The organism is Paraburkholderia sp. HP33-1 (assembly GCF_021390595.1).
GTDB lineage: Bacteria > Pseudomonadota > Gammaproteobacteria > Burkholderiales > Burkholderiaceae > Paraburkholderia.
The window spans coordinates 1,259,459-1,316,489 of the sequence record NZ_JAJEJR010000002.1 but is presented as its reverse complement, the minus strand read 5'-3'; the positions used below and the strand labels follow the sequence as shown (position 1 = coordinate 1,316,489).

The following is a 57,031-nucleotide window of genomic DNA, read 5'->3' as shown; positions in this document are numbered from 1 at the left end:
AAAGTGGACGCGCGGGCCATCGCTTCGTTGCGCCACTCATCGGTATGCTTTTCGCGGTCGCGGTCGCGGTTGCAGGCGGGAGCGGTACCGATTGTGTCGCACAGGGAGCGGATGACGCGGTGACCGGCAACTTGCCACTGAAGCACATTGAGGATGTGCCGCTGCCAGGACGCACGTCACGATTCGACTATGCAACCTACGACCCCGGCCGCCATCTGCTATTCATCGCGCATCTGGGGGACAGCGAAGTCGTCGTATTTGACACACTCGCATCGCGCGTCGTCGCGCGCATACCTGGCATCTCCGCCGTGCACGGCGTGTTGGTGGCCCCCGAACTGTCCCGCGTGTTTGCGTCGGCAACTGGCACAAACGAGGTTGTCGCGATCGACGAGCACACGCTGAGCATCACTGCCCGTGCGCCCGGCGGCATCTATCCGGACGGCATGGAGTATGCGCCCGATGCGCGCAGACTCTTCGTATCAGACGAGACCGGAGAGACGGAGACAGTGATCGATGTTCCGAGCAACCGCCGTATTGCGACGATTCCGCTCGACGGTGAAGTTGGCAATTCGCAATATGACCCAGTTTCTCGACACATCTTCGTCAACGTGCAGACGCGGCGACAACTGGTGGAGATAAATCCGGCCACCAACACAGTCGTTTCCCGTACTGATCTGCCGGGCGCGAAGGGCAATCATGGACTGCTGATCGTCCCGGAATCACGCCTCGCGTTGATTGCCTGTGAGGACAACGATCGCCTGCTGGTACTCGACATGCGCACGATGAAGGTCGTCAGGGCGTTCGACATCGGCGGCGATCCTGATGTGCTCGCCTTCGATCCCGCATTGCGCATGGCATACGTGGCCGGTGAGTCGGGCGTCGTGTCAATGTTCAGCGTAGGCGCGTCCGGCGTGTCGAAGATCGGCGATGGCAGGGTCGGGCCGAACGCGCATGTCGTGAGTGTCGATGCGCAGACGCATCGGTCCTGGTTCCCGCTGAAGGACGTCGACGGACATCCTGTGCTGCGCATAATGGCGCCCCGGTGAGTTTAGGTGTCTGACGGTGCGCGCATTCGAGTCTCGCCAGGCCATAGCCCGCACGTCACCGATGCTGTCCCACCTTCTGCCACTTTTCGAGCACGCGCGCATACCAGGTGAGCGGAAAGCACATCGCGAAGTAGATCATCGCAACCATGCCGTAGATCGGAAACGGCCGGAACGCCGCATTCGTGATCATCGTTCCGGTCTTCGTCAGTTCGGTGAAGCCGATGATCGACGCGAGCGCGGTGCTCTTGACGACCTGCACGAGAAAACCGACCGTCGGCGCGACCGCGATTTTCAGTGCCTGCGGCCACACGATATAGCGTAGTTGCTGGCCGAACGTCATGCCGAGGCTTGCGCCCGCCGCCCACTGGCCGCGCGGCACCGCTTCGACACAGCCGCGCCAGATGTCGACCAGATACGCGCTCGTGTAGAGCGTCAGCGTGACGGTCGCGGCTGCCCACGGCGACACGTCGATACCAAGCAGCGGCAGGCCGAAGAACGCGAGAAAGAGCTGCATCAGCAGCGGCGTGCCCTGAAACACCTCGACGTACACCACGACGATGCGCCGCAACCACGCGATCGGCGACACCCGCATCGCGAGCAGCACGAGCCCGACCAGCCCGCCGCCGACGAACGCGATCAGCGACAGCAACAGCGTCCAGCGCGCGGCGAGCAGCAGATTGCGGGCGATGTCCCACAGTGTGAATTCGACCATGATCAGCGCTCCGTCGGCAGGGTGCGCGCGCCGCGCCACATCAGGCGGCTGCGCCAGTTGCGCGGCAAGCCGTCGGCGCCGCTACTGCTGTTGTTACCGCGCGCGGCGCGGCCCGCGAACAGGCCGCGGCCGAAACGGTTCAGCAGTTGCCGCAACACGATCGACATCAGCAGATAGGTCGCCGTGATGATCACGTAGCTCTCGAACGAGCGGAAGTTGCGCGATTGGATGAAGTTCGCCGCATACGTCAGGTCAGGCACCGAGATCTGCGACACGACGGCCGAGCCGAGCATCACGATCAGCACCTGGCCGAGCAGCGCGGGAAACACGTTGGCGAGCGCCTGCGGCAGCACGACGTGGCGGAACACCTGGCGTCCGTGCAGGCCAAGCGCCTGCGCGGCCTGCACCTGGCCGCGCGAAATCGAACCGATGCCGGCGCGCACGATCTCGGTCGCGTACGCGCCGAGATTGACGGTCATCGCGAGAATCGCGGCCTGGATCTCGTCGATATGAATGCCGAGGCTCGGCAGGCCGAAGAACACGAAGAACAGTTGCACGAGAAACGGCGTGTTGCGGATCAGCTCGACGTAACACGCCACCAGCCAGCGCGCCCACTTCGGCCCGGCCGCCGCGATGCTCGCGCCGGCGATACCGACGAGCCCGCCCGCCAGTGTCGAGACGGCAGTGAGCCCAAGTGTCACGGCGGCGCCGCGCGCGAGCATCCCCGCATAAAGGCCGAAGCCACTGAAATCGAACGCGTAGGTCATGGCCTCGTGCCCATCACAGGATCAGTTTGCGGCGCGGTCTTCCAGGGACCACGCCACAGGGTTCAAAGATCGGCCGGCAACGGTGCGCGCAGCCACTTCTGCGAGATCGCGTTCATCGTGCCGTCCTTGCGGGCCTTGGCAATCGTTTCGTCGACCTTCGCCTTCAGGCGCGGTTCGTTCTTGTTCATACCGACGTGATCGGGCGAGCTGAACAGCGCGAACTTCTGCTCCGGATCGTTCGCCGGATGCCGCGCGAGAATCGTCGCGCCGACGTCGTTGCCGACCACCATCAACTGTACCTGACCAGAAAGAAACGCCGAAATTGCGCCGTTCGGATCGTCGAAGCGTTTGATGTTCGCGGAGGGCGGCGCGATTTTCGTCACGCTGAGGTCTTCGAGCGTGCCGCGCGCAACCGAGATCGACTTGCCGGCGAGGTCGGCGGCGCTCTTCACCTGCAACGACTTCGGGCCGAACACCGCGAGGTAGTACGGCGCGTAGGGTTGCGAGAAGTCGATCACTTTTTCGCGCTCCGGCGTCTGGCCGACCGACAGCAGCAGGTCGGCCTTGTGGTCGGCGAGGAAGGCCATGCGGTTGTCGCCCGTGACCGGCACGAGCTCGACTTTCGCGTTCAGTGCCTTGCCGATCAGATTGGCGACGTCGATGTCGTAGCCGACCGGCTTCATGTCCGGACCGATCGAGCCGAACGGCGGATAGTCCTCGAACACGCCGATGCGCACGGTGCCGGACTTCGCGATGTCGTCGAGCGCGTCGGCATGCGCGGCCGACGGCAGCGCGGCGAGCGCGCCGAGCGCGGTCATCGCGAGCGTCGCGGCGAGCGTCGCGAACACGCGGCGGGTCGGTTGGAGAGCGGAGCGCTGGTTCATCGTGTTTTCCTCTGTCGAAAAGCGGTCGTGATTGAAGCGAAGCGTGTGTGATGTAGGCGGGTATCGGGCGGCGCGAGTCGATGCACTGTAGGGTTGCCAAAAACTCGCAACAATCGAAATATGCGCATGGATCGCATGACGTACGCTCATGGCTCGCGGCCCGCGGACGCGGTGGCGCGGCGGCTCGTGCGCGCGCGGCCGATCACGTATGCTGTGGGCTTGACGGGTGGAGCGGCGACGGGCGCTGCCACCGCCTCGCAATGATTTTTTCTGATCCTGGACATCCGATGCGACGCCTACCGCCGCTCAACGCGCTGCAGATTTTCGAAACGGTCGCGCGCCATCGCAGCTTCACGCGTGCCGCCAACCATCTATGCCTGACGCAAGGCGCGGTCAGTCGCCAGATCATCGCGCTCGAGGAGTACTACAAGTTCCCGCTGTTCAAGCGTCACGCGAAAGGCCTGACGCTGACCGCCGAGGGCGAAATGCTGTTGCCGGCCGTCAAGGAGAGCTTCGCGCGCATCGAGGAAATGTCGCTGCGCCTCACGCGCCAGCGCACCGATCTGGCGCTGAAGGTGCCGACCTGCGTGATGCGCTGGATGTTGCCGAAGATCATGCGCTTCCAGTCCGAATATCCCGATCTCCATGTGCAGATCACGACCACCTGGCAGCACGACGTCGATTTCCAGAGCGAACCGTTCGACGCGGCGATCATCTATGGTTCGTCGCCGGGTGCGGACGTCCAGGCGGTGTCACTGTTCGAGGAGCGTCTGACGCCGGTCTGCACGCCCGAACTGTTGAAGGACAAACCGCTCGCGCAGGTGGCCGATCTCGCGCGCCACACGCTGCTGCATCCGACGCGCGATCACCGGGACTGGAAGATGTGGCTCTCAAAAGTGGCGGAAACCGACGCGGCGGGCGCCGCCACGATCGACGCGGAACTCGGCCCGAGCTTCGACACGCTCGATATGGCGACCAACGCCGCCGCGCAGGGCTTCGGCATCGCGATCAGCGACCTCGCGCTGATCGACGAGGACGTCGCGGCGCGGCGCCTCGTGCGGCCGTTCGATACGGTGCTGAAGACCGGCTGGCGTTATTACTTCGTGTATCCGGATTCAGTCGCGCAACAGCAGAAGCTGAATCTGTTCCGCGACTGGATGGTCGAGCATTGGGAAGACTAAGGCGGCCGTGGTGGCTGCCCGCCTGCTCGCGATAACGCCTCACGTCACGGTGCGAACGACAGAAACAGATACGCCGCGAACAGCGACAGATGCACGGCGCCTTGCAGGATCGTCGTGCGACCGGTGCTGAGCGTCAGCGTGCAGACCACTAGCGTGAGCGCGAGCAGCACCATCTCCTTGCCGTTGATGCCGAGCACGATAGGCTGGCCGATGTAGAGGAACACGCCGGCGACGGTCGGAATGGTCAGTCCGATACTCGCCAGCGCCGAGCCGAGCGCGAGGTTCAGGCTGGTCTGCAGACGATCGCCACGCGCCGCGCGCAGCGCCGCGAGCCCTTCCGGCAGCAGCACCAGCGACGCAATCACGATCCCGACCACGGCCGGCGGCGCGCCCGCGTTCAGCACGGCGGCTTCGACCGCCGGTGACAGCACTTTCGCCAGCAGCACCACGGCGACGAGGCTCACGAACAGCAGCACGCCGCTGATGGCCGCGAGCCGCACGCCCGGCGGCTCGGCATGGACGTCTTCGTCGGGTACGTCAGCGAGGAAGTAATCGCGATGGCGCACGGTCTGCACGAACACGAACACGCAGTACAGCACCAGCGACGACACGCCGGCAAACGCGAGCTGCGACGGCGACAGGGTTGGCCCGGGGCTGGTGGTCGTGAAGTTCGGCATCACGAGCGTCAGCACCGACAGAGACGCGAGCACCGCCAGCGCGGCCGCCGCGCCACGGCTCTGGAAGTCCTGCTCGCGATGGCGGATGCCGCCCACCAGCAGACATAGCCCGACGAGCCCGTTACAGACGATCATCACGGCCGCGAACACGGTATCGCGCGCGAGGCCGGCCTTCTCGGGACCGGACGTCAGCATCACCGAGACGATCAGCGCCACCTCGATCACCGTGACGGCGACCGCCAGCACCAGCGTGCCGAACGGCTCGCCGACGCGATGCGCGACGACTTCAGCGTGATGCACGGCGGCAAACACGACCGCGCAGAGCGACACGCCGACCACCGCGAGCAGCAGCGCGTGGCCCGGCATCGCGTAGGCGGCACCGAGCACGATCCAGGCAATGAATGGCACGACGAGGGTCCAGCGGGGCAAGACGGTCGTGGGGGAAGTCATGGGGGCTGCGGTTCCGAGGGCGCTGGGGAATCGCCGCTTAAGGGCGGTTCGAATGCCGCGCCGCGAGGCAAGGATATCGAGTGCTGAATCGGATCGTGGGCTGGCGTCGCGGCGCGGGTTGCGCCGTCGACACCAGCTTCCTGCATTTACCGCAACTTCTTCGGCAGGTTGGCCGGCTTACTGGCCGATGGCGCGGATCGTCAGCGCGGCTTTCACCGACGTCACGCCTGCCACGCCTTGTGCGGCATTCGTTGCCAGTTCGATCTGACCCTGTTCCGGCACCGAGCCTTCCAGCGTGACGGCGCCATCGCGTGCGCGCACGATGATGTTACCTACCGTCAGGCCCTTCGTGCGCGCGAGCGTGCCGCGGACCTTCTTCTGCAACGCGCGGTTGGCCGCGCGAGTCTGCTTGGCGCTCGGCGCTGCTGCCGCCGGCGCCGCGGTCGCAGCCGCATCGCTGCTTTGCGCGTAAGCGTTGAGGGAAGCGAGAACGACCAGCGCGCCACCGATCATCTTGATTACCGGGAATGCTTTCATTCAACCATCTCCTGTTGTCGTAGGAACGTCGCCCCCGGATGGGAGCGATATTTTCACCAGCGGGTACAGCGGGACTCAATGCGAATGGAGCATGCAAACGGCCGTGAGACCGCCCGGTTGCACACAATACAACAATTAGTGCCATGTCGCCCTCAATGGCGGTAAAAGTGAGGCTTTGGTACAACGAACAGGCTGAACGCAACCCAGGATTCAGGACGTCCAACCCATGCGAAGCGCGCCTCTTCCCATCCGCCCGTTACGCCGCGACGATCTGCCGGTCGACACCGTCGAGCTCGCGCGCTTCATGGTCGGCAAATACCTCGTGCACGATCTGCCCGAAGGACGCCTGAGCGGACGCATCGTCGAGACCGAGGCGTATCCGCTCGGCGATTCGACGAGCCACGCGTTCATCGGACGCCGTCCGCACAACGGGTCGATGTTCCTCGCGCGCGGTCACGCCTATGTGCGACTGACCTACGGCGTTTCGTACATGCTGAACATGTCGGCGGAAGCGGAGGAGGTCGGCGCCGGCATCCTGCTGCGCGCGATCGAACCGCTCGAAGGACTCGCGCTGATGGAAGCGCGCCGTCCCGGCGTGCCTTTGCGCGATCTCGCGCGCGGACCCGGTCGGCTGACCGGGGCGTTCGGCATCGGCAAGGCGTTCGACGGCCACGATCTGTGCACGGGACGGGGGTTATGGATCGGCGTGATCGAGACTGGCGACGCGCCGATCGGCGTGACGACGCGCATCGGCCTGTCGCGCGAAATGCATCGGCCGTTGCGTTTTTTCGAACCGGGCAGCGCGTTCGTCAGCGGGCCGCGCAAGCTTTTGACGATTCCGCATTCGGGCGCATGACATTGCGGCCGCACGGGGCGGATTTTTCTCAGATCAGATGTATTTCGGAAACATCAGACGCAAAGGTTGAGATCCCGATAATTGTTAACCGGTAGATGACGCTGGTTGAGTCAGTTCCACTGTATTCCCCTGGATTATTGCGAAATGAACAATTTTTAATCTTGAAATTAAGGGTTTTCCCTCGTCAATGCGGTGACTAGACTGAACTTATTCGCTGCACACCACGGTGGCCGCGATGCAGATAAAACCACATTGGAGGGAAGTCATCATGAAATCGCTGATCAAGGCAGTCGCTGTTGCAGCCGTTCTCGCCGCACCGGTCGCGTCGTTCGCGCAGGCGAGCCAGCAGCCGGTCACGCGCGCGGAAGTCCGCAACGAACTGATCCAACTGGAGCACGCGGGCTATAACCCGGCGACATCGAACGACACGAGTTACCCGGCCGACGTCCAGGCCGCTGAGCGGCGGGTGCAAGCGCAAAATCCGGCCGTCGCGCAGACGCAGACCCTGCCGACCGCCGACACGAGCGGTTATGGCGCGCCGATGAGCGGATCGACGCAAGCGGGCGGCATGGCGCAGCCGGTGACTGGCCCGAAAAGCGTGTATTTCGGTAACTGATTGCCACGCACACGGCTCAACGCGGTGTACCGCTTTCGACGGCGCACCGCGTTTCATACCAGGTACTGTTCCAATCGAGCGCGCCGCACCGATGTACCCGCGAGCGTGTCATTCGTGCGCGCGTTACGTTCGTCTTTCTGAAGGAACCTCCGCTGCCGCAAGGTAGCTTGGCCCAAACTCTTCGAGGTTTGGGCTTTTTTTGCGTCCGATCCAGATCTCAGGGCCGTTCACCGGTAATGTAGAACTCGAGCTGCTGGATCGTGAACTGCTGTTCCGCGATGATGTTCTTCACGAGGTCCCCGATCGACACCATGCCGATCAGCCTGTCGTTGTCGATGACCGGCAGGTGGCGCATGCGCCGCTCGGTCATCAGGGCCATGCAGTCTTCGATCGTCTGGTCCGGGCGAACGAAGCGCACCGCCTTGCTCATGATGTCGCGCACCGGGGTCGCCTTCGACGACCGGTCCATCAGCACCACCTTGCGCGCGTAGTCGCGCTCCGTAACGATGCCGGCGATGCTCTCGCCGTCCGTCACCACCAGCGCGCCGATGCCCTTCTCGGCCATCAAACGGATCGCCTCGTAGACGGAATCGTCGGCGCCGATCGTGTAGACGTTGGAGGGGTTCGGTTTCGTTTTAAGAAGCTGTGCAACGCTTGTCATTGAGCGGCTCCGTTTCGCAGTGCAGCACGCCGAAGTGGCGCACTGTCGTGAGGGACAGGCGATTCCAGTATAGGCGCGCCATACGCTCGCGGTACACCAGGAATACCTGGCATGCGGATTAGCGGTAAACTCGCAATCCAAACCTTATCCCCGGCTCGACCGGGTTCATGCCAGCACCATTGTTCAACGCCATGCTCACGTCTCAGGATTCCTCGCCCGCAGCGGACGGCGCCGTCACCGCCGAATGCGTCGTACTCGACGCCACCGCCACGCTGCCCACGCGCTACGGCACGTTCACTTCCTATGTGTTTCGCGTGGTCGACAGCGGCGCCGAACATCTCGCGCTCGTGATGGGCGATGTCGCCAACCAGTCGTCCGTGCTGACGCGCCTGCATTCGGAATGTCTGACGGGCGATGTGCTCGGCTCGTATCGCTGCGACTGCGGCGAACAGCTCGATCTCGCGCTGCGCTATATCGCAGCCGAGGGTTGCGGTGTGCTCCTGTATCTGCGTGGGCACGAAGGGCGCGGCATCGGCCTGTCGAACAAGATCCGCGCGTACGCGCTGCAGGAGCAGGGGCGCGATACCGTCGAAGCCAATCTCGATCTCGGCCTGCCCGACGATTCACGCGAATACGATTCGGCCGCGGGCATCCTGCGCACGCTGAAGGTCACGTCGGTGCGCCTGATGAGCAACAATCCGGAGAAGTTCGACACGCTGTCGAAGCACGGCATTCCGGTGTGCGAGCGCGTGGCGCTCGCAATTCCTATGCGCGAGGAAAACGAGCGGTATATCCGCACGAAGCAGCTGAAGTTCGGGCATTACTTCGACGAGAACGAATAGAGTAAATTCGACGCCGGGCCCAGCCGGGCCCGGCCGGCAAAATCGTCCGCGCGGGGCATGGTGATGGTCGTGAGGAATTGTTGCCCTGTGACGATCACCGCCCGGTCAGCATCCGGAGGATTTTCTGCACGATGAGCTCATGCTGCTCCAGCGCCTCATCGAGCGTACGAGCTCCGTAGCTCTTGTTGTCTCGCGCTTCCATTCCGGCGACGCGGGTCACGAACAGCGAAGCCTCTTCGGTTTTAGGTTCGGACACACCGCGGAAGCGGGTTGTGACCATCACACCGGATTCGTCCAGCAGCGTGCGCCGGAAGATCAGTTCGTTCTCAGTCATCCAGCGCGACCACTCGCCCCGGTCGAACACCTCGACGGGTCTGTTCTTGGCGTCGAGGACATAAAAGCGTTCCCCGCTTGACTGACCGGAGCGTGATCTCATTTTCAATCCGACGGCGTGAGCAGGAAGCCGATCGCCTCCCGCCACCAGGTTTCATCGACGCGGCCAATCCAGTCGTTATGTTCAGCCGCCTTCACGACCATCAGTTGTCTCGGTTCGGCGAGCGAGTTGTAGAGCGCTTCGCCGAAGCGCGGGGGGACGATGCTGTCGCGTTCCGCAACCACTACCAGAACGGGGCGGCCGAACAACTCCAGGTGGGTCACGCTGTCGTATTGGTCGCGCAGCAGCCACTTTACGGGCAGCCACGGATAGTGATGAGCAGCGACGTGCTCGAGCCGATCCCATGGCGTGATGAGCAGCAAGCAAGCGGTCTTGTCGCGTTCACGCGAGCCGGCTGCGGCCGCCACGCCGGCCCCGAGCGATTCGCCGATGATGAGTAGCGGCGCGCCGTAGTGGCGATGCGCCAGCGCGATGGTTTGTTGGGCATCAGCGACCAGAGTCTCTTCGGCCGGCGTGCCGTCGCGCGGCCCGTAGCCTGGATATTCGGCGAGGATCACGCGCAGCCCGAACCGGGTGAGCGCTGCGGTGTAGAACGAGCGGTGGCCGGCATGCCCCGCATTCCCATGAAAGACGATGGCGGTGGCGCGCGCGGAACCGGCGGGCTCGGCCACGAGGCCCCGGAACGTTTCAGGTGTCGGCCAGGCGCGAAGCCCGCCGGAAACGACGTCCTCGGTTGCAGCCTTCTCAGGGAAGTAGAGAAAACGATCCAGCAAGATGGCGACTCCTGCGAACACAATCGGGCGTGCAACGATGAAACGCAGCATCAACCCACGACGCCCCGCGCTTGCACAGCGTACCTTGGACCCGCTTTGTGCTCCATACTTCGGGGAATCACGCCGCCGAAAGGATCGACATGGGCACCGACCTTGCACACTCCTGGTTGACCCGCAGCGCGCCTGTAGCTGCAGCAGAGGCTGCGGGCCGACCGCTCGTGGCGCTGGAATCGACCATCATCGCTCACGGCATGCCCTACCCGGAGAATATCCGCACTGCGCGCGAAGTGGAGGCCTTGATCCGCGACGCGGGAGCCGAGCCCGCGACTATCGCGCTGATCGGCGGGCGAATCCACATCGGCCTTTCGGACGGCGAGTTGGAACTGCTAGCCCGATCGGACCAGGTCCGCAAGGTCAGCCGCCGCGACCTGGCGGCCGTGCTGGCCGGCGGCGGTCTCGGCGCCACCACAGTGGCCGGCACGATGATATGTGCCGCGCTGGCCGGCATCGAGGTCTTTGTCACTGGAGGCATTGGCGGCGTGCACCGGGGCGCGCAGGAAACTTTCGACATCTCGGCCGACCTGCAGGAACTGGCGAAGACCTCGGTCGCGGTGGTCTGTGCCGGTGCGAAGTCCATCCTGGACATCGGGCTCACATTGGAATACCTGGAAACGTTCGGCGTGCCGGTGCTCAGTTGCGAGCAGGACAATTTCGCTGCGTTTTACACGCGCGACAGCGGTTTTCGCGCGGACTTCCGGCTGGATGACGCGGTGGAGCAGGCGCGCTTCATTCGCACCAAGTGGGACCTGGGCCTCGCGGGCGGCGTGGTGTTGAGCACGCCGGTGCCGGCGCCAGCAGCGATGGCGTTTGAAGAAATCGACGCGCTGACTCAGCAGGCACTTGCCGAGGCCAAAGCGCAAGGAATTACCGGGAAGGCTGTGACCCCCTTCCTGCTGGCTCGCATCAAGGCCCTGACCGGTGGACGCAGCCTGGCGACAAACATCGCGCTCGTAAAACACAACGCCGAGGTGGGCGCAAGGCTGGCGCTGGCGTTGGCACACGAGGGGCGCGGGGCGGGCGCGGCGTAGCCGCCGGCGTCTCGCCCTTGCGGGAGGCGTGGTCGAGACTCCGGCCTTTACGGAGGCCCGACTTCAGACTAGGCTGAGATCAAGCAGTTCGGGTCTCACCGATGGGCACGCAAGCGTGGCATGACCCAAATCCCCTGCGATCGAACCAGGCTCGCAGGAGAAGCGTCACTTCGCCGGAAACTGGAGACGCAGCATGAACACTGAAGCGTACCAGCCCTGTATCGACGCATGCGATGCGTGCGCCGCCGCTTGCGACCGCTGTGCATCTGCGTGCCTCGCAGACCCGGGCGTCGCAGCGATGACCAAGTGCATTCGGCTCAACGCCGATTGCAGTTCCCTGTGCCGCTTCACCTCCGCGGCGCTAGCTCGACAGAGCCATCTCGCCTTCGAACTCTGTGCGCTGTGCGCGCGGATCTGCGATGAATGTGCCGAGGAATGCGGCCGTCATGCACCTGAGCACTGTGGCACGTGCAGCGATGCTTGCCGCGTGTGCGCGGAAGCTTGCCGGAAGATCTGACGCCTGCGGTCCCCAAAAACCGGTTTTTCCCGCGCTAGCGAAAGCGAACTATTCTTAAAGGGTCTTGCGAAAGTAATTTCCTGTCCGCTTCCAGTGGAGGTGCGTCATGTCAATGTCAGCCACGCTCCAGGACTGCCTGCGCAGCAAGGGCTCGCAGTACGAAATCGTGCATCATCCATACAGCCATTCCAGCGTTGAAACCGCGGCGGCAGCACATATTCCCGGCGATCGCCTCGCCAAGACAGTGCTTTTTGAAGACGAGCACGGCTATGTGGCGACTGTGCTGCCATCGACCTATGCCGTGCGGCTGTCCGAGCTTTGGGCAAAAACCGGACGTCATCTCCTGTTAGCCAAAGAGACCGATTTGCGGGAGTTGTTCAAGGATTGCGACGTGGGAGCGCTCCCTCCGGTATGTACGGCCTATGGCATGCAGACCTATCTTGACGAGAGCCTCGCCCTGCAGCCGGACGTTTATTTCGAGGCCGGCGATCATGAAGAGTTGATTCATATGGGCACGGATCAATTCCTGCACCTGATGGACCGGGCCGAGCGGGCACGCTTCGCGCGTCGCATGCAGGGTCTGCCAATGTGACCGACGTGGTTTGCGCAGCGCGGCATAACACGCGCTGCGCCACCAACCTTTTGCGCGAGGCAGATCATGCAACGCAGCGACATGGTCCTGAAGCAGGTAGTGGCAGCCTTCGAACACGAATCACACCTGAAGCTTCACAGTCATCCCGTTCACCTGTCTTTCGACGACGGTGCCTTGATCGTCGCAGGCGAGGTGCCAGACGTCACATCCAAAAAACGCCTTCTTCAGTTGACCCGAATACACAGCGAGGGCGAGCGCCTGATCGACCAGTTACGTGTCACCGCCAACCCGCCGGTTGCTGATGGCGAGTTGCGCACACGTATTTGCGAACGGCTGGCTCAGGCGGTGGATTTCCGCAACTGTGTGATCTGCGCACGCGTGAAGGGCCAACTCGAACTGCTGCGCGGCACCATGGACGAAGCGGGCAACGACGGCAGCGGTGTCGTCGAGATAACGGTCAAGGACGGTGTGGTGACCTTGACGGGGCAAGTGATCAGCCTGTCTCACAAGCGCCTCGCAAGTGTGATTGCCTGGTGGGTCGGCGGTTGCCGCGACGTGGTGAACCTGCTGGAGTTGGTACCCGTCGAAGCGGACGGCGACGAAGAAATATCTGACGTCCTGCACCTGGTGCTCGAAACCGATCCGCGCGTGCGCGCCGAGCAAATCACCATTGACGTGGAAAACCGCAGGATCACGCTAGCAGGTTGGGTGGCGACCGAAGCCGAAAGACGGCAGGCGGAACAGGATGCCTGGTGCCTGGATGCCAGCGGGGGCGTCGTCAATCGTATCCAGGTGCGTACCTGAACCGACTTGCCGTCACGACGCCTCAGTACCCTGATGTAGTTCGCCGCCCCGCATCAGGCGCCGGGCGATGTCGGCCGTTTGCAGCGTTGCGCGTTCAGTCGGCGAATGGGCCGCGAGATAGCGAGCGGCCGCAATGAGAATATGCCGGCCCTCGTCAGTATTGCCCCACGCAGTAAATTGGCGGACCCCGGCCTCCAGCATCTGATAGGCATGGAAGCCCGCATCTTCGCGCAGCACCGCAAGCGCAAGCGTGGCGATCAGCGTCTGGGGCGGATGGCCTAGAGTGAGATGCCGCGCCACCAGCCTTGCCGCAAGATCAACCTGTCGTTGCCGGTCGAATGTGTCAAGCAAGGCGGTGCGGATCGTTTTCTCGTCGGCGGGAAGATCATCGAGCTGATCGCTGTCCTCGCCCGGGATGCGGGCCGGTGGCACGTTCAGATAACGGGCAAGATAGAGCGCCATGGCTCCGTGCATGATGCCGCGCACGGCAGTGGCATAACTGTCGATGTCAGCGGCACCGATCCGCCCGATCATCTGGTGGACCGCGTTGGCATAGGTGAAGACGTGGTGCGCCGTGTCCCAGTCGGCGTGCTCATTGGCATTGCCGAAGCGGGCCACGCGCAGCGCCGCTCCGTAAGCGAGGGATTGTCCGAGGTCAGCAGGGCAGGCGCCTGCGCGGATCGCCTCCTTCAGCGCATCAATGATCATCACTGGATCGTCGCCGAGGAGTTCGCGCGCGAGCGCCGCGTGGTTCGACCAGCCTTGCAAGCTGCGCCCCGCCGCGAAGAGCTGCGCCATCTGGCTGGCTGCTTCGTCACACAGCGCGACAAGATCAAGGGGCTGGCGCCAGGCGGTCGATTCCTCGGCGCCACGGGCGGTCACCATCTGCGCAACGATAGTCGGCAGCACAGCTGATGCGTGCGTCCACCCGATCAGGTCGAGGCACTCGAAGGCCTTGTTGATGAAGTCGAGCGCATGACCGGTGTCCGCGAATGCCCGTTCGGTTGCGGCCGCAAGCAGGGCATCGGCGAGCACAGCTGGTGAGGCACCAGCGGCGATCGACGTCAACAGGGTGCGTTCGGCCGCCTCGCGATGGCGCACGTTCGTCCAAAGGCGAAGCCAACGCTTGAGCGTGGCCGGCTCCGGCCGGCCGCCAAGCGGCGCACGGTTGCGCCGCGGCGCCTCGCCCTCGCAGTCCGCCGCCACACGGCGCGCGCCGTGGAACAGGGCGAGATAGGCGTCGTCCTCTGGCAGCATGGGCAACAGGTTGGCGAGCGCCGTTAGTATCGTGAGACCTACGCTCCAGCCGTCACGGTTCTGCGCCCCGAACAGTGCCACCTGCTGCACGATATCGGTCACTGGTACGCCGGCCGCGAGCTGACCCTGCACGGCTTTGGCGATGACGAGTCCCAGGTCGTGTGCGAGGCCGTCCGCAAGCCGCTGCTGCCAATGCGCCGCAGGATCGGCATGACCGAACGTGGTCGCCACCCAGACGTCGCCATTGCGCACCTCGGCCGCGCAACTCGGTACATCGTCTGCCCAGAGGTCGAAGGTGCAGCCGCTTTCCAGATCGAAGCGGGCATGGTGCCAATGACAGGTCAGGATGCCGTCCTCGACCGTGCCTCGCTCGAGCGGGAAGCCCATGTGGGGACATCGATTGTCGAGAGCAAAGACGCGTCCGCGGTCGTAGATGACGAGGATTGGACCATGGCCGCCTTGCACCACGAGCCGCCCCTTCGCCTTCAGCTCTTCAAGGCTCCCCACGAGCACGAATTCGTTATTCAGTGCATCCATGCACGTACCTCCCGCATCCGTCCTGACACGAACGTCGTAGGGACGCCCGGTCCCCTGTCAACATACAACAGGACTTACGTTCTGTGCCATCTGAACGCCAGTTCCGCCGACTTGGATATCACGCGGCGCGTCCTATAATGATAATTAGCCGCGCGGAAGCCGGCCCCTGATGCAGAAGCGATGAGAAATCGTTCATTGGGGCGCGGTAGCGGGGCCACGGAAACGCCTGCGTGTTTAGCGCGGGCGTTTTCTTTTGCGGCCCGGAAAACCGCTACGCCGCAAGTGCCGGCAAGTTCAGACGTGCCTATATGTGCGAAGCGCTTTAGCGTCTTGATCGAATGGTCGGCGCAACGTTCACCGCAGCAACGGTCATAGTCAATCCATCTGCAACGGCGATAGGAATAATCGAAAGATGGCGCCTGTTCAGATACGACTGGCCCGTGCGACATTCACGAATGTTGTCCATCCCGGATTCTCACCGCGGCATCGCCGCAGATCCTGAAAGGAGTTCGCAATGTCGAAAGTACTGGTGCTGTACTACTCCTCATATGGCCACGTCGAGACACTGGCGGGCGCCGTCGCCGAGGGTGCACGCGCGGCGGGTGCCACGGTCGACGTCAAACGGGTTCCCGAAACCGCGCCGGAGGAGGTGGCCAAGGCCGCTCACTTCAAGCTCGACCAGCAAGCGCCGGTTGCGACGGTCGCCGAACTCGCCAACTACGATGCGATAGTCGTCGGCACGCCGACCCGTTTCGGGCGCGTCTCCTCGCAGATGGCATCGTTTCTCGATCAGGCAGGCGGCCTGTGGATGAGCGGTGCGTTGGTTGGCAAGGTCGGCGGTGCCTTTAGCTCGACGGCCAGCCAGCACGGCGGCCAGGAAACGACACTGTTTTCGGTCATCACCAACCTGCTGCACTTTGGCATGGTCATCGTTGGTTTGCCGTACAGCCACCAGGGGCAGATGACGCTGGACGAGATCGTCGGCGGCGCTCCCTATGGCGCCACGACGATCGCAGGCGGGCAGGGCCAACGCCAGCCGAGCGCTATCGAACTCGCCGGCGCGCGTCATCAGGGCGAACTGATTGCCCGGACGGCCAACAAGCTGTTTGGCTGAACGTTGGCCTCGATATTTGCGCGAGGCGTGCAAACGGGATGGCCGGGCAGATTCCCGCCTGGCCGTCCTGATGAATCGCAGCCTCGACCCGGAAGTGCTCCAATCGTCTCCGTCATGGAGAAACTAGAACACGCCGAAATCATCGTTGCTGTCAGGAATCGCGGTCAGCAGGTTCGCAAGCGTGTGCCAGCCGATCAGGCCCGATAGCGATATGGCCACGCGCAGCCAGCGTTCGGCGCGAGAGGGCGGGTTCGTTAGCGGAGCGTCCATACGGCTCACCGCGCCGCCGTTTCCGTACCACCCACTCGCGATAGCAGCGGCTCCAATACCTGTTTCAACGTCGTGGCGCCGAAGCGTCGCTCGCTGATATTCGCCTCGACGTCGATGCGGCCCGCGTTGTGCGCGTCGTACAGATCGACGATCAGTTGCGCGTGCCGCTCGCCGAGCCCGGTGCCGCGCAGCACGGCATTCCATTCGTCGCGCGGCACCTGGCGGGCGACGACCGGCCGCCCTGACAGCTCCGCCAGGGTGCGCGCGACGTCGAGCGCGCTGACCCGCTCTTTCCCTTCGATGCTGACCACCCGTGGCGTCGCTCGCGAAGGCCCGCCATCGAGCAGCAACTGGGCGGCGAGCGTGCCGACGTCCTGCGCGGCGACGGTCGGAAACAGCTTGTCGAGCGGATCGTGCAGACTTGGCAGCACGCCCCGGCCGAGCACGACCGGCAGCACGCGCGCCCAGTTCTGCATGTGCTCGGCGGAGCGCAGCAAGGTCAGCGGCGAAGCGACGGTGCGCAGTTGCGTTTCGAGGTAGTGGAACAGCGTCGTGATGCCGGTGCCGTCGGCGTGCTCGGCGCCGTAGTCCGATAGTGCGAGCAGGCGCGGCGGCGCGGCCGTGCGCAATGCGGCGACGCCTGTGTCGATGATGTGCCGCATCGCGGCCGCGGGATCGTCATGCGGATGCGGCACCGGACAGAGCCATTGCACCGCCTGCGCGCCGTCGATGGCGCGTGCGACCGAGTTCGCGTCGTTCAGGTCGGCGAGCGCGATCTCGCAGCCGATCGCCGCGAGCGCGTCGCCTTGCGCTGCGTCGCGCACCACCGCGCGTACCGAATGACCCGCGCGACGCAATGCGCTCGCGCTTGCATGTCCCACATGACCCGTAGCTCCGAATATGACGAACACGTTGTGCTCCTTTGAGGATCGCTATGGCGTGATGGTAGGGACGTCGTGTTCACAGGGCGCTCAGATATGGATTGCTTTGCGCAGATACGGATGATTTTCTTTGCAGCGACATTCCGGCAGTCGGGTGAACTGCATCGGCTGCTCACAAGCTACGAGATTCCGTCACTCCGGCGAACCCGCCAGAAACGCCGCACAATGCAGGCATCTCGCCGTCATTCAGGACACTCAGGAGAGCAGCGATGAACGCCGTCACCCCGATTCCTGCGCCTGCGCCGCACAGCGGCTCGCGCGTCGCCGTGCGCACGAGCAGGGCGCTTGGCTGGCAAGGCTTCGGTGCGGAGCTGGTCAACGTGTCGGCCGGTTTGCATCGGCTGCCCGCGTTTCGCCATCACCGGGTGGGCGTGCACGTCGGCGCGCCGGTGACTGCACACTGTCTGTGTGATACGCACCGCCTCACGCGGATTCAGGCGCACGGCGACGCGGATGTGATCCCCGCGGGGCTCGAAGGTCAGTGGACCGATGACGCCGCCTGCACGATTTTCAGCATCTGGTTTGCCGAGGACTTCGCGCAACGGACCGTCGAGCAACTCGCGCTGAAATCGGCCGATGCGCAGTTGCGCCCGCGCCTGCAGATGCGCGATCCGCGCTTCCAGCATCTGGCGTGGGCACTGCGCGCAGAGCTCGAAGCGGACGACGCGTCCGATCCGCTCTACGCCGAGAGTCTGTGCACGGCGATGCTCGTGCGGCTGATCGGCGCCGAGCCTGCGTCCGACAACCGGCGCCGCACGCTCGCGCCGCGTACGGCCGCGCGCGTGATCGAGTTTATCGACGCGCACCTCGATCAGCGTCTCACACTCGACGAACTCGCCGCGCAGGCGCAACTGAGCGTGCCGCATTTCAAGGCATTGTTTCGCGACACGCTCGGTGTGCCCGTGCATCAATACGTGGTACAGCGCAGGGTGGAGCGCGCGCGAACACTGCTGCTGCAAGGAAGCTTCAGCACAAGCCAGATCGCGCTTGATACCGGCTTTGCGCATCAGAGCCATATGGCGTACTGGATGTCGCGTCTGCTAGGCGTCACGCCGCGCGAACTGCGCGGCACTCGTCCGCTTCACCCCGACGCTGCCGCCGTCAATTGCGCATAGACATCGTGCGCGAGCTGCAACAGTTCCTTGCGATCGATCCCGCCCGACACCGCATAGCCAAAATCGCCGTCGACCCAATAGAACACGTTGACGGGCCCCGCCTGATACAGCTTGAACGCGGTCGTATTCGCGTTTTCGCGCCGATGCGAGATGCACAGCGTGACGCGCTCGCCGTTCGGTCCGCGATACATGAACTGTGCGGTCGGGCCGTCGTCGCCGGGCAGCAGGCGGCCGCCCGACAGCATGAACCCGCTCTTCGCTAGCATCGGCGGGTGGACCTGCGTGCCGAGCCGGTTCGCGAGCCACTGCACAAAGTCCTGCTCCTGATCGGCGCCCATCTCGCTAGGCCGCTCGATCGCTGGCATGTACACGACGTGTGCGACCGCCGCCTGGCGCGCGAAACCCTCGGCGCTGTCCGCGCTGACCGCACGATTTCCGGCCTGAGTTTCGGCCCCCGTGCCGGTTCGATCGATCGCGACAGGGGGGATCAGATCGTTCCTGTGCATGCCGATACCGACGCCCAGCACGAGCGCCGCTGCCATGCCCGCAAACTGCGCGGCATAACGCGGCCAGTTCGCGGCCAGCCGCGCGCGGCGCGGCGTGCCGGTCTGCAGACGCTTCGGCACGGGCTCGCTGAGCACGCGGTCGTAGCGCTCGTGAAGCAGGCCATTGAGCGAGAAATAGTCGCTGACCCGCGCGGCCAGTTCCGGATTCTGTTCGAGCGCGCGCTCCACCTCGGCACGGCGCTCGCCGGACAGCGTGCCGTCCACGTACGCGTGCAAGTCTTCTTCGCCGATCGGCATTTGCGGCTCGCTCATCGCACCACCTGTAATTTCGCACCGGGCTGGGCGCCCGCCATCAAAGCCCGCAACCGTTCGCGTCCGCGCGAGAGCCGCGACATCACCGTGCCGATCGGAATGTTCAGCGCGAGCGCGACATCGGCATAGCTCATCTCCTCGAGGCCGACCAGCAGCACCACCTCGCGCTGCTCGACCGGCAGCCGCTGTAGCGCGTAATCGAGGTCGCGCATTTCGAGCGAACGCGTCTGGCCCGACGGCGCCGCGAGCTCGCTTTCGGCGATGCTCTCGTCGTCGACCGCGACGTGGACCGCGCGCGCGGACGCCTTGCGCGCCTGATTCGCGAACACGTTGTGCATGATCGTGAAGAGCCACGCGCGCAGATCGGTGCCCGGCTGGAATTGTCGGGTGCAGCCGAGCGCACGCTCGAGCGTGTCCTGCACGAGGTCGTCGGCGAGCTCGTGATTGTTGATCAGCGCCCGCGCATAGCGCCGCAGACGCGGCACGTGCTCCATCAACTCGTCACGGACATCCATGGTTGATCCCGGTCAGGGAGAGTAGGGGCGGCATCGGGTTCACTCGCGTCGATATCGATATGCGTTCGAACTGCAAACACCGGTCTGCGCAGTTTATTCCGCGGGGTGCGTTGCGCTGGTTTGTCGGGGCGGGGCGCGCCGCTGTCAGCGCGCGCTCATCGCGTCGGCGGCGCGCATCAGGCCGTGAGTGCGCGCATTGCCCGCGACCACGAAGCGCTGCCGCCGCGTGGTCCACGTCAACAGCCGCATGTCACCAATGCGGCGCGCGGCCCATTGCGGCTCGTCGCGCGCAAACGGCGCCGCGGCCGACAGCACCACCACCGGCTGCTGATCGCCGTTCAGATAGACGGATTCGTTGGCGCGCTGCAAGGGACCGAGCTGGCGCAGGCGTTGCTCGACGAGACGCAGCCCGATCGCGCCGAGATCCGGTGCGGCGGGATCGACGCGCGTCGGCGATGCCGCGGAAAAGGGCCGCGCGGCGGCTTCGGCGAGCACCATCACGGCGGCGTTATCGAGCGCTTGCGCGGACACCTGAATCGCCGCGAGCCAGCCGCTGACGGCGATGAGCACCAGCGTGAGCGCGACGAGCACGAGCAGCGTGCGCCGCGCGCGACCGGCCGGATGGGGAAACCTGCCTCGCCGGCGCGATCTGCCAATGTGGTCACGTGCGGGCTCCTCGGTGGTCTGAAACGCTGCCTGGATCTGTGCATTCAGCCGGTCGTAAAAGGCGACGCGTCGTGCTTCCGCCGGATGCTTGCCGAGATAGTCGCGCAGCGACGCGGCACGCTCGGGCGTCAGCGTGCCGTCGGCATAGGCCTGGATGTCGTGTTCGGAGAGCGGAGCTCTGGGCGGATGGCGGGTCGAGGTCATGAGGGTGCGCGGTCTCGAGTGCTGCTATTCGAAGGCAAACACAGGTGCTTGCGCATTTATTCCCGGTACTAACGATGTTTTTTCCACGCCGCGAATCGAGGAATAAACGCCGTCGACCCGTGGTTCTCCGTGATGCGAACCCGCACAACTCTCCAAGGAGTCGATCATGAAAAAGCTTTCGTTTGTCGCATTGTCGTTTGTCGTTCTCGCCGCTTCGTCGAGCGTGTTTGCGCAGGCCAAGACACGTGCTCAGGTGTACCAGGAATTGATCGAGGCTCAGCAGAACGGTCTCGACTACATCACCGACGCGTCGTACCCCGACGTCAGTCCCGTGTTCGCGCGTCAGGTCGCACAGCACAAAGAGGCGCTCGCCGCGGAAGCAGCCGCCGCCGCGAGCCACGTCGCGAACTCTGGCGCGCCGGCTGCGGGCGCTCATTGAAGCAGCATCGGCCACGGGCGCGCGAACGCGATCCGCTGCTCGCCGTGTGCCCGGCGGCCTATGCGTTGTCGTTCCGGCGCCGCACCCGCGAGGAGGCGCTGCATCCCGGGATCCATCATTCCGGTCGATCCGCGGCTTGACCGGGCCATTCCCGAACCGTCCAAACCGGCCGCCCCAGCCATTTCCGTCCAACGCGTAAAATGGCCGGTTATCACAGGCAACGCGCAACTGGACAGAATCGGCCGGGCGTCGCAAGCGAGCGTCGCGCGGCACACGCTTTGGGTCCGCGCGCGCTTGCCTTCGCCGGTTTGAACAGGAATGCACGCGGATGTCATCACTTTTCTTCGATCGGGAAAGCATTGCGGAATGGCTCGGCGAGCGGACCGTCGCCAAGGCGCGCTCGGTGGGCGCGGTCAGCAACGTCAAATGGCACGGCGAGACGCTCTCTGGCGACGTGCAGGGCTCGCAGCCGCAGCCCTACCGGACGTGGGTGCGATTTCATACCGATGGCGGGTCGCCGTGGGCCGAAGGCGAATGCACCTGCCCGGTAGGCCGCAATTGCAAGCACGTCGCGGCGCTGCTGTTCGCGGAGCTCGACTACCACGACGAGATGGATCACATCACGCAGGTCGAAGACGATAGCGACCCGGCAACGTCGGAGGTGTTCATCGCGCGACGGATCACGGTCCCGGGCGTGCCGCCGTCGCCGTCGCCCTCTCCAGCGCCCGGTGTGCGCCCGGAACTGGTCAGCTGGCTCGAGCGTTTTCGCGCGCGCGCCCGCGCGGCCGAGGCCGCCGCCGAAAAAGAAGGCGCCCGCAAGGCGCATGCCGCGCGCAAGGAAACGTTGGCCTATCGGCTCAACTGGTCGCGATTCCATCTGCACCACGAGGTCGTGCTGCATCGTGCGCGCTGCAACGATGACGGCGTGATCGTCGCGGTCGGCGACAGCTGGGGCGACGTCGAAGGCGCGCTGCTCAGGCAGCCGCGCTTCGTGTCCGACGAGGATCTGTCGATCCTGCGCGGCCTGTGGCTCGGCCGCTCGCGCGAGGATCTGGGCCAGTTTGTGTTGCGCGGCACGAGCGGTGCGGAGACGCTGCAAAAGCTGATCGCGACCGGGCGCCTGTTCTTCGACTTCAGGATCGCGCCTGGCGAGGCGAGCCCGACGCCGCTCGCGCGGGCCGCCGACCGGCCCGGCCGCATCGAATGGGAGCCGCTTGCCGAAGAGCGTCTGCGCCCGGTGCTGCGCACCGAACCGCGCGCGAGCATGGTGCTGCCGACCGAGCCGGTCTGGTACGTGGACGGCGTCGCCAATGAGGCGGGCGTCGTGCCGCTGTCGCTGCCGTTCCAGCAACTGCCCGACTACCTCGCGATGCCGCCGATCTCGCTCGCCGAGGCGCCGCTCGTCGCGTCGGTGTTGCGCGAGATAGCGCCCGAGCTACCGCTGCCGCCGACCCACGGCGCACCTGCGATCCGTGTGATCGATGTCGAGCCGGTGCCGGTGCTGGCGCTGAACAGCCATGCGCTGCCGGGCACCGCGAAGGGGACGAAAACAGCAAAAACCGCGAAGCCCGCGGAGCGCAAGTCCGCCGCTGTCGAGCTGGCGGCCGCGAGTTTCGATTACGACGGCGTCAGCATCAACGCCGACAGCAGCGTGACGCTGGTGCCGCTGCCGGGCGGCGACGTGATTCACATCCGCCGACGCTACGACACCGAGAAAAAGCGCTTGCTGGAACTGCGCAAGACCGGGCTGCAAAAGGTGCCGACGCGCAACATGCACGCGTCGCGCCTGTTGCCCGACACGATGCTCGGTCTGCCCGACACCGACGCGTGGTCCGAGTTCGTCAACGAGGCGGTGCCGGACCTGGTCGCGAAGGGCTGGCGCGTGACGATGGCGCCCGAGTTCCGTTACAACGTGATCGAGATCGACGCGATCGACGGCACCGCGCAGCAAGCCGGCGACGGCTGGTTCGATCTGGAGATGGGGATCCGCGTCGGCGAGCGCAACGTGCGGCTCGAGCCGCTCCTGGCCGATCTGTTCCGGCGCGACCGGCGCTGGCTCTCTGGCGCGCTGGAGAGCATTCGCGACGACGAGCCGATCGAGCTGAAGACCGAGGAGAACAAGCGCCTGCGGCTGCGAGCCGATCGTCTGAAGCCGGTGGTGCGGGTGCTGGTCGATCTGTTCGATTCGCTCGGCGGCGCGCTTGCCGAAGGCGCGCCGCTGCGCGTGCCCGCGGTCGATGCCGGCCGCCTCGATGCACTGCACGACACCGGTCGCTGGCAGTTCAGCGGCGACGACTCGATCCGTGAACTCGCGCGCCGTCTGCAAACCGGTCCGGGCCTGCGCGAAGTGCCGGTGCCGCGCGGTCTGAAGGCCGAGCTGCGTGCGTATCAGCACCAGGGCCTGAACTGGATGCAGTTCCTGCGCGAACAGGGTCTGGCCGGCGTGCTCGCTGACGACATGGGGCTTGGCAAAACCGTGCAGACGCTCGCGCACATTCTCGCGGAAAAGGAAGCGGGGCGGCTCACGCATCCCGCGCTGATCGTCGTGCCGACCACGCTCGTGCACAACTGGCGCGAGGAAGCGCGCCGCTTTGCGCCGGAGCTGAAAGTGCTGGTGCTGAACGGGCCGCAAAGGAAGGAGCGCTTCGAGCAGATCGGCGAACACGAGCTGATCCTGACCACTTATGCGCTACTGTGGCGCGATCAGAAGGTGCTCGCCGAACACGAATACCACCTGCTGATCCTCGACGAGGCGCAGTACGTCAAGAACGCGACCACCAAGGCCGCGCAGGCGATTCGCGGCTTGCGCGCGCGGCATCGGCTGTGTCTGACGGGCACCCCGCTCGAAAATCATCTCGGCGAGCTGTGGTCGCAGTTCGATTTTCTGTTGCCGGGCTTTCTCGGCAGCCAGAAAGACTTCACGCGGCGCTGGCGCAATCCCATCGAGAAGAACGGCGACGACGTGCGCCGCGCATTGCTCGCGCGCCGCATCCGGCCGTTCACGTTGCGCCGTCGCAAGGACGAGGTCGCGAAGGAACTGCCACCGAAGACGACGATCGTGTGTCCGGTCGATCTCGAAGGCGCGCAGCGCGACCTGTACGAGACCGTGCGCACGGCGATGCAGCAGAAGGTGCGTGCGGCGGTCAGCGCGCAGGGGCTCGCGCGCAGCCACATCATCGTGCTCGATGCGCTGCTGAAGCTGCGCCAGGTGTGCTGCGATCCGCGGCTCGTGCGCACCGCGAGCGGTATCGCGGGCAGCGCGGCCGCGAGCGGCGGCGAGCGGGCGATGCGCTCGGCCAAGCTCGACCTGCTGCTGTCGATGCTGCCCGAGCTGATCGAGGAGGGGCGCCGGGTGCTGCTGTTCTCGCAGTTCACCGGCATGCTCGCGCTGATCGCCGAGGCGCTCGACGAAGCCGCGATCCCGTATGCGATGCTGACGGGCGACACGGCCGATCGCGTGAGCCCGGTCGAGCGTTTCCAGCAGGGCGAGGTGCCGCTGTTCCTGATCAGCCTGAAGGCGGGCGGCGTGGGACTGAATCTGACCGCCGCCGACACCGTGATCCACTACGACCCGTGGTGGAACCCGGCCGCCGAGAACCAGGCGACCGACCGCGCGCATCGGCTGGGACAGGACAAGCCAGTGTTCGTCTACAAGCTGATCGCGGCGGGCAGCATCGAGGAAAAGATCGTCGAGCTGCAGGAGCACAAGGCCGGGCTCGCCGACAGCATTCTCTCGGAAGACGCGGCCGGCGCCGCGAAGTTCTCGGACGACGACCTGGACGCGTTGTTTGCGCCGATGCCTGGAATCGAAGGATCGCGCTGACCGCATGCATCTGATGCGCGGCGCCAACGCCAAAGGGAGCAGCCTGTAACAAAACGTCTGTGTTTGTAAATTCCCGCCGGGTGTCGCTTCAGCTCATACCAATTTCGAACTCGTGCGGTGTAAGACGCGCGCGCCGGACGCGTTCGGACCGCGCGTAATAACTACTTGGGCAGCGGTTACAAAAGAAGCTCTTTCATCTTGAGCACGATTTTCCGTCGGGCTACCGTGACGTTTCTCGCGCGGCTAGACCCCGGCGAGCGTGCGTAGTGTTTTCGGCGGCGTTGCATCGACAGGGGCGGCGCCGCATTTTTTTGCCCGCGATCTACCGCACGGCGTCGCCCCGCAAGCGATTCATCACGCATCGCGTCATCACATCAAATGACAACTGACATTTCGCGAAATCTAACAATGTTTAAACGATTTATTTTGAGACCGTTCTTATACTGGGCGCCGAATTGTTAAATGAGATTTCTTCGAAGAATTCTCAAAAAATGGGATAAGCAGACGGGGCCAAACGCAATCCCAGCGAGGATCTGCGGACAGTAGCGCAGCTTCCTCACCGGCGCCGGCCATGGCCGGCAGACCGGTAGAACCTGACAAAAACGCGTCAACCGCTTTCAATCAGAGTATTTCGCGACGGATTGCCGGTACACGGCAAGCGGGAAAATAGAGGGTTTTCGACTATGATGATCTGCCCTGCATAATCGCTATGCCATTTTCAAATACGCGCTGATTTCGGCTTCACGAAGGCAGCGTGAAGCGGGGGGCACGGCAAGGGACCATTAGTCAGAAAAGTCGCAGCCGGAGTTTTACGGGGAGCCGGATCGGCGGCGCTGTGCCGTCGTCCCGGTCGTCGGCCGGGTTGCCGGCCGTCAGCCAGGAAAGGCGCTGTTGCGTTGTGGGGTTTTATGAGAATTGCAGTCCTCGATGATGATCCGGCTCAGGCCGATCTTGTGTGTCAAACGCTGTCCGCCGCTGGACATGTTTGTCATGCGTATGGCGCCGGGCGCGAACTGGTGCGCCAGCTGCGCCGCCAGACTTTCGACCTGCTCGTGCTCGACTGGAACGTTCCCGACATGTCCGGCGAAGAAGTGCTGCGGTGGGTGCGCGCCAGCCTGTCGGAGCGCCTGCCGGTGCTGTTCATCACGAACCGCGGCCGCGAAACGGACATCACTTCGATTCTGAATGCTGGTGCGGACGACTATCTCGTCAAGCCCGTGTCGGGCGCGGTGCTGCTCGCCCGGGTCGGCTCGCTGCTGCGCCGCGCCTATTACCTGAAGCCGCCGGCGACGAAGGAAGTGTTCGGCGACTTCGAGTTCGACCTGAGCGCCAAGCACGTCGTGGTGCGCGGCACGCCAGTCTCCGTCACGCAGAAAGAGTTCGAGCTCGCGCTGCTGCTGTTCCAGCACCTGAGCCGGCCGCTGTCGCGCACGCACATTCTCGACGTGATCTGGAAGCAGGCCACCGACATCCCGTCGCGCACAATGGACACCCACGTGTCGATGTTGCGCAGCAAGCTCGGCCTGCGCCCGCAGCACGGTTATCGGCTCACGCCGATCTACGGCTATGGCTACCGCCTCGAGCGGGTCGACATCGACTCGCCGCCGGCCGCTGACGACGAACCGACTGAAGAAGCGGGGGATGCGTGACGGCTTTCGTGGATGCGGCAGCGCCGGGCAGCGCCGCCATGCCCGGCCGCCGCGCCGCGGCGTGGCTTGCCGTGGCCTGCCTGATTGCAACGGGCGCGACTGGCTGGAGCGCGCTCGCGCACGCCCAGCACGCACGCGGCAAAGCCGGCGCGAAGGCGCCACCGGTCTACGCTTCGTACACGACGCGCGCAGGCGACACGCTATACGACATCGCCGCTCGCTACATGGCCGACCCGACCGATTGGGCGCTGTTGAGCCGCCTGAACCACGTGCCCGCACCGCGCCGCATGCCGGCCGGCATCGTACTGCGTCTGCCGGCCGGAAGGCTGCGCCAGGATCGGGACAGCGCTCGCGTCGTCGCGACCAGCGGTCCGGTCGAGCAAGCGTTCGACTCAAGCCCCTATCTGCCGCTGAAAACCGGTGCAACGCTTGCCGAGGGCGATCGCTTGCGCACCGGCGCGAACGGTTTCGCGACGCTCGAACTGCCCGACGGCTCGTACGTGACCGTCGCGCAGAACGGCGAACTCAATATCGAAAGACTGCGACACGTCACGCTGACCGGCGTGGCCGATCGCATCTTCGAGCTGCGCCGCGGCGAGGTCGAGAGCCAGGTCACGCGTGCGACGCGACGCGACGATCGCTTCCAGATCCGTTCGCCTTCGGTGGTCGCGGGGGTGCGCGGCACGCGTTTTCGCGTCGATTACGACGGCAGCACGCAGACCACGGCGGTGGCCGTGCTCGACGGCGCAGTCGGCGTCGATCCGGCCACGCGGCGGGGCCCGCGCGCCACGCCGGCGCCGGGCGTGCCGCTGCAGGCGTCCGAGCAGTTGCTCTTGGCGAGCTGCGGCAATGTCACGCGCTCGGGCAACGCGATCGGCCGTCCGGTCGACCTGCTGCCGGCCCCTGCGCTCGCGCGTCCTGCGCGTGTGCAGGACGGCAAAACCGTCGCGTTCGACGTCAATCCTGCCGAGCACGCGGTCGGCTATCGGCTACAGATTTCTCACGACGCCGATCAGCTCGATCTGGTGCGCGATCTGCGCGTGAGCGCGCCGCACGCCGACTTCGGCGATCTGCCGGACGGCACGTACTTCGTGCGGGTCGCGTCGACCGATAGCAACGGCCTCGACGGCCTGCCGAACGTGTACGCGTTCGAGCGCCGCCAGCTCGAGCTGGACGCTTCGGCCGCGCCGCGCGCGGGTAGCCGCGACTACGAATTCCGCTGGTTCGTCAGCCACAGCAACGTGCCGACGCGTTTCCGTTTCATGCTGGCGAAGACGGCCGATCTGAGCCATCCGGTCGTCGATCGAACCGACTTGCCGGGCGGCGAGCTGGTGATCAGCGATCTGCCGCCGGGCGTCTACTACTGGACGATCGTCGCCGAGCAGTTCGACCACGGCCGCTTCTACGAGAAGAGCAGCGCGGTCCGCTCCTTTACGCTCGCGCGCTGACGCTGGTAGATTCTCGTGGCCAGGCCTGCTGGACTGGCCGTCTCCACGTTCCGGATTACATCGTCCATTGCCCGCCACTTCTACGCGTCTGAGCCTCGATCCGCGTGCCCGTCTTGGACGGCGCGCCGGCCGGCGCTTTCTGATCGAGTGGATGAGCGTTGGTTTGCTCGGCATCGTCGTGATCCTGGCGGCGTCGTTCGGGCGCGTGAGCACCGGCATCGATCAGCTGGTATATGACCGGCTTCTGAACCTGCGCGAGCAGCCGCTGCTGTCCGACATCGTCGTCATCGAGATCGACAACCCGAGCATCAACCAGCTCGGCCGCTGGCCGTGGCCGCGCAGCGTGCATGCGCGGCTGCTCGAACAGATCGCCGCGGCCAAACCCGCCGCCGTGATCTATGACGTGCTGTTCACGGAGCCCAACGCCGACGACGCCCAGCTCGCCCACGCAATCGCGCTCTCTCAGACCTATCTGCCCGTGCTGCTGACACCACCCGACGCGACTGGCGAGCGCACCGTCGACGAACCCGTCGCGCCGCTCGCGCAGGCGGCGGCCGGGCTCGGTCACATCAATTTCGAGGTGGACGGCGATGGCATCACACGCAGCGTCGCGCGCTTCCAGGGCGACGACGCTTCGCGCTGGCCGCAACTGATGGTGCTCGTGGCCGATGCGGTCGAACGAGGCAAGCTGCATCTGCGCGACGGGCTGCCGCCGCGCCGCTCGAACGAGCCCGCGCGCGGCAGCAACGACGGCGGCGAAGGCCGCTTCCTGATTCCGTTCGGGCCGAATGCCGCTCGCTTCGCGAAGCTTAGTTTCGCCGACGTACTGGCTGGCAAGGTGCCGGCCGATCGGTTGCGCGGGCGCATCGTCGTGATCGGCGTGACCGCGTCGGGTCTGTACGACCGTTTTGCGACGCCGGTGTCGGGCGAGCTGGGTCCGCTGCCCGGCGTCGACATCCATGCAAACGTGCTCGACACGCTGCTGAGCGGCCGCGAGATCGAGCCGGTTGGGCAGTGGGTCGTGTGCGCGGCGGCGCTCGGGCCGCTCGCCGCGCTGCTCGCCGGCTTTCTCGTGCTGTCGCCGCGTCGCTCGCTGTTGCTGACCGGCGCTCTGGTGCTGCTCGCGGCGGCCGGCAGCGCGGTTCTGCTCTACGGCGGCAGGCTGTGGGTATCGCCGGTGCCGGCGATCCTCGGCGTCGTGATCGTCTATCCGATCTGGAACTGGCGCCGCCTCGAAATGACGATGGCGTATCTGCGTGGTGAGTTGCAACGCCTCGCCGAAGAGCCGCATCTGCTGCCCGAAACGCCGAAGCGCCGCCGCGAGTTCGGCGGCGACGTGCTCGAGCAGCACATGGCGCTGATGGCTCAGGCCGCGCAACGGGTGCAGGACATGAAGCGCTTCGTGTGGGACAGCCTCGATAGCGTGCCGGAGCCGATTCTCGTCAGCGATCTGGCTGGCGTCGTGCTGATCGCGAATCATGCGGCGAAAGCGCATTTTGCCCGGCTGGGCGCGCCGATGCCCGAGGGCCAGCCGATGCAGAGCGTGCTCGGCGGTCTCACGCTCGTCAAAACGATCGACGCCGGCGCGGCCTCGGACCACGAGCGCAATCTGTACGCGCACGCGCACTGGCCGGCGCTGCTCGATCCGACGCGCCGCGAGTTTGAAGCGCTGATGGCGCAGGGCGTCGAGGTGCGCGACACGAACGAGCGCGATCATCTGTTGCGCTACGCGACCTGCACCAACGCGCGGGGCGAGACGACCGGCTGGATCGCCGGTCTGGTCGACGTGTCGGCGCTGCATGCGGCCGAGCGTCAACGTGAGGACGCGCTGCGGCTGCTGTCGCACGACATGCGCTCGCCGCAGTCATCGATCATTGCGCTGGTCGAAATCGAGCGCGCGCGAACCGAGCCGGTGCTCGCGCGCAACCTGCTCGGGCGTATCGAACGTTACGCGCAGCGCGCGCTGACGCTCGCCGACGACTTCGTGCAACTGGCGCGCGCCGAATCGCAGACCTATGTGCTCGAGCCGCTGAACCTGACCGAACTCGTGATCGACGCGAGCGACGAGGTCTGGCCGCAGGCGCACGCGAAGCGCATCGCGCTGCATACGGAAACCGGTGGCGACGCCGCCGACGCCCCCTGGATCTGCGCCGACCGTTCGCTGATGACACGCGCGCTCGTCAACATTCTGAACAACGCGGTCAAGTACAGTCCGCCTGACACGCGCGTCGTGTGCAGCTTCGCGAGCCAACCTGCGGCAAAGCGCGCGGGCAGCGCGGCAGGGCGAGTGGCTTGCACGATCCGCGACCAGGGCTATGGCATCCCGAAGGAACAGCAGGCCGGGCTGTTCGAGCGCTTTCGCCGCTTTCACGAGGCCGAGCGGCCGGACGTGGGGGGCGCGGGACTCGGCATGGCGTTCATCAAAACCGTCGTCACGCGCCACGGCGGCAGCGTCGAGGTCGTCAGCGCGCCCGGTGAGGGTACGGCCGTCACGATCCTGCTGCCCGCGCTCGACCACGCCCAGCTCGACGAATCGAGCGCGGGGAGCGCCTGACGCGCCTTTGACGTATTCGATGTACTGGAGAGAAAACAGCAATGGCAAAGATCGCTCACCTCTGTGCCGCGATGGCTGCGGCGAGCCTCACCGGTTGTGCGAACCTGAGTGCCGACGTACACAGCGTGTCCGGTAACGGCGCCGACCACGCCGTTGCGCTGCAAGGCGAGCAGACCTACTCGTTCGCGCGCACGCAGCCGCAGGACGACAGCGCCGACCATCCGCAAGCCGAAAAGCTGCTGCGCGAGGAGCTGGCGAAACACGGGTTCGTCGATACGGCGGGCAAGCCCGCGCACTATCTGCTGTCGATGGCGTATAGCACGCGGCCGGCGTCGATCGGCGTTGGCGGCGAGGATTGCGCGCCCCCCGATTGCGGCGCGGGCGGCGACGGTCTTGGCGCGCTGCTGTTGGGACGCGAGTATCAGCACGCGCTGACGTTGCGCTTCTTCGACTACGGGAGCGGCACCGAACGCTACAAGGTCAGCGCGGTGTTTTTCGATCGCGACGCGGACCCGCTGCATGCGCAGCCCTTGCTCGTGAAAACCGCGCTCGCGAAGCTGCCGTTCGACCCGCCGGCCGATTGGCGCGTGAAGTTCAGCGTTGACCAGGCGAGCGGCGTGCCGAACGTCGAGTCGATGAAGCCGCTGCAGCGCTGATACGAAGCGCGGGGGCGGTCCGCGTGTATGCGCTATTTCTGCGCTGGCTCGTCCCGCGGCCAGCGGTTTTCGAACACGCAATCGGCGAGCGGCAGACGGCTCGCCCAGCGCTCCGTTTCCAGCATCGGCTCGCTATAGAACGCGTCGACGTGACCGAGGCACAGGATCGCAACCGGCCGCGCGCCTTCCGGCATGCCCAGAAGCTGATGCACCGCGTCGACATCGAATAGCGACACCCAGCCGAGCCCGAGTCCCTCCGCGCGCGCGGCGAGCCACATGTTCTGGATCGCGCACGCAACCGACGCGAGGTCCATCTCCGGCAACGTGCGGCGGCCGAAGACGTGACGCTCGCGGCCGTCCATCAGCGCGATCACGAGCAGCTCCGCGCATTCGCGCATGCCTTCCACCTTCAGTTTCATGAACTCGTCGCGGCGCTTGCCGAGCGCGTCGGCGGTCGCGAGCCGTTCGCGTTCGACGATGTCGCGCAAGCCCGTGCGCAGTGCCGCATCGGTGATGCGCACGATGCGCCAGGGCTGCATGAAGCCGACGCTCGGCGCGTGATGCGCCGCGTCGAGCAGCCTCCGCAGCACCGCGGGATCGACCGGATCGGGCACGAAGTGACGCATGTCGCGGCGTTCGTAAATCGCGCGATAGACCGCGTCGCGCTCGGAGTCGTCAAAAGGCTTCGCCATGAAAGAGGGCGGCCGTGAAGGCCGGGTTGGAGGGCCAGTAAGCGTGCATATAGGTTGCCACAATCGAGCCGACGCGGAAAATCGCTTCGCCGGGCGCGTCACTGTGCGCGCGCGTGGCGAAGCTTTGCGGCGCGAGCGGTGTGGCGAGCTTCGAGTAGTGAAACGTGTGGCCGGTCAGCGTTCCGTGCGGGCCGTCGATCTGCTGCATGCCGAGCGACGTGAAGCGCGTTTGCATCGTCGCGTGACCGGGCAGCAGACCGAGCATCGGCGTGCTCGTGCCTTGCTTGTTGGTCAGCGTCTCCAGCAGATAGAGCATACCCCCGCATTCGGCGACGAGCGGTTTGTCCGCTTCGACGTGCGCGCGGATCGCCGCGGCGCTGTTTGCGTTGCCCGCGAGCGCCGCCGCGTGCAACTCGGGATAGCCGCCCGGCAGATAGAGCGCGTGCGCGTCGTCGGGCACGGGTTCGTCGGCGAGCGGCGAGAAATAGCTGAGCCGCGCGCCGAGCGCTTCGAGTAGCGCGAGGTTGGCCGGATAGATGAACGAGAAGGCGGCGTCGCGTGCGATCGCGATGTGCTTGCCTTCGAGCAGACGCGGCAACGCTGCGGGTACGGGCGCACCGAAATCGACCGGCGCCGGTAGCTCGGCGAGCGCGGTCGAGGCGAGCGTGTCGGCCGCACGTTCGAGGCGCGCTTCGAGATCGTCGATTTCGTCGGCCTGGTGCAATCCGAGGTGGCGGTCGGGCAGCGTGATCTCGTCGCTCGCCGCAATGTGGCCGCACCAGCGCATCTCAGGCGGCAGTGCTTCCTGCAGCATCTGCGCGTGCCGCGCCGAACCGACGCGGTTCGCGAGCACGCCATGAAATGGCAGTTGCGGCCGAAAGCGCGCGAGGCCGAAGGCGAGCGCGCCGAACGTCTGTGCCATCGCCTGCGCGGAAATGACCGCGAGGACGGGCACGCCGAAGGCGGCCGCGAGATCGGCGCTGCTCGGCGTGCCGTCGAACAGGCCCATCACGCCCTCGATCAGGATCAGATCAGCCTCCTGCGCGGCCTGCGCGAGCAGGTTACGGCACGCGCTTTCGCCGACCATCCACAGATCGAGCGACAGCACCGGCGCGCCGCTCGCGCGCGCGAGAATCATCGGATCGAGAAAATCCGGGCCGGTCTTGAACACGCGCACCCGCCGTCCGAGCCGCCGGTGATAGCGCGCGAGCCCAGCTGTGATCGTGGTCTTGCCTTGTCCCGACGCGGGCGCGCTGATGAACAGCGCGGGGCACGCTGACATCGCTCAGAACTCCACGCCGCGCTGCGCCTTCACGCCCTGCTCGCGATACGGATGCTTGATCGCGCGCATTTCGGTGACGAGGTCGGCGGCTTCGATCAGCGCGTCGGGCGCGTGACGGCCGGTCACGACGACGTGCAGCATCGGCGCACGGGCGTTGATCACGGCGAGCACTTCGTCGAGCGGCAGGTATTCGTACTTGAGCACGGTGTTCAGCTCGTCGAGGATCACCATCTGGTAATCGCCGCTTTCGATCATCCGTCGCGCTTCGTTCCAGCCCTTGCGCGCGGTCGCCATGTCGGCCTCGCGGTTCTGCGTGTTCCAGGTGTAGCCGTCGCCCATCGTCACGAAATCGCATTGCGCGATTGCGCCAAGGAAGTCGCGCTCGGACGTATGCAGCGCGCCCTTGATGAACTGCACGACGCCGAGCCGCATGCCGTGGCCGAGCACGCGCACGGCCATGCCGAACGCGGCCGTGCTCTTGCCCTTGCCGGTGCCGGTGTTGACGATCAGCAGGCCTTTTTCGACGGTCGCGCTGGCCTGTTTCTTTTCGTGGCCTTCGCGGCGGCGTTCGGTCATGCGTTGATGCGATTCGGTATCGGTTTTCATCGGGGGTCCTGGTCTTGAGGGGCGGGATGGAATGGGGGCGCGGCGTGGTTCGCCGCTGCGATCGCCACGGTGACGCCGCCGTGCGCGGTCTTGCGTACGACGAGACGTGCATGTTGCGCGGTTGTCGCGGTGTTTGACGCTCCTGCGGCCAACAGCGCGCACGGCTCGCACACACCGTCGACGCCGAGATGCGCATGCGCGGCCACCGACGGCGACGCGACCGGTACGGCGGCGATCTGCTCGCGGCTGAACAGTTGCAGCGGTAGCTGATGGCGTGAGCAGAATTCGAGCAGGCCTGCTTCGTTGACTTTGGTGTCGATCGTCGCGATGGTGCGGATCTGCGCGAAGTCATTCGATCCGAGCGCTGCGCGCACGGCAGTTTCGATATCAGCGGCTTCGCTGTGCAAGCGGCAACCGATGCCGACGCTCAGCGTTTTCATCGAGCGTGCGTCGCGTTGGGCCGCATCACGCGCAAGCGCGAGCGACGCCACGCGGCCGATCACGACGATCGCCGGCGAGCCGAGCCGCGCTCGCGTGACGGCATCGGCAAACTCGCGCAGCGGCGTAAGCACGTGACGCTGCTCGGGCCGCGTCGCCGATTCGATCGCCGCGCAGGGCATATCGGCAGACATGCCGGCGGCGAGCAACGCGTCGGCGATGTCGCCGAGCCGCCGCATGCCCATATAGATCACAAGCGTCATGCGCGTCGCGGCGAGCGCGGCCCAGTCGGGCTCACCGCTGCCGGCGCCGTGGCCCGTGACGAACACGACGCCCTGCGCGTAGTCGCGATGCGTGACCGCAATGCCGAGCGTCGCCGGCGCGGCGATGCCGGCCGTGATGCCGTTGATCACGTCGGCGTCGATACCCGCGGCCTGCAGCGCCTGCAACTCTTCGCCGCCGCGGCCGAACACGAACGGATCGCCACCTTTGAGCCGCGCAACGCTGCGCCCCGCGTGCAGATGCTCGAGCATTTGCGCGACGATATCCGCTTGCGGCGTCGACGGATGGCCGCCGCGCTTGCCGACGTACACGACTTGCGCGTCGGCGCGCGCGAACTGCAGCACCTCGGGATTCACCAGATCGTCGACGAGCACGACGTCCGCCTGGGCGAGCGCGCGGGTAGCCTTCAGCGTCATCAGCTCGACGTCGCCGGGCCCGGCGCCGATCAGCCAGGCGCGCGTCATCGCGGCGTGCATGGCGCGCGCCATGCTGTGGGGGGAGAAGAGAAGCGGCGCGCGACAGCGTGCGCGGTGGTCGAGATAGAGGTCATGCGGTACTGCGAAATCGGGCGCGCCCACGCGCGGCTCGCGGCGAATTCACCAGAAAAAACGCCACGAAACGCGCGATGTCGCGCTTGAACGCCTTCACATCCGTTCCCCGCGGATTCCAGCGGCCGGCGGCGCAACTCGATGCACGGATGCATCCGGCGCCGCCTCCGCGTCTGGCCGGTATCCGGGCTGGCGACCTCACGCGCTTCGCCTTCCCGTTCCCGTTTGCGCGGGACAGTGGCATCAAAAAACGCATGCGCGGCACGTCGGAATCGAAGGCAGGATCGAATCGCGCGCCGCAGGTCGCTTACCGTTGCGGGGACAGCACAGGTTGAACGCGTAAAGCGCTGCCTGTTTCCCGTTTAACTGCACACGCGAGCGCATGTGCGGGCACCAAACGCGCGCATACGATAGCACATGGCGCCTTGCCGGATAAGCGTCGGCGGTGCTTTCCGGCACCCTGCGTTCCTTGACTGCGCAGGGCCGCGGGCCTACACTCGCACGCACTTTGGGTGCCCGCGTGCGCGTTCGTGCGCATGCAGTTAAACGGGAAACAGGGAGCCATCTGCTCTGGAGCGGCTAACCTGTGCTGTCCCCGCAACGGTAAGCGAAAGCGGTTCCGGCTCGATAGCCGGGCGCCGCAGTGCCGGCTTCGATGTCCCCGCGCAAGGTCGCGTCGACATATCACCACTGGTCGAGAAACCACTCGGCCGGGAAGGGGAAGCGGCGCTTTCGCCAGCCCGGATACCGGCCCGAAGAAGCAGAACGAATGCCGCGGGGATGCGGCGGCGCGTTCATGACCTCACTTCCGCTTTCTGTATTTCCGTTGTCTCGGCAATACCGTGGTTCGTCCCCGTGTTTTGTGGTCACTGGCAGTGGTGCGCGTGCTTCATTCGCGCCTTTCGCCAGCCGATGCACACGCACGGGTGGACTTTACGGCATGCCGGTGCAGCGCCAAGGGATGGACCTCACGATGCAAACTCAATTGCGCAAGATTCCCGTCACGATCGTCACGGGCTTTCTCGGCAGCGGCAAAACTACGCTGCTGCGGCACATTCTTCAGCATGCGGGCGGCAAGCGCATCGCGGTCATCGTCAACGAGTTCGGCGAACTCGGCATCGACGGGGAAATCCTCAAGGGCTGCGGCATCGGTTGCGATGAAAACGGCGTCGAGACCGAAGGGCAACTGTATGAACTCGCGAACGGTTGCCTGTGCTGCACCGTGCAGGAAGAGTTTTTCCCGGTCATGGAAAAGCTCGCTGAGCGACGCGATGAACTCGATCACGTGCTGATCGAAACGTCGGGGCTCGCATTGCCGAAGCCGCTCGTTCAGGCGTTCAACTGGCTGCAGATCCGCAACGGCTTCACGGTCGATGCGGTGGTGACGGTGGTGGACGGCCCGGCCGCCGCGAGCGGCCAGTTCGCCGACAACCCGGTCGCCGTCGATGCGCAGCGCAAGGCCGATCCGAATCTCGATCACGAGTCGCCGCTGCACGAACTATTCGAAGACCAGTTGTCGGCGGCCGATCTGGTGATTCTGAACAAGACCGATCTGATCGACGCTGCGCAGCAGCGTGAAGTGGAAGCTGCGATCCGCGAAGAAATTCCGCCGCAGGTGAAGATCGTGCGCGCGCACCAGGGACAGCTCGATCTGCATACGCTGCTGGGGCTCGAAGCGGCGTCGGAAGAGACGATTCACCTGCGTCACGACCACCACGGTTCCGCCGACGACCCCGATCACCACCACGACGAATTCGATTCGGTCGTCGTGCAGGCTTCGGTGCCGTCGCGCGACGCGGCGCTCGCCGCCTTGCAGACGCTCGTCGAAAACCACACGATTTACCGTGTCAAAGGCTTCGCCGCGCTGCCTGGCGCGGCGATGCGTCTCGTGATCCAGGGCGTGGGGCGGCGCTTCGACAGCTACTTCGACCGGCGCTGGCAGGCGGGCGAAAATGGCGAAGGCGCGTTGAGCCGCTTCGTGCTGATCGGCGAGGACCTCGACCAGCACGCGCTGCAACAGGCGTTCGACGCGGCGCTCGGCGCAACGTCGATCGCGACAGCATAACGGGCGCACCAGCATGCATCTGCTGCGCACGACGCCGGGCGGCTTCGTCGACGATACACAGGGCGTGATCCGCATCGATCAGCAGCCCGCCGATATCGTCGTGCTCAGTTCCGCCGACACCACGCTGTCGCTGCTTGCGAGCGTGGTGCCGCGTCTCGGCGACGGCTTCCCGAGCGTGCGGCTCGCGAACGTCACGTATCTGCGTCAACCGGCCTCGGTTGATTTCTATATCGACGACGTGTTGCAGCACGCGCGCGTCGTCGTGGTCGATCATCTTGGCGGCGAAACCTATTGGCCGTACGGCATCGAGCAGGTGGTCGCGCTCGCGCAGCGCAAACAGCAGACACTCGCGATGTTTTCCGGCGACCTGCAGGAAGACCCGAACCTGCTTGCGCGCAGCACCGCGAGCGCCGAGCTATGCCAGCAGCTGTGGCGCTATCTGCGCGAAGGCGGAGCGCAGAACGCCGAGGCGTTCTTGCGCTGCATCGCGTATCGCGCGTTCGACTGGGGACGCGAGCCCGAGCCGCCGCGCGCGTTGCCGGCCGCTTCGCTGTATCACCCCGAGCGCGATACGCCCACCGTCGCCGACTGGCAGGCGCGCTGGCGGCAGGACGCGCCGGTCGTCGCGATCCTGTTCTACAAGGCGCATCTGCAGGCCGCCAATACCGCGGTCTTCGATGCGTTGATCGACGCGCTCGAAACACAAGGGCTCAACCCGCTGCCGCTTGCGATCACGTCGTTGAAGGACGCAATGAGCCGCGACGTCGTACAGTCGCTGTGCGCGCAGCATGGTGTCGCGCTCGTGCTGAACACGACCGCGTTCGCCGCGTCCGCGATCGACGACCCCGAGCCGCTCGCGCTCGCCGGCGACGCGCCGGTGTTTCAGGTGATCCTGAGCGGCGGCAATCGCGAAGATTGGCTCAAGGACAACCATGGTCTCAATTCGCGCGACATTGCCATGCATATCGCGCTGCCCGAAGTGGACGGCCGCATCATCACGCGCGCGATCAGCTTCAAGGGGCTCGCGTATCGCTGTGCGCATACCCAGGTCGACGTGGTCCGCTATCAGCCCGACCTCGAACGGGTGCGTTTTCTCGCCGAGCTGAGCCGCCGCTGGTGCCGTCTGCGTTCGCTCGATAACGCCGACAAGAAAGTCGCACTGATCCTCGCGAACTACCCGATGAGCGAAGGGCGCATCGGCAACGGCGTGGGGCTCGATACGCCGGCGTCGGTGGTCGGCATTCTGTCGATGCTGCGCGATGAAGGCTACCGGATCGGCGAATTGCCCGAAAACGGCGATGCGTTGTTGAGCAGGCTGACCGAGGGCGTGACCAACGATCCCGTGGTGCGCGATCTGCGTCCAGCCCTGCAAAGCCTCGCGCTCGACGACTATCTCGCGCCTTTCAACGCCTTGCCGGCGAGCGTGCGCGACACGTTGAACGCGCGCTGGGGCAGGCCCGAACAGGACCCGACGCTGCGGCGCGGCCGCTTCATGATCGCCGGCTGGCGCTGCGGGCAGGTGTTTGTCGGCATTCAGCCTTCGCGCTCGCGCGAGCAAGGCGACTACGCGAGCTATCACGACGCGGAGCTCGTGCCGCCGCATGCGTATCTCGCGTTCTATTTTTGGCTGCGCCATCAGTTCGGCATCGACGCGATCGTGCATGTCGGCAAGCACGGCAATCTCGAATGGCTGCCCGGAAAAAGCGTCGCGTTGAGCGACGCGTGCTGGCCCGATCTGATTCTCGGGCCGATGCCGCATCTGTATCCGTTCATCGTCAACGATCCGGGCGAGGGCAGCCAGGCGAAGCGGCGCGCGCAGGCGGTGATCGTCGATCATCTGATGCCGCCGCTCACACGCGCCGAAAACTATGGGCCGTTGCAGGATCTCGAACGCCAGGTCGACGAATACTACGAAGCATTGATGGTCGATCCGCGTCGTGCGAAGCTGCTGCGCCGCACGATTCTGACGACGATCGTCGAGCATCGGCTGCACGAAGAGCTGAGTCTCGCGGCGCCGAGCGGACAGGACGACGAAGACGCGCTGCTTACACGTGTCGATGCATGGCTGTGCGAGCTGAAGGAAGCGCAGATTCGCGATGGCCTGCATACGTTTGGGCAGTCGCCGCGCGGCGTGCAGCGGCGCGATACGCTGCTCGCGCTCGGGCGCTTTCCGATCGGCGATGGTCAGGGCCGCCGGGCGGGACTGATCGACGCGCTGACGCGCGATCTGCGCATGGATCATCTGTTCGATCCGTTGACCGTCGACTGGGCGGCCGCGTGGGACGGCCCGCGTCCCGACGTATTGCAGCGGGTCAGCGATGTGCCGTGGCGCCATTACGGCGATACGCGCGAGCGTTTGGAGTTGCTCGCGGCCGGGTTGTTGCGTGGCGTGTGCGGTGTCGATCTCGATGATGCGGATCGTTCGCCAGGCGTAGCGGTAGCCGTAGCCGACGAAAGTCTGCCGCAGACGCAACAGGTGATCGCGCGCCTGCGCGACGACGTGCTGCCGCGTCTCGACGCATGCGGCCCGCAGGAAATGACGCAACTGAAGCGCGGCCTCGAAGGACGTTTCGTGCCGCCAGGTCCGAGCGGTTCGCCGTCGCGCGGACGGCCCGACGTGTTGCCCACCGGCCGCAATTTCTATTCGGTCGACACGCGCGCGGTGCCGACGCAAGCCGCGTGGGCACTCGGCTTGAAGTCAGCGCAGCAGCTGATCGAGCGGCATCTGCAGGAGCACGGCGATTATCCGCGCGCGATCGGCCTGTCGGTCTGGGGCACCGCGACGATGCGCACCGGCGGCGACGATATCGCGCAGGCGCTCGCGTTGCTCGGCGTGCGTCCGAAATGGGCGCCGGGCAGCCATCGCGTGACGGACTTCGAGATCATGCCGATCGACGCGTTCGATCGGCCGCGTATCGACGTGACGTTGCGCGTATCCGGTTTTTTCCGCGATGCGTTCGCGAACGTGATGCATCTGTTCGATGCGGCCGTGCAAGCGGTTGCCGAACTCGACGAACCGCCGGAGCTGAATCCGATTCGTGTGCGCGTGCAGCGTGAACGCGATGCGTTGATTGCGCGCGGCATGGACCCGGCCGAAGCACGAAAGCGCGCCGGCTGGCGCGTGTTCAGCGCGCGGCCCGGCGCGTATGGCGCGGGTCTGCAGGAGATGATCGACTCGCGCCAATGGCAGACCGACGCCGATCTCGCGAACGCGTATCAGGCCTGGGGCGGATACGCGTACGCGCAGAAGAGCGCGGGTGAGGAGGCGCACCATGCGTTTGGCGCACGGCTCGCCGCAATGGACGTCGTGCTGCAGAACCAGGACAACCGCGAGCACGATGTGCTCGATTCGAACGACTACTACCAGTTCCAGGGCGGCATGGTCGCGGCCGTAAGGCATCTGGCCGGCGAGCAGCCGCGTGTCTATCACGCCGATCACAGCAATCCGGCCGCGCCACGCGTGCGAACGTTGCAGGAGGAGATCGCGCGCGTGATCCGCTCGCGCGTGGTCAATCCGAAATGGCTCGATGGCGTGAAGCGGCACGGCTACAAGGGCGCGGCCGAGATCGCCGCGACGGTCGACTATCTGTACGGCTACGACGCGACCGCGCGCGTGATCGCGGATCATCAATACGCGCTCGTTGCCGATGCTTATTTGAACGACGCCGATACCCGCGCGTTCATGCAGCGGCACAACCCCCATGCGCTGCATTCGGTCTGCGAGCGTTTGCTCGAAGCGATGCAGCGGGGTTTGTGGCAGCAACCGGGCGACTATCGCGAGCAGGTTGAAACGCATCTGCTCGCGAGCGAACAGCAGATCGAAGGAAAGCAAACATGAATGGAGCGACGCGAGGAACGGACGACTTGAAGGGCGCAGGTGTTGCATCGGGCGCGCGACCGGTTTTTCCGTTTGCCGCGCTGATCGGCCAGGCTTCGTTGCAGCAGGCACTGTTGCTCGCGGCGATCGATCCCGGCCTCGGCGGCGTACTGATTAGCGGGCCGCGCGGTACGGCAAAGTCGACCGCCGCGCGCGCGCTTGCCGAGCTGCTGCCGGAAGGGCAGCTCGTGAATCTGCCGCTTGGCGCGAGCGAAGATCGCCTGATCGGCACGCTCGATATCGAAACCGTGTTGCGCGACGGCTCCGTGCGCTTCTCGCCCGGGTTGCTCGCGAGGGCCCATCGCGGTGTGCTGTACGTCGACGAAGTCAATCTGCTTCCCGATGCGCTCGTCGACGCATTGCTCGATGCGGCGGCGAGCGGCGTGAATACCGTCGAACGCGATGGCGTGTCGCATAGTCACGACGCGAGCTTCGTGCTGATCGGCACGATGAATCCCGAAGAGGGCGAGTTGCGGCCGCAGCTGATCGACCGCTTCGGTCTGATGGTCGAGTTGCAGAACGCGTTCGAGCCGCAGGTGCGGCAGGCGATCGTCAAGGCGCGGCTCGCGTTCGATCATGATCCCACCGGATTTCGTGCCGCTCATGCGGAGCAGCAGGCTTCATACGTGCGGCGAATTCGCGCGGCACGCGCCGCGCTGCCGTTGCTGTCGTTCGACGATGCCGTCCACGCGCGCGTGAGCGCGCTTTGCATCGACGCGGCCGTCGACGGTCTGCGCGCCGATCTCGTGATGCTGCGCGCGGCGCGCGCGCTGGCCGCATTCGAACAGGAGGATGCGGTGACGGTGCGGCATGTGGAGCGCGTTGCCGATGCGGTGCTGCTTCATCGGCGGCGTCAGCATGATGCGCAACGCTCGGATCAGGGGCAGCACCAGGGCGGAACGCGGCCGCATGACGACGCTGGCAGCGCGTCCGGCGATCAGGCGGCTTCTACGACGTCTTCCAGCGACACCGACTGGGGCTATATGCCGCCCGAGCCGGCGGCGGCAGTGCCCGTCAAAGGCGTGATTCCGCTCGACGCAAAAAAACGCTGAGCCATCGGAAGGGCGCCGCCGCTGACTCGCGCAGCGGTTTTCGATGGCGGCAAGGCGTGGGCACGGGTTCGCGCGACACGGCGCGTGACGAACCGGGCAGGCGCATTGCATGGCCACCGACGCTCGCTGCGATGCGCGAGCGCACGCTGCGTCGAGAGCATCTGCGCTTCGTTCGTGAAACGCCGCGCGGCGGTGTGCTGCATTGTTTTGTGCTCGATTGCTCCGGGTCGATGCTGGCGGGCCACCGCCTCGCGCTCGCGAAGGGTCTGCTGATTGCATTGTTCGACCGGGCGAGCGCGATGCGCGCCGAGGCCGCGTTGATCTGCTTCGGCGGTGCGGGCGCGGACGTACGCTTTGGCCCCGCGGTGCCGCGCTGGTGGAACGAGCGATGGCTCGCGCCAGTGGGCGGAGGCGGCGGCTCGCCGCTCGCGTCAGGTGTGCGCAGCGCCGCGCAACTGCTCGGGCGCAGCGCGCGGCGGCGGCCGGCCCAGCAGCGCTGGCTATGGATCCTGACCGACGGCCGCACGCGCGACGAACCCGCGCGTCCGGCCGATGCCGATGAAATCGTATTTGTCGATTTTGAGCGCGATGCGATACGGCTCGGCCGTTGTGAAGTGCTCGCTAGTGCGTGGGGGGCGCGGCGGTTGACGCCGGAAGAGTTGATCGGCTGATAGATGCGGGCGCAGTGCGGTCTGCGCTGCTGCGTCCGCGCGCGTTACGTCTCAGCCATACCGCTCATTTCAGATCATTGGACCAGTACTGCACATTTTCCTGGCGATCGAACACGAACACTTTCATCGCCATCTGTTGGGCGGCATCGAGCTGATCCAGTTCGAGTCCATGCATGCTTGGCTCACCAGGCGTTTTGCCTTTCTGAACGTTGCGGATCACGGCCGTCGTCTTGATCTCCGTATCGTATTCGGCTGACCTCAACCGAAACGCGATGCGCAGCCGCTCGCCCACCTCGCCGAGTGTCCATGACGCACTCAACGACATGCCGAGCGAGCTGATGCCCTTGGCAAGTCCAAGGCCCTCGTACGTGTCGCCGGCCTCGCCGATGCCAAACCGCACAGGCAGGTGCGCGTGGACGCGGATCGATTTGCGCTCGCGCAGCCGGCGAATCGCGCCTGGCCTCGACAACACCACATAGTCGAACGGCAGGCGGCAGACCGCCTCGACCGTGCAGACGAAACGGAACACGGCCTGGCTCGCGATCGCGACAATTTCGACGTTTTCGCCGAGCGTGAGCGGCAGCGGCCGGCCTTGCTGCGTCGGCGGCGTGACGAACAGCGCATGATTCGGCGCGAAGCCGATGATGCGGCACGGGAGCATCGGCGCGCCGCTGCCGAGCTGCGAGCGCATGCCGATCAATGCGCCGATATCGAGGTGCATGTCGCTGAGCGTCAGCTCATCGGCGTGTTCAGGCTGTGCCGCGGGCGCCGGCGGTTGTTGTGCGTCGAGCGCGAACAGGTCGCCTCGTTGGGGGTGGAAGTGTTGGAACAGGAACGCGCGCTCCTCGGTGGTCGCGAGGATCGCCGCGCTTGCGAAGAGCAGCGTGCCGTCGGCCGCGACGATCGGCCACGGGAGCGGCGTGCCTACCGGCACCGTATCAAGCTCGAGCGCCGGCGATGCAGCGGCGAGCGGGGTTTCCTCGACATGTGCGTCGACGGGAGTCTCCATAGTCTGAAGCAAATTTGAGTGGCGGGAAGATCTGGTTGACGGCGGCGGAGGGTAAAACTTTAATTTGGGGAACGGTTGTGGGGAAGTTGCGTCCGCTCTGTTTTGATTTGTTAGTTTTTGACCACAGACGAATTCCATCGGAGGACTAACTAATTGAAGTTTTCGTCCGCCGATGCTCAATTTTTAAGCTCTTCAACTTTTTTAAATAAATTGCGAGAAGGGTATTGACGGAGTGCGGGCCGCTCTCCATAATCTCGTTTCTCTGCTGCAGACGCAGCGACGCAAACGAAGCGGTGCCGGGTAGTTCAGGTGCGGCGGGTGGTGCGGACCGATCTTTAAAAACTAACAGCCGATAAGTGTGGGCGCTTGATGCGCAATGCGACGGCGGATTCTGCGGAATCTGCTGACAGCAAAAGTATCAAGAAGCCTCACACAGTAATGAAAGGAAGGTTTGGTCATCGGAAGATGGCTGGACACTTCGTCAGTACGTTGAGTGAGCGACCGGGTTCGAGAGAGCCCGAAAACAGTAACAGGTTTGAACTGAAGAGTTTGATCCTGGCTCAGATTGAACGCTGGCGGCATGCCTTACACATGCAAGTCGAACGGCAGCACGGACTTCGGTCTGGTGGCGAGTGGCGAACGGGTGAGTAATACATCGGAACGTGTCCTGGAGTGGGGGATAGCCCGGCGAAAGCCGGATTAATACCGCATACGCTCTGAGGAGGAAAGCGGGGGATCGCAAGACCTCGCGCTGCAGGGGCGGCCGATGGCAGATTAGGTAGTTGGTGGGGTAAAGGCCTACCAAGCCGACGATCTGTAGCTGGTCTGAGAGGACGACCAGCCACACTGGGACTGAGACACGGCCCAGACTCCTACGGGAGGCAGCAGTGGGGAATTTTGGACAATGGGCGCAAGCCTGATCCAGCAATGCCGCGTGTGTGAAGAAGGCCTTCGGGTTGTAAAGCACTTTTGTCCGGGAAGAAATCCCTGGTCCTAATATGGCCGGGGGATGACGGTACCGGAAGAATAAGCACCGGCTAACTACGTGCCAGCAGCCGCGGTAATACGTAGGGTGCGAGCGTTAATCGGAATTACTGGGCGTAAAGCGTGCGCAGGCGGTGATGTAAGACCGATGTGAAATCCCCGGGCTTAACCTGGGAACTGCATTGGTGACTGCATCGCTGGAGTATGGCAGAGGGGGGTAGAATTCCACGTGTAGCAGTGAAATGCGTAGAGATGTGGAGGAATACCGATGGCGAAGGCAGCCCCCTGGGTCAATACTGACGCTCATGCACGAAAGCGTGGGGAGCAAACAGGATTAGATACCCTGGTAGTCCACGCCCTAAACGATGTCAACTGGTTGTCGGGCCTTCATTGGCTTGGTAACGTAGCTAACGCGTGAAGTTGACCGCCTGGGGAGTACGGTCGCAAGATTAAAACTCAAAGGAATTGACGGGGACCCGCACAAGCGGTGGATGATGTGGATTAATTCGATGCAACGCGAAAAACCTTACCTACCCTTGACATGTATGGAACCCTGCCGAGAGGTGGGGGTGCCCGAAAGGGAGCCATAACACAGGTGCTGCATGGCTGTCGTCAGCTCGTGTCGTGAGATGTTGGGTTAAGTCCCGCAACGAGCGCAACCCTTGTCCCTAGTTGCTACGCAAGAGCACTCCAGGGAGACTGCCGGTGACAAACCGGAGGAAGGTGGGGATGACGTCAAGTCCTCATGGCCCTTATGGGTAGGGCTTCACACGTCATACAATGGTCGGAACAGAGGGTTGCCAAGCCGCGAGGTGGAGCCAATCCCAGAAAACCGATCGTAGTCCGGATCGCACTCTGCAACTCGAGTGCGTGAAGCTGGAATCGCTAGTAATCGCGGATCAGCATGCCGCGGTGAATACGTTCCCGGGTCTTGTACACACCGCCCGTCACACCATGGGAGTGGGTTTTACCAGAAGTGGCTAGTCTAACCGCAAGGAGGACGGTCACCACGGTAGGATTCATGACTGGGGTGAAGTCGTAACAAGGTAGCCGTATCGGAAGGTGCGGCTGGATCACCTCCTTTCCAGAGCTACGCATTGCTGCGCAAGTGCTCACGCTTATCGGCTGTGGTTAGAAGAAGAAACGCAGACAGACTCAGGGGTCTGTAGCTCAGTCGGTTAGAGCACCGTCTTGATAAGGCGGGGGTCGATGGTTCGAATCCATCCAGACCCACCACTGTCTTGTCTGTGGTGCTGACTGGTCCACCCCGGAGTGACAGGTAACTATCTGTGTATGACTGGGGGATTAGCTCAGCTGGGAGAGCACCTGCTTTGCAAGCAGGGGGTCGTCGGTTCGATCCCGTCATCCTCCACCAATCTTCAATGCCAAGGGTTCAGCAGGAAGTGCTGCTGAGTACTTGGCATTGGCGATTGAGCCAGTCAGAGCGGTACGGGGCAACCCGCTATCGGCTGTCGTTCTTTAACAATCAGGAAGAAGTAGTAAAGAGATTCACGAAAGCGTGCTTAGAGATGGGCGCGTGAGTAGGTGAATCAGGGTTGTGATTGTATCGATGTATTTTTAAGTGATCGAGAGATCGCTTTGGAATACGGCGCAACACGAATACTCAACCTGTAACGCAGTGCGTTTCGAGAGAGACTCACCCGTTATAGGGTCAAGCGAACAAGTGCATGTGGTGGATGCCTTGGCGATCACAGGCGATGAAGGACGCGGTAGCCTGCGAAAAGCGACGGGGAGCTGGCAAACGAGCTTTGATCCGTCGATGTCCGAATGGGGAAACCCACTCCTAATGGAGTATCCGTAGCTGAATCCATAGGCTACGCGAAGCGAACGCGGTGAACTGAAACATCTAAGTAACCGCAGGAAAAGAAATCAACCGAGATTCCCAGAGTAGTGGCGAGCGAAATGGGACCAGCCTGTACTCTTTATTTGTAGTGTTAGCCGAACGCTCTGGAAAGTGCGGCCATAGCGGGTGATAGCCCCGTAGGCGAAAACATTATGAAAGAACTGGGTGTACGACAAGTAGGGCGGGACACGTGAAATCCTGTCTGAAGATGGGGGGACCATCCTCCAAGGCTAAATACTCGTGATCGACCGATAGTGAACCAGTACCGTGAGGGAAAGGCGAAAAGAACCCCGGGAGGGGAGTGAAACAGATCCTGAAACCGCATGCATACAAACAGTCGGAGCCTCGCAAGGGGTGACGGCGTACCTTTTGTATAATGGGTCAGCGACTTACATTCAGTGGCGAGCTTAACCGATTAGGGCAGGCGTAGCGAAAGCGAGTCCGAACAGGGCGTCCAGTCGCTGGGTGTAGACCCGAAACCAGGTGATCTATCCATGGCCAGGTTGAAGGCACGGTAACACGTGCTGGAGGACCGAACCCACTAACGTTGAAAAGTTAGGGGATGAGCTGTGGATAGGGGTGAAAGGCTAAACAAACCTGGAAATAGCTGGTTCTCTCCGAAAACTATTTAGGTAGTGCCTCGTGTATCACCTTCGGGGGTAGAGCACTGTCATGGTTGTGGGGTCCATTGCGGATTACTACGCCATAGCAAACTCCGAATACCGAAGAGTGCAATCACGGGAGACAGACATCGGGTGCTAACGTCCGGTGTCAAGAGGGAAACAACCCAGACCGCCAGCTAAGGTCCCCAAATATGGCTAAGTGGGAAACGAAGTGGGAAGGCTAAAACAGTCAGGAGGTTGGCTTAGAAGCAGCCACCCTTTAAAGAAAGCGTAATAGCTCACTGATCGAGTCGTCCTGCGCGGAAGATGTAACGGGGCTAAGCCATATACCGAAGCTGCGGATGCGTGCTTTGCACGCATGGTAGGAGAGCGTTCCGTAAGCCTGCGAAGGTGCACTGGAAAGTGTGCTGGAGGTATCGGAAGTGCGAATGCTGACATGAGTAGCGATAAAGGGGGTGAAAGGCCCCCTCGCCGTAAGCCCAAGGTTTCCTACGCAACGTTCATCGGCGTAGGGTGAGTCGGCCCCTAAGGCGAGGCAGAAATGCGTAGCTGATGGGAAGCAGATTAATATTTCTGCACCATTGTGAAATGCGATGGGGGGACGGATCGCGGAAGGTTGTCCGGGTGTTGGAAGTCCCGGTCGCTGCATTGAAGAGGGTGCTTTGGCAAATCCGGGCACAGGACTCAAGGGTGTGGCGCGAGCTTCTTCGGAAGCGAAGCAACTGGAAGGGGTTCCAGGAAAAGCCTCTAAGCTTCAGTTTCACAGTGACCGTACCGCAAACCGACACAGGTGGGCGAGATGAGTATTCTAAGGCGCTTGAGAGAACTCGGGAGAAGGAACTCGGCAAATTGGTACCGTAACTTCGGGATAAGGTACGCCCTGGTAGCTTGATGCGCCTGCGCGCAGAGGGTGAAGGGGTTGCAATAAACTGGTGGCTGCGACTGTTTAATAAAAACACAGCACTCTGCAAACACGAAAGTGGACGTATAGGGTGTGACGCCTGCCCGGTGCCGGAAGATTAAATGATGGGGTGCAAGCTCCTGATTGAAGTCCCGGTAAACGGCGGCCGTAACTATAACGGTCCTAAGGTAGCGAAATTCCTTGTCGGGTAAGTTCCGACCTGCACGAATGGCGTAACGATGGCCACACTGTCTCCTCCCGAGACTCAGCGAAGTTGAAGTGTTTGTGATGATGCAATCTCCCCGCGGCTAGACGGAAAGACCCCATGAACCTTTACTGTAGCTTTGCATTGGACTTTGAACCGGTCTGTGTAGGATAGGTGGGAGGCTATGAAGCGTGGACGCCAGTCTGCGTGGAGCCGTCCTTGAAATACCACCCTGATCTGTTTGAGGTTCTAACCTTGGCCCGTGATCCGGGTCGGGGACAGTGCATGGTAGGCAGTTTGACTGGGGCGGTCTCCTCCCAAAGTGTAACGGAGGAGTACGAAGGTACGCTAGGTACGGTCGGAAATCGTGCTGATAGTGCAATGGCATAAGCGTGCTTGACTGTGAGACTGACAAGTCGAACAGGTGCGAAAGCAGGTCATAGTGATCCGGTGGTTCTGTATGGAAGGGCCATCGCTCAACGGATAAAAGGTACTCTGGGGATAACAGGCTGATACCGCCCAAGAGTTCATATCGACGGCGGTGTTTGGCACCTCGATGTCGGCTCATCTCATCCTGGGGCTGTAGCCGGTCCCAAGGGTATGGCTGTTCGCCATTTAAAGAGGTACGTGAGCTGGGTTTAAAACGTCGTGAGACAGTTTGGTCCCTATCTGCCGTGGGCGCTGGATATTTGAAGGGGGCTGCTCCTAGTACGAGAGGACCGGAGTGGACGAACCTCTGGTGTACCGGTTGTCACGCCAGTGGCATCGCCGGGTAGCTATGTTCGGAAGAGATAACCGCTGAAAGCATCTAAGCGGGAAACTCGCCTTAAGATGAGATATCCCCGGGGCTTCGAGCCCCTTGAAGGGTCGTTCAAGACCAGGACGTTGATAGGTCAGGTGTGCACGTACAGTAATGTACTGAGCTAACTGATACTAATTGCCCGTAAGGCTTGATCCTATAACCGGTGGGTTTCACCGGTTGAGATCCATGTTGTGCCAGAAACAGCACAACCCCCACACACGAATCCTTTACGCTTCTTCCCGATTGGCTGTGGCGCTCACCCGTAGCGACGCAGCAACCCGTCATGCCTGATGACCATAGCGAGTCGGTCCCACCCCTTCCCATCCCGAACAGGACCGTGAAACGACTCCACGCCGATGATAGTGCGGATTGCCCGTGTGAAAGTAGGTAATCGTCAGGCTCCTTACCCAGTCAGAAACCCCACCCTTCGCGGTGGGGTTTCTGCGTTTACGCGGCCTTTTACGCGCTTCGTTACTTTCCAATCCGCAGCGCATTCGCGTAGCCCGTCAGTTCCAGATAGGCGCGCCCTACATCCGTATTCTGTCGACTCACCCGCACCGCTCCTTCCCAATACACCGCACCAGTCGACTGTCGTGAATCGAGTTCCTGATCTTCCATCAGCGGATCGAGTTGCCACGTCTGCGAGCCCGTTCTAACCGTCATCGACACCGGATACGAAGCACTCGTACGCGGCGAGCGCCACACGCGACGTGGTGTGAAGGCGACTTCAGCAGGGCCGAAGTTCGTTACCTGTCCATCGGGTTGGCGAAGCGTCGCGTGGGCCCATATTGCACGTCCGTCGCGGCTACGGATCTTGAATGCCATCAGCGCCGAGCCGTCCGTCAGATTGGCGCCGAGCCAATCCCATCCGACCGCATTGGCGTCGAGCAAACTGCTCGACCATTCGTGATCCAGCCACGCGGTGCCCGTCACCGTTGTCGTGCGCGTCGAGTCGTTTCCACCCGTGGCAGGACGTACCACCGTGCCCGTCACGCGGAGCTGCGGTTCGCTGTAGTAATAGCTGGCCTGTTCGGGCCGCGGTCCTTTGCTCGAGTAACCGCGCTCGCCCTGAATCAGCGGGGGTTGCGTTGGCGTCAGTTTCAGATGTAGCGAGAATCCGCTTGCGTCGGCGGTGACGTCGTAGTGGCCGTCCGCGGCGCGAATCATTTTCCATGCGTCGAGTTTGACGTCGGTGGTGGCGGGCCTCGCATAGGCGAGCGAGAAACCTTCGCGAGCGATGCGCTGATCGTGAACGAGGTGGCCGATCGCCGGGTCGCTCAACGCCGCGTGCGCGATGATCAGTTGTGACGGTGCAAAAGCGCTCGGATCGGCGGCGTCGTGACCGGTCGCAGAACGGAAGAAGGTGATCTGGAATCCGAGAGATTGGTTCTCGGGTGTCGTGAGCCAACCCGTCGCGTACCACCATTCGGTGCGGAAAGCCGGGTGAGCACCACTGTCATGCGGAAATGAGATCGGATGGTCGGGCGTCACTGCCGCGAAGGCGGCCGGGGTGGACGCAGAGAACTCGCTACTGGCCGCAAACGAGGGCGCCACAGCGGCTATGCCAACGCAAACCAGGCCTCGTAAAAGAAGGTGAGGGCGTCGCAGAAGTGAGCCGCTGTGCCTGCGCGCAGTTCGCATCACCAGTCCTCCTTCACCGCGCGCACCGCATCCACGGATACCGCGCCGCGTCCCGCGATCACCGCCGTCGAGCACGACAGCACCAGCATCACCGACGCGACTGCGCCTAGCGCGAACCACGGCACATGCAACGACATGCTCCAGTGAAACGACTGCGGATTGACGACGAACACGAGAATCAAGCTGATCGCGAAACCAAGCGCGAATCCGAGCGCAATGCCGCATGCGGTGAGCAGGCCGCCCTCCGATGCGAGGATAGCTAGAACCTGCGCGCGCGTCACGCCGACGTGGCGCAACATCCCAAACTCGCGGGCGCGTGCGAGCGTCTGGGCGGAAAACGTCGCGGCGACGCCGAACAATCCAATCACGATCGCCACCGCCTCGAGCAGATACGTGACCGCGAAACTGCGGTCGAAAATCACCAGCGTGCGCGCACGGATCTCACCCGGTTGCGACAACTCGAGCGACGCGCCGAACGGCAACGCCCTTAATTTCTCGACAACGCGCTCGACACTCACGCCCCGCTCGACCGTCACGGCGACATCGGTTGCGGTGGAATCGCCGGTCAGCCGACGATAATCGGCGAGCGGTATCTGGATCGCGCCGCTTTGCCGTGCGTAATCGCGCCACACGCCGGCTACAGCGAACGTTTGGCCGGGCTCGCCAAGCGGCAATCGCACACGCTGGCCCAACCGATATCCATACAGGTCGACCATTGCTTCGGATACCCAAATAGGTATGTCGCCGGCACGAAGTGCGGACGGTGGCAGCACCGTGCCGGTCATCTGCAGGTTCGCGCCCGGATCGGCCGCGTCGATTTCGCGCGCGAGCAGCGCGACGTCCGGGCGCGCGGGATCGAGCGTCAGACGGGTGATACGCGAGAACGCGGCGTTGCGGATGCCGGGCACCGCCGCGATCCGCGTCTGTTCGAGGGGCCGCAAGCCGCCACTGTCGGCGCTACTGCCGCCCGACGCGACGCGCACGTAAAGATCGGCGGACAGCAGATGCGTGATCCAGTCGTCGACGGATACGCGGAAACTGGCCACCATGATCGCCATCGCGACGATCAGCGCGAAGCTCGACAGCACGCCGCCCATCGCGATCGACGCCTGCCCCGGCGCATTCGCGAGACGCGCGATCGCGAGCGTGCCCGTCGCGCCCGCGCGGCGTCGCCTGCCGCGCGCGCGGCTCGCCGCGCCGAATATCAGCGCGGTTACGCGCGGCATCAGCGCGATGCCGCCGACGAGCAACAATGCAACCGCTAGGTAGCCGGCGATCGGCGTATCGAACCACGGCGGCACGCGCGTCAGCGCGACGGCCGCCAGCAAACAGCCGAACGCGGGCCACGGAGTCGCGAGCCGCGCCAACGCGCCTTCCTCGGCGCCGGCCTTGAGTGCCGCGGCAGGCCGTGCACGCGCCGCATCGATGGCGGGCGCGACGCTGCCCAACACAGACACCGCGATCCCGAGCGCGAGAAACACCGCGCTCGCGAGCGGCTCGAAACCGACTCGCGGTTGCACGCCCGGAAAATAGCCACCGCCGAGATCGCTGCCGAAGAAGCGCAGCGCGCCGCTCGCCATCGCGTAGCCGAGCGCAAGTCCGCACAACGAACCGAGCAGCCCGAGCAGCGCGCCTTCGAGCAGGATCTGCCGCAATAGCTGAGCTCGCGTGAGTCCGAGCACGCGCAGCATCGCGAATTGCGAGCGGCGTCGCACGACGCCGAGCGCCTGCGTCGAAAACACGAGGAACGCGCCCGTGAACAGCGCGACCAGCGCGAGCACGTTCATGTTGATCCGATAAGCGCGCGACAGACGATCAGTGCGGCTTTCGGTGTCGCGCGTCTCGGCGACCACCCATGCGTTGCCGAGCCGCTGTTGCAGATCCCGTTTGAAGCGTTGCCGATCGACGCCGCGTTCCAGTTGCACGTCGACGCGCGACAGCTTGCCCACGTTGCCGAACTTCCATTGCGCGGCGGCGATGTCCATCACCGCGAGCCGTTGACCCGGCCGCGTGCGCACGAGCCCCCCCGCGATGCGCAGATGCAGATCCGACGTGCCGCTGCGCAACGTCAAGTCATCGCCGGCCTTGACGTTCAGCCATTGCTGCGCGGCCGTCGAGAGAAATACCGCATCGGAGGCGAGCGTGTCGAACGGCCTGTCCGACGATGGCACGCCGATCAGATCGGGCGTGATCCGGCTCGCCCTGAAGATGTCGATGCCGATGACAGGCAGTGCGCCGTGGTGGCCCTGCACCGCGACGTCGAACGCGAGCACGGGACTCGCCAGCGCCACCCCCGGCTCGTTGGCCAGTCGCGGATAAAGGGACTCGCCGACGAAAGGCTGCGCGCCGCGCACCTGTAGATCGGCTTCACCGGACAGACTGCGCGCGGCGGCCGAAAATTCGTTGAAGGCCGCGTTGTTGATCAATTGCACCGCGTAGCCGAGCGCGACGCCTAGCGCGATCGTCGCGATTGCGACGAGTGCGCGTCCGCGATGGTTGCGCCATTCCGCGGCCAACAGCCAGCGCGAGAGAACGCGATATCCCGGCGCGCGCGGCAGTGGGTGAAGTTCAGCGGCCATCGTCGGTCGAGCGGGCCGCGGCATGCGCGACGTTCGCGGTTTTGTCGCGCGCGGCATGCAGTCCACCGTCGCTCAGGATCAACACGCGGTCGGCCACGGCGGCCGCGGCCTCCGAATGCGTGACCATGATCGTCGCCGCACCGTTCGCCTTGCATTGCGCGCGGAACAGGCCGAGCACGTCGTGCGCGGTCGTGGGGTCGAGGTTGCCGGTCGGTTCATCGGCGAGAAGCAGCGTCGGGCGATGCGCGAGCGCACGCGCGATCGCGACGCGCTGCAACTCGCCGCCGGAGAGCTCGCGCGGAAAGTCGTCGCCGCGTCCGCCGAGGCCGACCGCCGCGAGCATGTCGAGAGCGGCCGCAGTCGGCAGATCGTTGAGCAGCAGCGGCAGCGCGACGTTCTGCGCAAGCGTCAGATGCGGCAGCACGTGAAACGCCTGGAACACGAAGCCGAGCTTCTGGCGGCGCAGACGCGTCGCGGCGTTATCGTCGAGTTGCTCGACGGCGCGTCCGTCGATCAGCACGCTGCCGCTATCGGCGCGGTCGAGTCCAGCGATCAGATTGAGCAGCGTCGACTTGCCGACGCCCGAGTCGCCCATGATCGCGACGAACTCGCCCGCGGCGAGCGTGAAGTCGAGCTGCGCAAGCACGATGCGACCGGTGCCGTACCGTTTGCTGAGGCCGCGGCATTCGAGTGCGGGTACGACGACGTCGTCACGAAGCGTCATGCGAGGAGATCCTGGATATCAGCCGCGCAAGGAGCCGGCCGGGCGGAATGAGTGTGCCTCGTCGCGCGAATTTCCGCAGCAGGGAGCGTGGGATACCGTGATTGTGTGTAAGGGAAGTGAAGGTTTTGCTAGTGTGGAACGGGCAGTGTCGAGGCTTGGCGATCGGGGCGCGCGGCACGGTTGCCGCTCCGCGTGCGGGTCGATTTAGAGCGCCGGCACAAAAAATTTTTTTATCCCTCACCAGGCCAATTTTTGTTCAATCGCAAGCCGTCTGCACCGGTCAAAGAGCAGTTGGCAGCACGAACCGTTTTGGTCGAACCGACCCCATAAACAGCGAACGCTTAAAAGCGGTCAACGTTCGGGCAATTGCCAGCTTTTGCTGTCAAATTTTCGGTGCTGCACAAGGCCTTTGTGGCAATGTGCAAGCGCACATTTCGATGCGTTTTGCAAGTGTCCGCGTCGTAACAATGTTTTGTGGTGCGGATTTTGCTGCTGTTGCGCTGCAAAATTATTCTTATCTTGGTAATCTCCCACCCTTGGTCAGTCGGCTGCGGGTAAACGTGTAGCGGGAAACCCCTTCGCACGTCAGTTTCAGCACACTCCAACTTACATTTTCATTTCAATGTCTGCTGTTTTTGGGGCGTTGACGCGGCGTTTTGTATTTCAAGTTTTGACAGAGCACATGCCATTGCCTCTCCTAAGTCTTCTCATCTGGATTCCCATCGTCGCCGGATTCGTGGTCCTGCGCGCCGGGTCCGACACGGCGCGTAACCGCACGCGCTGGCTCGCGCTGATCGGCGCGGTGGCGGGTTTCCTGCCGGTGATCCCGCTCGTGGCGAATTTCCGTAACGACGTGACTTCGATGCAGTTCGTCGAGAACGTCCGCTGGTCGCCGACGTTCGATATCGCATGGCATGTGGGAATCGACGGGATTTCGCTGTGGCTCGTCGCGCTGACCGCGCTGACGACGATCATCATCGTGATCGCGTCGTGGGAGTCGATCACGCAGCGCACCGCGCAGTACTTCGGCGCGTTCCTGATGCTGTCGGGTTTCATGCAGGGCGTGTTCACATCGCTCGACGGCATGATGTTCTTCATCGCGTTCGAGGCGACGCTGATTCCGCTGTATCTGCTGATCGGCACCTACGGTCACAAGAACCGCACGTATGCCGCGGTGAAGTTTTTCTTCGTGTCGTTCCTCGGCTCGCTGATGATGCTGATGTCGCTGCTCTATCTGTATAGCCAGACGCACAGCTTCGACCTCGCCGTGTGGCGCGAAGCGCATCTCGACACGGTGCCACAGGCGCTGATCTTCCTCGGCTTCCTCGCCGCGTTCGGCGTGAAGGTGCCGATGTGGCCGCTACATACGTGGCTGCCTGACGTGCACCTCGACGGCCCGACCGGTGCCGCGGTGATGATCGGCATGCTGAAGATCGGCGGCTACGGTCTGCTGCGTTTCGCGCTGCCGATCGCGCCGCAAGCGAGCCACTTCTTCGCGCCGATGATGATCACGCTGTCGCTCGTCGCGGTGATCTACTCGAGCCTGCTCGCGCTCGTGCAAACCGATATGCGCCGCCTGCTCGCGTATTCGACGGTCGCGCACATGGGCCTCGTCACGCTCGGCCTGTTCGTCTTCAACCGCTTCGGGCAGTCCGGCGCGATCGTGCAGATGATCTCGTACGGCGTGGTGTCCGGCGCGATGCTGTTGTGCACCGGCATGCTCTACGACCGCACGAAGACTGCGTCGATCGCCGAATACGGCGGCGTCGCCAACACCATGCCGCGCTTTGCCGCGTTCGTGATGCTGTTCTCGATGGCCAACATCGGTCTGCCGGGCACGTCGGGCTTCGTCGGCGAATTCATGGTGCTGATGGGCGCGATCCGCTTCAACTTCTGGATCGGCGCAATCGCCGCGACCACGCTGATCCTCAGCGCGGCCTACACGTTGTGGATGTACAAGCGCGTGATCTTCGGTGCGATCGCCAACGCCCGCGTCGCGAAGCTGAAGGATCTCGGCAAGCGCGAGTTCGTGTTGCTCGGTGCGATGGCGCTGCTCGTGCTCGCGATCGGTCTCGATCCGAAGCCGTTCACCGACGCGATCGATCCGTCGGTCGGCACGCTGCTCGCGCAATCGGAACGCTCGGCACTTCCGGCTGATTCGGTACCGGCGGAAGGCGGCGAGCATCTGCAGGCAGCGGCGCCCGGACAGGCTCCCGTCGCCACGCACACTCCGGGTTAAAAGAACAGAGCGCAAGAGTCGTTGTCGCATCCGCGCGTCAGGATGCGGCGACGCTCTTGCGCTTTTGCGCGTCGCTAACAATCCCTTTGTCAATGCATGCGCGACGTAGTCAGTCGAAACCGCTGCGCGCCCGGCGGTTTTTTTAGCGCTTTTTTCAGGGGACTTTGCGATGCGTCAACTTTTCGATGCTTCGTTTTGGAGTGTCGCAAACGACGCTGGTGAATAGGGTGTGCGGGGAAATGCGGCAACGTGTCGCACTGCGTCGCGGCGCAATAGATCGTTGCTAAATCGAGTGTTTATTGGCATCCGATGCCCCCCTATTATGCGAGCGCTTATTAATGGAGAGCCGTCGAATGACGTTCGTTGAAGTCAAAAAAACGAGGCAGTGGATATGAAAGGACGGACGCTAGGAAGGCCGGCAAGTTTCATTTCCGCCAGCCTCATGTTGCTGCTTTCGGGTTGCAGCAACCTCGATATTCTGAATCCGAAGGGGAGTGTGGGACTCGCGGAGCGTGATCTGATCGCGACTTCGGTGTGGGCCATG

At 64.1% G+C, this 57,031-nt stretch carries 47 protein-coding genes, 2 tRNA genes, 3 rRNA genes, 1 pseudogene and 2 riboswitches (1 of these 55 only partly in view); of the genes and pseudogenes, 30 read left to right on the top strand and 23 right to left on the bottom strand.

All coding sequences use genetic code 11. From position 1 onward, the window contains the following. Positions 1 to 44 precede the first annotated feature (44 nt). Positions 45 to 1,046 carry a YncE family protein gene (locus L0U81_RS21950; protein WP_233805608.1) on the top strand — a complete coding sequence of 334 codons (1,002 nt, stop codon included), beginning with the start codon at positions 45 to 47 and terminating at the stop codon, positions 1,044 to 1,046. Between the two features lie 55 nt (positions 1,047 to 1,101). On the opposite strand, the gene L0U81_RS21945 is transcribed toward L0U81_RS21950, so the two are convergent. From L0U81_RS21945 to L0U81_RS21935, 3 genes are all read right to left on the bottom strand, one after another. Continuing rightward, positions 1,102 to 1,758, bottom strand: coding sequence for an amino acid ABC transporter permease (locus L0U81_RS21945; protein WP_233805607.1), 657 nt, complete (start codon positions 1,756 to 1,758; stop codon positions 1,102 to 1,104). Positions 1,759 to 1,760: 2 nt separating this feature from the next. Beyond that, positions 1,761 to 2,525 carry an amino acid ABC transporter permease gene (locus L0U81_RS21940; protein WP_233805606.1) on the bottom strand — a complete coding sequence of 255 codons (765 nt, stop codon included), beginning with the start codon at positions 2,523 to 2,525 and terminating at the stop codon, positions 1,761 to 1,763. A gap of 62 nt (positions 2,526 to 2,587) precedes the next feature. After that, a complete protein-coding gene (locus tag L0U81_RS21935) occupies positions 2,588 to 3,409 on the bottom strand; it encodes a transporter substrate-binding domain-containing protein (RefSeq protein WP_233805605.1) in 822 nt (273 codons plus the stop codon). A 126-nt stretch (positions 3,410 to 3,535) separates the two neighbouring features. Between L0U81_RS21935 and L0U81_RS21930 the strand changes: the two genes are divergently transcribed. Next, positions 3,536 to 3,673: a hypothetical protein gene (locus L0U81_RS21930; RefSeq protein WP_233805604.1), complete on the top strand. Its 138-nt coding sequence runs from the start codon at positions 3,536 to 3,538 to the stop codon at positions 3,671 to 3,673. Positions 3,674 to 3,696: 23 nt separating this feature from the next. Further along, positions 3,697 to 4,590, top strand: a complete 894-nt coding sequence (locus tag L0U81_RS21925; protein ID WP_233805603.1) for a LysR substrate-binding domain-containing protein — start codon at positions 3,697 to 3,699, stop codon at positions 4,588 to 4,590. Between the two features lie 44 nt (positions 4,591 to 4,634). On the opposite strand, the gene L0U81_RS21920 is transcribed toward L0U81_RS21925, so the two are convergent. Both L0U81_RS21920 and L0U81_RS21915 read right to left on the bottom strand, forming a co-directional pair. Next, on the bottom strand, positions 4,635 to 5,717 hold the full coding sequence (locus tag L0U81_RS21920; RefSeq protein WP_233805602.1) for a calcium:proton antiporter: 1,083 nt from the start codon (positions 5,715 to 5,717) through the stop codon (positions 4,635 to 4,637). A 177-nt stretch (positions 5,718 to 5,894) separates the two neighbouring features. Further along, entirely contained in the window at positions 5,895 to 6,254 is a 360-nt protein-coding gene (locus L0U81_RS21915) for a BON domain-containing protein (protein ID WP_233805601.1), read from the bottom strand. 226 nt (positions 6,255 to 6,480) lie between these two features. Between L0U81_RS21915 and L0U81_RS21910 the strand changes: the two genes are divergently transcribed. Together L0U81_RS21910 and L0U81_RS21905 are read left to right on the top strand one after the other, a co-directional pair. After that, positions 6,481 to 7,110 (top strand): DNA-3-methyladenine glycosylase, encoded by a 630-nt coding sequence (locus L0U81_RS21910; protein WP_233805600.1) that lies wholly within the window; start codon positions 6,481 to 6,483, stop codon positions 7,108 to 7,110. 268 nt (positions 7,111 to 7,378) lie between these two features. Beyond that, positions 7,379 to 7,726 carry a DUF4148 domain-containing protein gene (locus L0U81_RS21905; RefSeq protein WP_233805599.1) on the top strand — a complete coding sequence of 116 codons (348 nt, stop codon included), beginning with the start codon at positions 7,379 to 7,381 and terminating at the stop codon, positions 7,724 to 7,726. A 217-nt stretch (positions 7,727 to 7,943) separates the two neighbouring features. On the opposite strand, the gene L0U81_RS21900 is transcribed toward L0U81_RS21905, so the two are convergent. Then, positions 7,944 to 8,387 (bottom strand): CBS domain-containing protein, encoded by a 444-nt coding sequence (locus tag L0U81_RS21900; protein ID WP_233805598.1) that lies wholly within the window; start codon positions 8,385 to 8,387, stop codon positions 7,944 to 7,946. Positions 8,388 to 8,578: 191 nt separating this feature from the next. Between L0U81_RS21900 and ribA the strand changes: the two genes are divergently transcribed. Continuing rightward, positions 8,579 to 9,229 carry a GTP cyclohydrolase II gene (gene ribA / locus L0U81_RS21895; protein WP_233807882.1) on the top strand — a complete coding sequence of 217 codons (651 nt, stop codon included), beginning with the start codon at positions 8,579 to 8,581 and terminating at the stop codon, positions 9,227 to 9,229. 94 nt (positions 9,230 to 9,323) lie between these two features. Here the strand turns inward: ribA and L0U81_RS21890 are convergent, their stop codons facing one another. Next, on the bottom strand, positions 9,324 to 9,665 hold the full coding sequence (locus tag L0U81_RS21890; RefSeq protein ID WP_233805597.1) for a hypothetical protein: 342 nt from the start codon (positions 9,663 to 9,665) through the stop codon (positions 9,324 to 9,326). Between the two features lie 2 nt (positions 9,666 to 9,667). Next, positions 9,668 to 10,447 (bottom strand): alpha/beta hydrolase, encoded by a 780-nt coding sequence (locus tag L0U81_RS21885; RefSeq protein WP_233805596.1) that lies wholly within the window; start codon positions 10,445 to 10,447, stop codon positions 9,668 to 9,670. A gap of 89 nt (positions 10,448 to 10,536) precedes the next feature. On the opposite strand from L0U81_RS21885, the gene L0U81_RS21880 reads away from it, so the two are divergent. From L0U81_RS21880 to L0U81_RS21865, 4 genes are all read left to right on the top strand, one after another. Further along, positions 10,537 to 11,484 (top strand): pseudouridine-5'-phosphate glycosidase, encoded by a 948-nt coding sequence (locus L0U81_RS21880; RefSeq protein WP_233805595.1) that lies wholly within the window; start codon positions 10,537 to 10,539, stop codon positions 11,482 to 11,484. Between the two features lie 193 nt (positions 11,485 to 11,677). Next, positions 11,678 to 12,001, top strand: a complete 324-nt coding sequence (locus L0U81_RS21875) for a four-helix bundle copper-binding protein (RefSeq protein WP_233805594.1) — start codon at positions 11,678 to 11,680, stop codon at positions 11,999 to 12,001. A 106-nt stretch (positions 12,002 to 12,107) separates the two neighbouring features. Then, on the top strand, positions 12,108 to 12,593 hold the full coding sequence (locus L0U81_RS21870) for an aminoacyl-tRNA deacylase (RefSeq protein ID WP_233805593.1): 486 nt from the start codon (positions 12,108 to 12,110) through the stop codon (positions 12,591 to 12,593). Between the two features lie 66 nt (positions 12,594 to 12,659). Further along, positions 12,660 to 13,397 (top strand): BON domain-containing protein, encoded by a 738-nt coding sequence (locus tag L0U81_RS21865; RefSeq protein ID WP_233805592.1) that lies wholly within the window; start codon positions 12,660 to 12,662, stop codon positions 13,395 to 13,397. Positions 13,398 to 13,409: 12 nt separating this feature from the next. On the opposite strand, the gene L0U81_RS21860 is transcribed toward L0U81_RS21865, so the two are convergent. Continuing rightward, a complete protein-coding gene (locus tag L0U81_RS21860; RefSeq protein ID WP_233805591.1) occupies positions 13,410 to 15,191 on the bottom strand; it encodes a Rieske (2Fe-2S) protein in 1,782 nt (593 codons plus the stop codon). A 514-nt stretch (positions 15,192 to 15,705) separates the two neighbouring features. On the opposite strand from L0U81_RS21860, the gene wrbA reads away from it, so the two are divergent. Next, positions 15,706 to 16,305, top strand: a complete 600-nt coding sequence (gene wrbA, locus L0U81_RS21855) for an NAD(P)H:quinone oxidoreductase (RefSeq protein WP_233805590.1) — start codon at positions 15,706 to 15,708, stop codon at positions 16,303 to 16,305. Between the two features lie 123 nt (positions 16,306 to 16,428). On the opposite strand, the gene L0U81_RS21850 is transcribed toward wrbA, so the two are convergent. Further along, positions 16,429 to 16,575, bottom strand: a complete 147-nt coding sequence (locus L0U81_RS21850; RefSeq protein WP_233805589.1) for a hypothetical protein — start codon at positions 16,573 to 16,575, stop codon at positions 16,429 to 16,431. Positions 16,576 to 16,580: 5 nt separating this feature from the next. Further along, positions 16,581 to 17,486: an NmrA family NAD(P)-binding protein gene (locus L0U81_RS21845; protein WP_233805588.1), complete on the bottom strand. Its 906-nt coding sequence runs from the start codon at positions 17,484 to 17,486 to the stop codon at positions 16,581 to 16,583. Positions 17,487 to 17,725: 239 nt separating this feature from the next. On the opposite strand from L0U81_RS21845, the gene L0U81_RS21840 reads away from it, so the two are divergent. Next, positions 17,726 to 18,631, top strand: a complete 906-nt coding sequence (locus L0U81_RS21840; protein ID WP_233805587.1) for an AraC family transcriptional regulator — start codon at positions 17,726 to 17,728, stop codon at positions 18,629 to 18,631. Here the strand turns inward: L0U81_RS21840 and L0U81_RS21835 are convergent. From L0U81_RS21835 to L0U81_RS21825, 3 genes are all read right to left on the bottom strand, one after another. Further along, positions 18,598 to 19,449: an anti-sigma factor family protein gene (locus L0U81_RS21835; protein WP_233805586.1), complete on the bottom strand. Its 852-nt coding sequence runs from the start codon at positions 19,447 to 19,449 to the stop codon at positions 18,598 to 18,600. The two genes, L0U81_RS21840 and L0U81_RS21835, sit on opposite strands and share 34 nt — an antisense overlap. Further along, a complete protein-coding gene (locus L0U81_RS21830) occupies positions 19,446 to 19,964 on the bottom strand; it encodes an RNA polymerase sigma factor (protein ID WP_233805585.1) in 519 nt (172 codons plus the stop codon). Before L0U81_RS21830 ends, L0U81_RS21835 begins: the two co-directional genes overlap by 4 nt. Positions 19,965 to 20,108: 144 nt before the next feature. Then, complete coding sequence (locus L0U81_RS21825) at positions 20,109 to 20,834, bottom strand: anti-sigma factor family protein (RefSeq protein WP_233805584.1); 726 nt, start codon at positions 20,832 to 20,834, stop codon at positions 20,109 to 20,111. Positions 20,835 to 21,000: 166 nt separating this feature from the next. Between L0U81_RS21825 and L0U81_RS21820 the strand changes: the two genes are divergently transcribed. The 6 genes from L0U81_RS21820 to L0U81_RS21795 all read left to right on the top strand — a co-directional run bounded on the left by L0U81_RS21820 (position 21,001) and on the right by L0U81_RS21795 (position 31,403). Next, positions 21,001 to 21,273 carry a DUF4148 domain-containing protein gene (locus L0U81_RS21820; protein WP_233805583.1) on the top strand — a complete coding sequence of 91 codons (273 nt, stop codon included), beginning with the start codon at positions 21,001 to 21,003 and terminating at the stop codon, positions 21,271 to 21,273. Between the two features lie 328 nt (positions 21,274 to 21,601). Beyond that, positions 21,602 to 25,096 carry a DEAD/DEAH box helicase gene (locus tag L0U81_RS21815; protein WP_233805582.1) on the top strand — a complete coding sequence of 1,165 codons (3,495 nt, stop codon included), beginning with the start codon at positions 21,602 to 21,604 and terminating at the stop codon, positions 25,094 to 25,096. A gap of 908 nt (positions 25,097 to 26,004) precedes the next feature. Next, positions 26,005 to 26,745 carry a response regulator transcription factor gene (locus L0U81_RS21810; RefSeq protein WP_233805581.1) on the top strand — a complete coding sequence of 247 codons (741 nt, stop codon included), beginning with the start codon at positions 26,005 to 26,007 and terminating at the stop codon, positions 26,743 to 26,745. Continuing rightward, positions 26,742 to 28,193 (top strand): FecR domain-containing protein, encoded by a 1,452-nt coding sequence (locus L0U81_RS21805; protein ID WP_442793443.1) that lies wholly within the window; start codon positions 26,742 to 26,744, stop codon positions 28,191 to 28,193. The genes L0U81_RS21810 and L0U81_RS21805 overlap by 4 nt, the downstream gene beginning before the upstream one ends. Before the next feature lie 67 nt (positions 28,194 to 28,260). After that, positions 28,261 to 30,747 carry a CHASE2 domain-containing protein gene (locus L0U81_RS21800; RefSeq protein WP_233805580.1) on the top strand — a complete coding sequence of 829 codons (2,487 nt, stop codon included), beginning with the start codon at positions 28,261 to 28,263 and terminating at the stop codon, positions 30,745 to 30,747. Between the two features lie 41 nt (positions 30,748 to 30,788). Continuing rightward, a complete protein-coding gene (locus L0U81_RS21795) occupies positions 30,789 to 31,403 on the top strand; it encodes a DUF4136 domain-containing protein (RefSeq protein WP_233805579.1) in 615 nt (204 codons plus the stop codon). Between the two features lie 32 nt (positions 31,404 to 31,435). On the opposite strand, the gene bluB is transcribed toward L0U81_RS21795, so the two are convergent. The 5 genes and pseudogenes from bluB to cobA form a co-directional block, all read right to left on the bottom strand. Next, positions 31,436 to 32,095, bottom strand: coding sequence for a 5,6-dimethylbenzimidazole synthase (bluB, locus tag L0U81_RS21790; RefSeq protein WP_233805578.1), 660 nt, complete (start codon positions 32,093 to 32,095; stop codon positions 31,436 to 31,438). Further along, entirely contained in the window at positions 32,079 to 33,377 is a 1,299-nt protein-coding gene (locus tag L0U81_RS21785; RefSeq protein ID WP_233805577.1) for a cobyrinate a,c-diamide synthase, read from the bottom strand. The genes bluB and L0U81_RS21785 overlap by 17 nt, the downstream gene beginning before the upstream one ends. 3 nt (positions 33,378 to 33,380) lie before the next feature. Continuing rightward, on the bottom strand, positions 33,381 to 33,983 hold the full coding sequence (gene cobO / locus L0U81_RS21780) for a cob(I)yrinic acid a,c-diamide adenosyltransferase (RefSeq protein WP_233805576.1): 603 nt from the start codon (positions 33,981 to 33,983) through the stop codon (positions 33,381 to 33,383). After that, the gene (locus tag L0U81_RS33720) at positions 33,980 to 34,423 is read right to left on the bottom strand and encodes a cobalamin biosynthesis protein (protein WP_326489862.1); all 444 of its coding nucleotides are present in this window, start codon (positions 34,421 to 34,423) and stop codon (positions 33,980 to 33,982) included. Before L0U81_RS33720 ends, cobO begins: the two co-directional genes overlap by 4 nt. A gap of 18 nt (positions 34,424 to 34,441) precedes the next feature. Further along, positions 34,442 to 35,167, bottom strand: a pseudogene (cobA, locus tag L0U81_RS33715) (uroporphyrinogen-III C-methyltransferase); the annotation flags it as partial. A 242-nt stretch (positions 35,168 to 35,409) separates the two neighbouring features. Continuing rightward, positions 35,410 to 35,664: riboswitch (cobalamin riboswitch) on the bottom strand. A gap of 80 nt (positions 35,665 to 35,744) precedes the next feature. Next, positions 35,745 to 36,021: riboswitch (cobalamin riboswitch) on the top strand. Positions 36,022 to 36,224: 203 nt separating this feature from the next. Here cobA and cobW point away from each other — a divergent pair. Genes cobW through L0U81_RS21755 form a run of 4 tightly spaced genes read left to right on the top strand, consistent with a single transcriptional unit; the run spans position 36,225 to position 42,916 of the window. After that, positions 36,225 to 37,316 carry a cobalamin biosynthesis protein CobW gene (gene cobW, locus L0U81_RS21770; protein WP_326489847.1) on the top strand — a complete coding sequence of 364 codons (1,092 nt, stop codon included), beginning with the start codon at positions 36,225 to 36,227 and terminating at the stop codon, positions 37,314 to 37,316. A 13-nt stretch (positions 37,317 to 37,329) separates the two neighbouring features. Continuing rightward, positions 37,330 to 41,154 carry a cobaltochelatase subunit CobN gene (gene cobN / locus L0U81_RS21765; RefSeq protein ID WP_233805574.1) on the top strand — a complete coding sequence of 1,275 codons (3,825 nt, stop codon included), beginning with the start codon at positions 37,330 to 37,332 and terminating at the stop codon, positions 41,152 to 41,154. Continuing rightward, positions 41,151 to 42,245, top strand: a complete 1,095-nt coding sequence (locus L0U81_RS21760; protein ID WP_233805573.1) for an ATP-binding protein — start codon at positions 41,151 to 41,153, stop codon at positions 42,243 to 42,245. The genes cobN and L0U81_RS21760 overlap by 4 nt, the downstream gene beginning before the upstream one ends. 56 nt (positions 42,246 to 42,301) lie before the next feature. Then, the gene (locus L0U81_RS21755; protein ID WP_233805572.1) at positions 42,302 to 42,916 is read left to right on the top strand and encodes a vWA domain-containing protein; all 615 of its coding nucleotides are present in this window, start codon (positions 42,302 to 42,304) and stop codon (positions 42,914 to 42,916) included. A gap of 64 nt (positions 42,917 to 42,980) precedes the next feature. Here L0U81_RS21755 and L0U81_RS21750 read toward each other — a convergent pair whose 3' ends face one another. After that, the gene (locus L0U81_RS21750; RefSeq protein ID WP_233805571.1) at positions 42,981 to 43,925 is read right to left on the bottom strand and encodes a flagellar brake protein; all 945 of its coding nucleotides are present in this window, start codon (positions 43,923 to 43,925) and stop codon (positions 42,981 to 42,983) included. Between the two features lie 537 nt (positions 43,926 to 44,462). On the opposite strand from L0U81_RS21750, the gene L0U81_RS21745 reads away from it, so the two are divergent. The 5 genes from L0U81_RS21745 (at position 44,463) to rrf (ending at position 49,704) form a co-directional block, all read left to right on the top strand. After that, positions 44,463 to 45,993: ribosomal RNA gene (locus L0U81_RS21745) — 16S ribosomal RNA — on the top strand. Between the two features lie 75 nt (positions 45,994 to 46,068). Beyond that, positions 46,069 to 46,145, top strand: a tRNA-Ile gene (locus L0U81_RS21740). Between the two features lie 63 nt (positions 46,146 to 46,208). Continuing rightward, a tRNA-Ala gene (locus L0U81_RS21735) sits at positions 46,209 to 46,284 on the top strand. A gap of 295 nt (positions 46,285 to 46,579) precedes the next feature. Then, positions 46,580 to 49,460, top strand: a 23S ribosomal RNA gene (locus L0U81_RS21730). Positions 49,461 to 49,590: 130 nt separating this feature from the next. Beyond that, positions 49,591 to 49,704: ribosomal RNA gene (gene rrf / locus L0U81_RS21725) — 5S ribosomal RNA — on the top strand. Together the 16S, 23S and 5S rRNA genes with 2 tRNA genes alongside form the textbook arrangement of a ribosomal RNA operon. A gap of 71 nt (positions 49,705 to 49,775) precedes the next feature. On the opposite strand, the gene L0U81_RS21720 is transcribed toward rrf, so the two are convergent. The 3 genes from L0U81_RS21720 to L0U81_RS21710 all read right to left on the bottom strand — a co-directional run bounded on the left by L0U81_RS21720 (position 49,776) and on the right by L0U81_RS21710 (position 54,248). Then, on the bottom strand, positions 49,776 to 50,858 hold the full coding sequence (locus tag L0U81_RS21720; protein ID WP_233805570.1) for a lipocalin-like domain-containing protein: 1,083 nt from the start codon (positions 50,856 to 50,858) through the stop codon (positions 49,776 to 49,778). A gap of 86 nt (positions 50,859 to 50,944) precedes the next feature. Next, the gene (locus tag L0U81_RS21715; RefSeq protein WP_233805569.1) at positions 50,945 to 53,524 is read right to left on the bottom strand and encodes an FtsX-like permease family protein; all 2,580 of its coding nucleotides are present in this window, start codon (positions 53,522 to 53,524) and stop codon (positions 50,945 to 50,947) included. Further along, positions 53,514 to 54,248: an ABC transporter ATP-binding protein gene (locus L0U81_RS21710; protein ID WP_233805568.1), complete on the bottom strand. Its 735-nt coding sequence runs from the start codon at positions 54,246 to 54,248 to the stop codon at positions 53,514 to 53,516. Before L0U81_RS21710 ends, L0U81_RS21715 begins: the two co-directional genes overlap by 11 nt. A gap of 155 nt (positions 54,249 to 54,403) precedes the next feature. On the opposite strand from L0U81_RS21710, the gene L0U81_RS21705 reads away from it, so the two are divergent. The 3 genes from L0U81_RS21705 to cyoA all read left to right on the top strand — a co-directional run. Then, complete coding sequence (locus L0U81_RS21705) at positions 54,404 to 54,814, top strand: hypothetical protein (protein WP_233805567.1); 411 nt, start codon at positions 54,404 to 54,406, stop codon at positions 54,812 to 54,814. A gap of 116 nt (positions 54,815 to 54,930) precedes the next feature. After that, positions 54,931 to 56,487 carry an NADH-quinone oxidoreductase subunit M gene (locus L0U81_RS21700; protein WP_233805566.1) on the top strand — a complete coding sequence of 519 codons (1,557 nt, stop codon included), beginning with the start codon at positions 54,931 to 54,933 and terminating at the stop codon, positions 56,485 to 56,487. A 391-nt stretch (positions 56,488 to 56,878) separates the two neighbouring features. After that, positions 56,879 to 57,031, top strand: partial view of a ubiquinol oxidase subunit II gene (gene cyoA / locus L0U81_RS21695; protein ID WP_233805565.1) — the 5' end (the start) only. The gene runs 741 nt beyond the window's last position; the window shows 153 of its 894 coding nt (coding positions 1–153); its start codon is at positions 56,879 to 56,881; its stop codon lies beyond the right edge, outside the window.

Coding starts and splice junctions, on each gene's coding strand:
- L0U81_RS21880 (WP_233805595.1), top strand. CDS start 10,537: ATGGGCACCGACCTTGCACACTCCTGGTTGACCCGCAGCGCGCCTGTA.
- cobO (WP_233805576.1), bottom strand. CDS start 33,983: ATGAAAACCGATACCGAATCGCATCAACGCATGACCGAACGCCGCCGC.
- L0U81_RS21950 (WP_233805608.1), top strand. CDS start 45: ATGCTTTTCGCGGTCGCGGTCGCGGTTGCAGGCGGGAGCGGTACCGAT.
- L0U81_RS21905 (WP_233805599.1), top strand. CDS start 7,379: ATGAAATCGCTGATCAAGGCAGTCGCTGTTGCAGCCGTTCTCGCCGCA.
- L0U81_RS21860 (WP_233805591.1), bottom strand. CDS start 15,191: ATGGATGCACTGAATAACGAATTCGTGCTCGTGGGGAGCCTTGAAGAG.
- L0U81_RS21835 (WP_233805586.1), bottom strand. CDS start 19,449: ATGAGCGAGCCGCAAATGCCGATCGGCGAAGAAGACTTGCACGCGTAC.
- L0U81_RS21915 (WP_233805601.1), bottom strand. CDS start 6,254: ATGAAAGCATTCCCGGTAATCAAGATGATCGGTGGCGCGCTGGTCGTT.
- L0U81_RS21910 (WP_233805600.1), top strand. CDS start 6,481: ATGCGAAGCGCGCCTCTTCCCATCCGCCCGTTACGCCGCGACGATCTG.
- L0U81_RS21870 (WP_233805593.1), top strand. CDS start 12,108: ATGTCAATGTCAGCCACGCTCCAGGACTGCCTGCGCAGCAAGGGCTCG.
- bluB (WP_233805578.1), bottom strand. CDS start 32,095: ATGGCGAAGCCTTTTGACGACTCCGAGCGCGACGCGGTCTATCGCGCG.
- L0U81_RS21900 (WP_233805598.1), bottom strand. CDS start 8,387: ATGACAAGCGTTGCACAGCTTCTTAAAACGAAACCGAACCCCTCCAAC.
- L0U81_RS21710 (WP_233805568.1), bottom strand. CDS start 54,248: ATGACGCTTCGTGACGACGTCGTCGTACCCGCACTCGAATGCCGCGGC.
- ribA (WP_233807882.1), top strand. CDS start 8,579: ATGCTCACGTCTCAGGATTCCTCGCCCGCAGCGGACGGCGCCGTCACC.
- L0U81_RS33720 (WP_326489862.1), bottom strand. CDS start 34,423: ATGAAAACGCTGAGCGTCGGCATCGGTTGCCGCTTGCACAGCGAAGCC.
- cobN (WP_233805574.1), top strand. CDS start 37,330: ATGCATCTGCTGCGCACGACGCCGGGCGGCTTCGTCGACGATACACAG.
- L0U81_RS21825 (WP_233805584.1), bottom strand. CDS start 20,834: ATGACCTCGACCCGCCATCCGCCCAGAGCTCCGCTCTCCGAACACGAC.
- L0U81_RS21760 (WP_233805573.1), top strand. CDS start 41,151: ATGAATGGAGCGACGCGAGGAACGGACGACTTGAAGGGCGCAGGTGTT.
- L0U81_RS21925 (WP_233805603.1), top strand. CDS start 3,697: ATGCGACGCCTACCGCCGCTCAACGCGCTGCAGATTTTCGAAACGGTC.
- cobW (WP_326489847.1), top strand. CDS start 36,225: ATGCAAACTCAATTGCGCAAGATTCCCGTCACGATCGTCACGGGCTTT.
- L0U81_RS21930 (WP_233805604.1), top strand. CDS start 3,536: ATGGATCGCATGACGTACGCTCATGGCTCGCGGCCCGCGGACGCGGTG.
- L0U81_RS21840 (WP_233805587.1), top strand. CDS start 17,726: ATGAACGCCGTCACCCCGATTCCTGCGCCTGCGCCGCACAGCGGCTCG.
- L0U81_RS21795 (WP_233805579.1), top strand. CDS start 30,789: ATGGCAAAGATCGCTCACCTCTGTGCCGCGATGGCTGCGGCGAGCCTC.
- L0U81_RS21935 (WP_233805605.1), bottom strand. CDS start 3,409: ATGAACCAGCGCTCCGCTCTCCAACCGACCCGCCGCGTGTTCGCGACG.
- L0U81_RS21820 (WP_233805583.1), top strand. CDS start 21,001: ATGAAAAAGCTTTCGTTTGTCGCATTGTCGTTTGTCGTTCTCGCCGCT.
- wrbA (WP_233805590.1), top strand. CDS start 15,706: ATGTCGAAAGTACTGGTGCTGTACTACTCCTCATATGGCCACGTCGAG.
- L0U81_RS21940 (WP_233805606.1), bottom strand. CDS start 2,525: ATGACCTACGCGTTCGATTTCAGTGGCTTCGGCCTTTATGCGGGGATG.
- L0U81_RS21810 (WP_233805581.1), top strand. CDS start 26,005: ATGAGAATTGCAGTCCTCGATGATGATCCGGCTCAGGCCGATCTTGTG.
- L0U81_RS21700 (WP_233805566.1), top strand. CDS start 54,931: ATGCCATTGCCTCTCCTAAGTCTTCTCATCTGGATTCCCATCGTCGCC.
- L0U81_RS21875 (WP_233805594.1), top strand. CDS start 11,678: ATGAACACTGAAGCGTACCAGCCCTGTATCGACGCATGCGATGCGTGC.
- L0U81_RS21945 (WP_233805607.1), bottom strand. CDS start 1,758: ATGGTCGAATTCACACTGTGGGACATCGCCCGCAATCTGCTGCTCGCC.
- L0U81_RS21830 (WP_233805585.1), bottom strand. CDS start 19,964: ATGGATGTCCGTGACGAGTTGATGGAGCACGTGCCGCGTCTGCGGCGC.
- L0U81_RS21785 (WP_233805577.1), bottom strand. CDS start 33,377: ATGTCAGCGTGCCCCGCGCTGTTCATCAGCGCGCCCGCGTCGGGACAA.
- L0U81_RS21715 (WP_233805569.1), bottom strand. CDS start 53,524: ATGGCCGCTGAACTTCACCCACTGCCGCGCGCGCCGGGATATCGCGTT.
- L0U81_RS21750 (WP_233805571.1), bottom strand. CDS start 43,925: ATGGAGACTCCCGTCGACGCACATGTCGAGGAAACCCCGCTCGCCGCT.
- L0U81_RS21885 (WP_233805596.1), bottom strand. CDS start 10,447: ATGCTGCGTTTCATCGTTGCACGCCCGATTGTGTTCGCAGGAGTCGCC.
- L0U81_RS21890 (WP_233805597.1), bottom strand. CDS start 9,665: ATGAGATCACGCTCCGGTCAGTCAAGCGGGGAACGCTTTTATGTCCTC.
- L0U81_RS21920 (WP_233805602.1), bottom strand. CDS start 5,717: ATGACTTCCCCCACGACCGTCTTGCCCCGCTGGACCCTCGTCGTGCCA.
- L0U81_RS21815 (WP_233805582.1), top strand. CDS start 21,602: ATGTCATCACTTTTCTTCGATCGGGAAAGCATTGCGGAATGGCTCGGC.
- L0U81_RS21850 (WP_233805589.1), bottom strand. CDS start 16,575: ATGGACGCTCCGCTAACGAACCCGCCCTCTCGCGCCGAACGCTGGCTG.
- L0U81_RS21865 (WP_233805592.1), top strand. CDS start 12,660: ATGCAACGCAGCGACATGGTCCTGAAGCAGGTAGTGGCAGCCTTCGAA.